Consider the following 57,671-nt stretch of genomic DNA (forward strand, 5'->3'; position numbering starts at 1 on the left):
CAGTACCGTCCCCACGCCGACGACGACGCTGGAGCGCGCATTGGCCCAGAACGTGTCCGAGCCGATCGCCCGCCGGAAGTTGTCCAGGGTGAACGGGCCGGGCCAGAACCGCGGCGGCACGTGCAGGATTCGGCTCGCGGGCCGGAAGGCGGTCAGGACCATCCAGTACACGGGGAAGGCCATGACGGCGGCGGCGGCCAGTCCGACGGCGTCGGCACGGCGTCGTCGACGACGCCGGCGGCTGTCGATGCTCATTCGATCTCTCCCGTCCGGAGGATCTGGCGCAAGTAGACCGCGGAGCCGACGAGCAGCAACAGGACGGTGACGACGGCGATGGCGGCTCCCGCGCTGTAGCGGTTGACGGCGAAGGATTCGATGAAGGAGTAGACGCCGAGCAGGTAGTAGTCGCGCTCGGGCTGACCGCCGCGCATCAGCCAGATCTGGCTGAACGCCCCGAAATCCCAGATCGTCGACAATGCCGCGACCACCACGAACAGCGGTCTGATCATCGGGAACGTGACGTGACGAAAGAGCGTCACGCCCCTGGCGCCGTCGACCCGCGCGGCCTCCTCCAGTTCGGCGGGCACCTGGGTCAGCGCCGCGTGCAGGGTGATGGCGACGAACGGGATCGCTCCCCAGACCACGACGGCGACGATGACGGCGAAGCCCTCCCAGGGATTGGCGAACCAGTTGTGGCCCTGGAAATCGGAGCCGGTGAACCGGCCGAGCAGCCAGTTGATCACGCCGTAGTCGGCGTCCGAGAGCCAGCGGAACACCGACGCGGCGACCATGAACGGCATGGCCCATACGGCCACGAGGACGCCGATCATCACCCCGCGCACCCAAGGGGAGACCTCGCGCAGCAGCAGCGCGAACCCCAGTCCACACAGCATGGTGAGCGCGGCGCAGACCACGGCGAAGGCCACCGTCCGGGCCACCACGACCCAGAAGAAGTGGTCCGACAGGACCACCCGGTACTGGTCGACGCCGGCCCAGGGCGGTGAGGTGCCCGCGAACAACTCCTTGCGGGTCATGTCCTGGAAGGAGAGCACGACCATGTCGAACAGCGGGTAACCCAGCACCAGCAGCAGCGTCGCGATCGTGGGCGCGATCAGCAGGTACGGGGTGGCCCGCCGCGCGATGCGCCGCCTGCCGCGGGGTCGGCGCGTGGGTGGGGTCGTGAGGGAAGCGGCGGGCTCGGCGGGCCGCACCGCCCCCTCAGTTCTTGTTGATGACGGCATCGATCCGCCCGTCCGCCGCCTTGGTGGCGTCCTTCACCGAGTGTTTGCCCGTGGCGATGTCCTCGAGCATCTCCTGGAGAATGTTGGCCTTTTCCACTGCCGCCCAGCCCGGCGCCTGTGGGGTGACCCAGCCGCGTGTGGCGGCCTTGGCGGCGGGTCCGTTGACGCCGTCCGCGTCCACGTCGGCGAGTTGCGCGGTGTTGTTGGGCAGGGTGTTGGCCTTGATCAGGCGTTCCTGTGACGTGCGGTCGGTGAAGAGCCGAATCCAGTCCTGGGCGAGATCCTGCTTCTTCGATTTCACGGGGACGGCCAGTTCGGAGCCGCCCAGGAAGGGCGGCAGTGGTCCGCCGGAGGGACCGGGGAAGGCGAACGAGGCGAAGCGGCCCTTCAGTTCCGGATTCCCTCCGGACTTCGAGTCGGTGGCGGCGTCGGCCTCCCAGGTGTTGCCGTAGAAGATCCCGACCTTGCCCTGGCCGACGACGGCCGGCTCGTCGCTGTTGTCCTTGGCGCGGTCGCCCACGTAGTAGGCGTCGATCAGGTCCTTCCACGCCTGGAGTCCCTGGACGGATCGGGGACCGGACAACGTGCTCTGCCAGCGGCCGTCCTTCTTGACGGCGATCTCGCCGCCGGCGTCCTTGACGAAGGCCAGCGCGGCGTACCAGTAGCGACCGGGCATGTAGAGCGCGGAGAAGGCGCGGTCCTCGGTGCCGAACTTCGCCTTGAGCGCGTCGAGTCCGGCGATCAGTTCGGGATAGGTGGTGGGCGCCTTCGTCACGCCGACCCGTTGGAGGAGGTCGGTGCGGGAGATCCCGACCCGGGCGCCGACGTAGTACGGCACACAGTAGACCTTGCCGTTGTACTCACAGGGTTCGCGCAGAGCACCGAGCCACTCGCCGGCGTGGTCGAACCTCGCGGGATCGACGGGCGCGAACGCGTTGTTGACGATGTAGTTGACGGTCTCGCTGTTGCCCATCTCCACGACGTCCGGCACGTTGTGCCCGGCCAGCGCGGCGTCCAGTTTCAGGTTCTTGCTGGTCCACTGCTGGTACTCGACAGTGACGTCCGTGCCCGGATGAGCTTGTTCGAACCGGGCGTTGACGGACCTCACCAGGTCCGGCCAGCTCTCCTGGGCGTCGACGGTGAGCCATACGGTGAGTTTCCCCGAGCCCTTCGCGGCACCGCCGCCACCGGAACACCCGGACACACTCGCGAGCACCACCAGGGTCGAGACGACCGCGACCAGCCCCCGTAATCCACTTGTCACTTCGGTTCCCCTTCTCGTCGGCTGCCGGTCGCGGTTACCCCGGTGGGAATCGACTCACGCTGCCGGTGCGGACCTTCGGCCAATACCGGCAACTCCCGACGGCTCCCGACGGCTTCCGGCAATCGACGCCGCACGAGTCCGGGTTCGTCGACACGTCGCATCGTCGCGGCCTCCCCCGCGAGCGGCGATCCTTGTGGGCGAGGGCCTTTCCTGGGGTCCACACATCCGCTTCGCCGCGTGGTACGCGGTCTGTGTCCCGCAACGGACGACGTCGCGCGGACCTCCGGCGAAGCGAAGGCCGGTTGCCCGTGGAGGCGTCCGTCCGATTGCTCGCCGGAGATAACCAAGGTTGTCGAGCACTGGACGTTGTCGGACGACGAATGGGCACGCCCTCGCGCGGAGTTGCCTCGGCTCCCGAGAGGAGTCCCATCATGACCACACAGGCCCCGGTGGTCGTGCGCCTCGAGTTCACCCAGGCCGGACGACTCACCGTCGCCTGGGGCCGAGGACCGACGACACCGCCAAGGCAACGACCGGGTGATGCCCGGCGCGAGCGGGACGGCCCGGGAGATGGTGCGCCCGAGGTCGCGGACCTCCTCTCCGAGAGTGGCGATGCACGCGTAACCGGCAAAAGCCGGGGGAACGGCGGGCGGGCCGTTCCCGCTCCGGCGAACCCCCGCCTCGCGACTCGGGCTCGTGTGGGCGGTCGACGAGGCCGACCGGCGGGGACTGCCGCTGTGTCTGGTCCACGCGGGGGAACGGCAGACCGAAACCACGGCGGGGCCTTCGGCACCGCAGGCGGGACGAACCTCGGCCGAGGCCGCCGACGACACCGGCCGGCGGACCCTCGACGAAACCGACGCCCTGGCTTCGGCGCGGCGGCCCCCGTGTCCCGATCGATCGTGTGCTCGTGGACGGGTCGCCGACCGCGGCGCTGCGTCACAGTCAACCGAACGCTGCAATCAGCGTCGTCGGCTCACGACACCTGTCGTCGGTACGGGAGGTGATGACCAACCGCGCCATCGCGGTACCCATCGTCGCCCACGCCCGCTGCCCGGTGGTCGTCGTCCGAGTGGCGCTCGCCTACGAGGCGGCGTCGCTGCGTGGCGCCATGCTGTCGGCCGTTCACGTACGTCGCTTCGATCAGCTGCCGGTCCTCGCCTCCGATCTTCGGACCGAGCAGACGAGGGAGGGGCACATCCGCCTGGCCGAAACCCTCGCAGGGTGGGGTGAACGATTCCCCGACGTACCGACGAGACACGATGTGCTCTTCGGCCATCCGGTCGCCGCCCTCACCGAGGTCTCCGCACACGCTCTGTGCCTGGTCGTGGGTACCCGCGGCCTCGACGGCTTCCGCGGAATGCTGCTCGGCTCGACCAGCCAGGGCATCCTGCACCACACGCGCTGTCCCATGATCATCACGCCGCGCGATCGCGATGCCTCCGAACCCGATTGACCGGGTCTCCCATCGGTGACCCGGGATCGCGGCTCGAGACGCCCGGCGCGAGTGGGACGGCCTCGTGGCGTCGTCGGGTGGCCAAGCGTCGCCTCGCGGAGGAATCATTGGGCCGTGTGGCCCTGTTGCCTGGGACTCGATCCGTGTTGGGCTGGTGATGGTCGACCACTCGGGGAGATTTCAGGCTTCCTTCCGTGGCCCGCGTCGATGGGCCGGCGAAAACCTCCAGGAGGTGGTTACCGTGCCACGCGTCAGGATCGTCAAGAGAGTCGTGCACCCACGGACTCCGCCGCCGGTGGACCGGCGTACCCCGTCGGGGCGGCTACTACCGTACTGACCGTCCCGGCGTCCCGTGTCCTTCAGCCCGGATGGATCGCGGATGCCACCGAACGCCGCGCCTCGACGGTGGTCGGGGGTGAGATCCGCCGGCGCCTCGAACGGCCAGGCCGCCTGAGTCCTGGTGACGGCGGACGCGTGGCGTCGATCGGCCCCATAGGGGCAGCAATGTACGACAACCGAAGAGAGGTTCGACCCTCACGTTCATTGCGCGGAGGGGTGGTCGGGGTGTCGGTCGGAGGCGTCGATTGCGGAATCGGGCTGGGCATGGGCGCCCAAATGATCGTTCAGGCGTCGCAGTTGCTCCTCCATGCCCCGCAGGCGTTTCTCGAGGCGGGCGTATTCGAGGCGTTCCTCGGCCTGTTGCTCGGGGAGGATCAACCGCGTGGCGATGGTCGCGGTGACCACACCCATCATGCCGATGCCCACCACCATCAGCACCGCACCGACCAGGCGGCCCTCGGTGGTCACCGGGTGCAGATCGCCGTACCCGACGGTGGTGATCGTGCTGATCGCCCACCACAGGGCATCCGGGTAGCCCGTGATGTTCGCGTCCGACGCGCGGCGTTCCGGCGCCAGGACGGCAGCGGCGCCGGCGACCAGGATCGTGAGGACCAGCACGACGGTGCTCGCCAACAGCCGGCCGGTACGCCCACCCCGGGCGACCGCCCCGATCCGGCCGATCACCCCGATCAGGCGCAACACACGCGTTGCGGGGAGCGCGACCGCGGCAAGGTCCAGCGGGTGGGCGCGCACGAACCTCCAACGGTCCCGGCTGAGTCCGAGCCTGACGAGGTAGTCGGTCAGGAAGACCACCCACACCCCGTACTCGATCCACAACACCGGGCGCTCGCGGGCCTGCAACGCCTCACCCAGTACGAATGTCGTCAACGAAACGACCGCCGAGAGCGTCAGCCACGGGATTATCGCGTATTCCCACCGCCGATACGCCGTGGACTCCTGGTCCCCGTTCGAGCCCCGCATCACGAACTCCGTCACGGTAGGGAACCCGCCGGACCGACCGAGGGCCGCTCCCCCGTGCATGCTAAACGACGGCGCGGGCCACTCGCGAGGTCGGAACGTCCGCCGTCCCCGAAGATCAATCGGGAGGCATATTCGGATGACGGGAGCCCTGCTGCCGGTGGTCGTCGCCATCCCCGTACAGGTCCACCAGTACTTTGAGCAGGTCGTGGTCGGTCAGTACGCCCACGGGGCGATCCGTCTCGTCCACCACCAGGAGGGCGTCCGCACCGGCTCCCAGAAGTCGCTTGCTCGCGCTGATCACGTCGATGTCGGGGGCGACGAAACGGGGTTCGGTTCCGAGTACGTCGCGTGCCGTGCGGTGCTTGAGTCCCAGCGGGTCGAGCGCCCACACCGACGCGAGGTCGCGGTCACCGAGCAGGCCCACGGCGCGGCCCTCGTCGACGACGGCCATGTGGCGTAGATGGGCCGTGAGCATACGATCCATGGCCTGCCACAGGGTGTCCTGACCGGCGACGGCGACGACCGGGCCGTGCATCACCTCGCGGACCATCGGAACAGGTGTCGCTCGCACTGGACGAACGTGTGTCGTGGACATGAGTCACCTACTCGTATTCGAGGTTGTTCGGCGTTGGTATTCGGGCGATCTACTCGGTGAAGGTCTCGGACCGGTCAATCGGCGATCAGGACCGCCGCACCGCGCACACGATCCGCGGCGAGATCGGCGAGTGCGCGGTCGGCGCGTCCCATGGGGTAGGGGGTGGTCGTCACGCGTAGGTCGATCTCCGTCGCCAGGCGCAGGAACTCGACGCCGTCGTCGCGGGTGTTGGCGGTGACGCTGCGCAGATTGCGTTCGCGGAACAGGTGCCGCTGGTAGTTCAGGGCCGGAATGTCGGTCAGGTGTATGCCCGCCACCGCCACGGTCCCGGAAGCGTCGAGTGCCGCCAGGGCGGTCGGCACGATGTCGCCGACGGGGGCGAACACGATCGCCGAGTCCAGCGGTTCGGGTGGGGACTCGTAGGTGTCGCCGGCGGTGGCGGCGCCCAGTTCCAGCGCCAGTCGGCGGGCCTGTGCCGAGCGGGTCATGACGTGGACGGACGCGCCCCGCGCCAGTGCGACCTGTGCGGCGAGGTGAGCCGACGCGCCGAAGCCGTAGATGCCGAGCCTGCCACCGGGTGGCAGGTCCGCGCGCCGCAATGCCCGGTAGCCGATGATGCCCGCGCACAGCAAAGGCGCCAGGTACTCGGCGTCACGATCCGCGGGCAGCGCGTACACGTAGTCCTCCGGCGCCGAGGCGACGTCGGCGAATCCGCCGTCGGCGTCCCACCCGGTGTACGTCGACTCGGGGCACAGGTTCTCGGCGCCGCCTCGGCAATGGCGGCATTTCCCACAGGTATGGCGAAGCCAGGCGATCCCGACGCGATCACCGGGGGCGAAGCGTGTCGCACGCGTACCCACGGACTCCACGACGCCCACCACTTCGTGCCCGGGAACGGTGTTCGCCCGGTGCGGCGCCAGGTCGCCCTCCGCGAGGTGCAGGTCCGTACGACAGACGCCACACGCCTGCACCCGCACCAGGACGTCCTCCGGGCCCGGCTCCGCGCGCTCGTGTTCGACGAGTTCGAGAGGGTGGGTGTCGATCGGCCCGGGGCGGGTCACCTCCCACGAGCGCGCGGCGCGCCCACGCGCGGAGGTGTCGGTGCTCATGAGTCTCACCCCCATGCGGGATGGTCGAGCGCTGTGCCTTCGTCTCCCAGCGTCGTGCTCGCGGACTACGGGGCACAGGGCCGGATGGTGCCGTGCACCCGGGCCGAACGTCCTGTCGGCAACCCGACGTCGCGCCGCACCGCTGCCCCGGCCGTACGCCACCGACCGCCGGGCGGCCTCGCGCCCGGTGCGGCCGTCGGTGCCGCATCGCAGGTCACGGAGCAGCCGTGGCAGCGGCTCGTGGGGATCGGGCCCGGCGGCATCACCGGGCGACTCCGACCGCTCTTTCGCGGGTCTCGGATCGGGCATCCGCGTGCCGGGGCCACTCATCGGGCCTCCGCGCATTCGAAGGCGTCACCTGGCGCCGGACGAATCGTGGACATCGTCGGTGCGATAGGCGATGCGCTCGTGTACCGACACCACGCCGTCGACGCCGTGACACAGCCGTTCGATGATGGGGATCCGACTTTTGAACTCGACGGATCCACCGAGGGTGACCTGCCCCTCGTGCACCTCGACCGTCACCTCGGAGGGGGCAAGACGCAACATTCGCCGCAGGATGTCCTGCTCGATCTCATCGCGAATGGCGTCGTCACCCCGCAGGAAGACGCGCAACAGGTCGCCGCGACTGACGATGCCCTGAAGCCGGTCCTCCTCGTCCACCACAGGTAGTCGCTTGATGTCGTGCACCGCCATGAGGCGGGCCGCGCCGGCCACGGTCCAGTCCGGACGTACGCACACCGCGGGCGCGGACATCAATTCCTCGGCCCGCACCCCCTCGGCCTTGGCCCGGTCCCACGCCTGCGGATCCGGAACCCGGCTCGGGCCGGGTGGGTCTGCCCGAGCGGTCGACCTGCGGAGCAGGTCGGCCTCGGACACCACGCCCATCGGACGGTTCGACACGTCCACCACGGGCACCGCCGTGACGTGGTTGTCCGCCAGGAGTTCGACGATCTCCTTGAACCGTGTGTCGGGCCGTACCCGGACGACTTCCCTGGTCATGCACTCGGCAACCGTTCGGTGATGCATGTCGCCTCTCCTTCCGGGGGCGTCGCGGTCGGGGGTCTTCGTTCGCCCGAGTCGACCTCGTCCCGACTCCGACCTCGAAGCCCGCGGGCATGGCCGCGCTCGCCGGCCGTCCATCGACACCGGGACACGTCGGCCGCGGCCTTGCAACCTCGTGTCAGCCGCGCTACTTCGATCCGAACAACGCCTCGGGTTTCTCGATGTGCGTTTCCGGGCCGGGAAGGAACAGCGATTCGTGGTCGTCCTCGGTCCAGCGCACCGTGTAGGGCGGAGTGCCGTCCGCGTGCTCGACCCGGATCACCAAGCCGACGCGTCGGGGCTCGCCCACGTGCGGAGACTCGACCACCACCCAGTCACCTACCTGCGCCTCCATGTCGCCGCTCCCCTTTCCGCTTTCCGAGTCCACGGCGGTGGCAGGGCCTTCGCCACCTGCCAACCCCAGAATGCGCCGAGGATTCGCTCTCGCACAGGGCCGAACGGCCCAGGCCGATCGAGGCCCACCAGGCAAGGAAGCACATCCCGACTCGTCGAACGACGGCCCGCCCAATCGTCGGAGGCGGTCCGGAGCCGAGTCGGGCGAGAGAGCCGGCGAAACGGGTCGGTTCGTTCGGAGAGAAAGGCATGCTGCTCGGAGCGGTCGGTCACGGACTGGTGCACCACGCCCACTGTCCGATCATTGTCGTGCCGCCGGAACGCAACGACGTGCGCTGCCCAAGTCCTTCGACAACGGTCCGCACTCCTCGTGCGGCAGCGACGGCGCGTCCAGCAGCGGCTCTACGAGGCGGTCGCCCCTGCCGGGCAGGGCCGTCATGGTCGCCTGGAAGCCGTGGGCAACGATCCCCGGCGGGTGGGCGCAGGGCGCACCGTCCCGGGCCACATCTGCACACTGGTGCGCGGAAGGCGGATCAGCGCGTCGCGCGGGGGCAGTTCCAGCGGGTCGTCACGGTGTCATCCCGGAAGGGTCGGGGCGAGGTGCCCCATGGTGACCGGCACGGTTCGTGGGCGGCGGGGGCAGCCGGAACTGCCCTTGGAGACACCCTCGGGGCCGTGGGCGCCGCGCCGTTGTCGCGGGATCGTGGTCGGGACCCTCGGCGGCGTAGGAGGTCCGGTATGTGGCAGCGGCAGGTCGGCGTACCGGGACACACCGGGCGGGACGCGCGCGCGGATCGGCGACGCCGGTCGAACGCGTCGCCCGCCCCGGCCCCACGGCCCGGCGAACGGCTCACGAGCGACGCCGTGTCGGCCCTTCAGGGCTCCGCCGGCAATGCGGCCGTCGCGCGCATGCTCCGCCCGGCCCGGCCCTCGACCGTGCCGGTCCCGGTGCAGCGTCTGCGGTCCGACGACGAAGAGGAATCCGACGACGAGGGGCAGCCCGCGCAACAACCCCAACAGCAGGCGCCGGCGCCGAACCCGAATCAGGTCAGGGCCGGGATCACGACGCTGGTGGACAACCCCCCGATGGTGAACTACGGCGCTCGCCGACAGGGCCGGGCGCACGGGGAGTTCTGGATGCGGTTCGCCCGATCCAAGCAGGGCGAGGAGGCCGAGGAAACCCTGTCGGAGACCAGCGCCCTGCTCTTCGACAGCATGAAGGGCGCCCAGGAACAGGCGCGCGAGGAGGATCCGGAGCACACTGCCGAGGACAGCAACAACCGCGAGGTCCAAGGCATGTTGATCAACGGCCGACTGGTGTTCGCGTCGAACTACAACTCCTCCATCGACACTCTCGTGGAACGCGGTCGGCACGAGGTCGGGGCGGAACCCACCTTCGGGGAATTGCTGGAGTTCGAACAGAGCGACGCGGCGCTCACCCGCGGCCTGCGCGAGCACGAGGCGGAGAACGTGCGCGCCAAGCTGGCGAGTTTCCGCCGCAAGAACCGGGCCATCGTCACCGGGCAACGCGGCGAGGGCGAACAGCAACGGGGCCCGGACGCCACTGCCATGGCCCTGCGCGCGAAGATGGACTCGCCGGTGATCGTGGTGGATGTCGAGGACCCGGATCTGCACGGGATGCTCACCGACGAGGAGCACGAGGGCCGGGTGTTCCTGCTCCGGTTCGCCGCCCTGGACCCCAGGGCGAAGAAAACCGGCAAGAACAAGGGGCAGCAGACCCAGGAGGGGTCCGTGCACGCGGAGCAGAAGTTGCTCCTGGCGCTGCGCCGCGCCGGGATCAGGCCGCGCCGGGACGTCAGGGGCCCGATCTCCGTCATGGGCAAGTATCGCCCCTGCATGGGCTGCGCCGCGGCGCTGATGTACTACCGGGAGCGGCTGGACTTCACGAACCTGACGTTCGACGAGAACTACGGACACTACTTCCAGGGTTCGGTGGACTCCCTCTACGAGCATCAGCGACACGTCATGGACGCCCACTACCTGGAATACATCCGGCAGATGGTCGCGGAGGACATCACCAGCACCCCGGCCATGGCGCACGAGGCCGCCCCGCAGGGCGCCGTCCATCGTCGCGGCGGCCCCTCTCTCAGGGTGCCCGGGGCGTACGCGTCACGACAGGCGGACGTGACGCCGCCCACCAGCGACGCGGAGTTCGACGAAGACGACACCTATCGCCGGATCACCCGCCCCCTGACGGATACCTGGACAACGGAGACGGCGTCCGCCGGCATCGGCAAGGGCTCCGCCACGCACACGATCCCGCGACGCCGCCACGAACGGCTCACCCCCGAGCAGCAGACGGAACTGCGGGAACTCTGGAACGGCAGGCCCGGCGAACCTCCCACCAACGCAAGCCGTCGACAGGCCATCGAGCTCGCGGACCGCTACAACGCCCGCGATCAGATGACTTTCGAGTATCTCGCCAAGGTCGTCGCCCTGCACCCCGACCGGTTCAACGGCTATGTCGCCCGCTTCCGCGACAGGGGTCACTGGAAACATGTACCGACGCGGTCCAAGAAGGTGGAGACCGGGCCGAAGAACCGCAAGAAGGGCGCGGTCGAGAAGCAGTTCACCAAGGGCGGCGAACTCGATCAGGAGGGCATGGACACCATCCGGGCGGTCATCGAGAGCCTCGGCGACGACGCGTGGTGCCGGGATTGGAGGCGCGCCGACGACGGCAGGAGCACCGGCGAACTCAACGCGACCAAGGCGCCCGACGCCCTCCTCAGGACGCTCGCCGAACTGCGCCGTGACCACCACTACAGCGTGCCGAGCCTTTCCAAGTACCTGCACACCGGCGCCAACGGCGACAAGCTCAGAAAGGCCATCCAACGCAAGGGCGAGAAGCTGCTCGCCCGGCGCGAGCAATCCGAGACGCCGATGAGGACCGAGGACATCGAGATGGAGGACGCGGCACCGATCAAGACCGAGGAGGCCGAGGGCGCCGAGGACTTCGAGATGGACGACGAGCCGTGGTCGGTGCCGGCGGGCTTCGCGGGCGGATCGTCCTCGTCGATGACCCTGCCCCACCGGCCGGGACCGAGCATCGGGATCGGCGAGGCGGGCAGTTCCTCCGGTACGTCGTATCGTGATCGTCCCCGGGAGATCGGTGGCTACACCCTGCATGTCGACCCGCGCACGGGACAGGCCACCTACATCGACGAGGACACCGGCTACGAGTACGTCCATGTCGACGGCCGCATGGTGCGCATCGACAGGGGCGAGGACGAGGACGTCGAGATGGGCGGCAGCCGCGGTCGCCGCTGAGCCGTCGAGAGCGAGCTCGACCGTGGCGCGGCGACGCGGTACATCCGGCCCGCCACGGCCACGTCACCGGAACCGGGCCTGTCTGTCCTCGCGTTGCTCCTCATCGGCCGACCGCGGTCGGGTCGCCGGGATGCCGGGCGCGGGCTCGTGCGGCACCGGCACCGGGCCGCTCATCACCTGTCGTGCCTGCCGTTCCGCGGCAACCTCCCAGCTGTCGGTGGGACTGGAAACAGCCAGCCCCCGAGGGTCGACCTCACCACCGACGGGGCCCTGTTGCTGCTGGAGGTAGTGCCCCAGCTCGTGGGCCAGGGTATGCCTGCCGTTGCCACCCGCACCCACGACCACGTGCCGGCCGGAGGTGAAGGCACGGGCACCGACCTCGGCGGCCGAGCCGCGTGCCAACTGCCCGCTGTGCAGGCGCACTCCGGAGAAGTCGGCGCCACCGAAGCGTGCCTCCATCTCCTCTCGTACGCCGGTGTCGAGCGGGACACCCGGACTGCGCAGGACCCGGTGCACCAGGGAACGCCGCATCGGGGGTTCGGAGTCCGGGTGCCCACGATCGGGATCGTGTTCGTGGCGCTGGATCATCCGGACCACGGCGGCGTTGCCGATCGAACGTTGCAGAGCCCCCGCCCGCTCCGCCTCCGAAGGCGGCGCGGGCGTCGCCCCGGGCGTGGTCGCCCGCCGAACGACCCGCCGCCGCACCGGCTCGGGGGCGGAACACGACGAAGTGCGCGGTCGGTCGGCCGCGGGTGTACGCATGACCCAATCCTCCCGGATCCGAGATGTCGCGTCGGGGCGAACGGCAACCGCTCGTCCCGATGGGCAATGAGGGTTGCCCTTTCGGTGAACTCTGGCGAACCCACCTTTCCAAGGCATATCTTCGACCTTCTCCGGGGAACCCTCCCCCCGACGTCGGGTCGTTCAACGTCGATCACGTCCGGCGTGCACGTGTGTACAACCCGGTTCTAATCGGTTCTGCTGAGCACACCACTGACGTTGAGGACTTCATGGCACCCGACAGCCTGCTGTCCGGTGGCGGGAGTGCCGGGTTTGGCGCAGGTCACGGACGCCGTGACGGTGCCGTTCGCGGGAATCTGGATGGGGGTGACCCAGTGGTAGTCCTGATTGCGGAAGGTCTCCAAGGCGATCGTGGTGATCTTCTGTTCGCCGAAGGAGATCGTCACCAGACCCTCGTCGCCCTGGAAGTTCGAGACCACGAGGTCCGTGATGGCGAACACACTCTTGTCCGGGACGCGGTATGTACCCACCTGCTCGCCGACGCCACCCGTCTGTACGTCGATCGTGGCCGAACTCTGCCCTCCACCACCGCCCCCCGTGCCCGTTCCGCCCCCGGAACCGCCGGGCTTGGAACCGCCGGCGGCGGGAGCCGCCGACTCGCCGGTGCCGGTGCCGCGGCCACCGGTCTGCCCGGTGGTGGGGCCCGCCGTTCCGAGCGCGTCCTGTTGTTTCCCGGCATCCCGGGCCACTTCCTTCTCGGCGGCCTTGGTTCCGGCCTGCTTCGCGGTGCTCCGCACCGACGGCCGGACCAGCGCGAACCAGGCGACGAGCAGGGCCAGCAGCGCCGCCAACAGGATCAGCAGCCACTTCGGCAGCACCGGGAGCTGCACGAATTCGCCCGGCAGAAGCACGGGTTGGCCGAGCGGTTGCTCCGAGGGGACACTCGCGACGGCCACGGCCGGACCACCCGCTTCGGCGGGTACCGGGACCGTGCCGGCGTCGGCGACCACGCCCGGTCGTGCGCTCGCATCGACGCCGGCACCGTCCGCCGCCAGGACGGGCGCGACGGGCACCACGGTGTCGACCGCGACCTCGAACGACCACGTCGTCGGTGCGCCGAACCAGATCAACTTCCGGGTTCGCACGCGCAGTCCCGCATCGGCGGACTCGCCCGGCACCAGGCGCCGTCGAACCGGCGTGAAGGCGAGGCGCAGTTCCTCCCCGGCCTGGCTGCCCGCGAACACGACGTCGACGGGCGTGTTCCCGAGGTTTCGCACCGCCACCCGGTAGCGGGCCCCGAGCCAGCCGCGCCTGCGCCTCGGTTCCAATTCGGCGCGCGGTTCTCGAAATGCCTCGACGATCACGGTGGTCTCCGGCACGGCCACCGCCTCGGGATGCTCCGCCGGCAATACGCGGACGGCCAGCGGCGTCTCCCCGGCACGCACCTCGTACGACCGGGGTGGTGCGAGTCGGATCGTCACCTCCTCGGAGGTGCCCGGGTACAACGAGACACGAGCCGGCTCGACGGTGCTCCACGCGGCGCACTCGCCGACCACCTCCAGTGTGTACGCCTCGACGATGTCGCTGTCGTTGCGCACGGTCAGGGTCGTCGTCGCTACGCCACCGGGCGTCACCGTCACCGGCGGGATTTCGAGTTCGGCAGGTGTGGTCACGATCCGAAACTAGCCGGCCGCGCCGCGTCCGCCGCAGAGACGGGAGGGCAACGCACGGGCAACGGCGCTGCCCCCCGGGCGCACGGCCGGGTCCGGTTCGGGTCCCGCCAGGGCCCGAGGTTCCCGACGGACGCGAAGACGAAGGCCCTCAAGTCCCTTCCGGTGGCAGTACTCGAACGAACGGACACCGAACGATGACATCCCAGGCCACGACGTCCGAACCCCCGACCTCTCGACGACCGCGCCGCCCGACCACGACGTCGACGACGACCGCAACGGTCACCTCGACCGCCTCGCCCGCCGGGCCGACTCCGGCCGCGCCCCGCCGCGTCTCGGTGGCCGTGTACGCGGAGGACCTGATCCTGCACACCGGCGTCGTACAACAGCTGCGCCAACGCCCGGAGATAGAGCTGATCGCGGAAGCCGAGGCGGACCGGGCACAGACCTCCATAGTCGTGGTCGACACCCTCGACGAAGCCACCGTGCGGTTGTTACGCCGGCTGCAACGCAACACCACCACCCGCACCGGGCTGGTCGTCGGCGTCTTCGAGGCGAACGCGTTGCAGACAATGATCGAATGCGGCGTGGCCGCCGTGCTGCGCCGCGCCGACGCCGACCAGGACCGGCTCGTACACCTGGTGACGGCCATGGCGAACGGCGAAGGGGTTCTGCCCGGCGATCTGCTCGGGAAACTCCTGGATTACGTCGGCAGCCTCCAGCGCACCGTGCTCGACCCCCGGGGCCTGACACTGTCCACCCTGACGGCCCGAGAGGCCGAAATGTTGCGCTTGGTCTCGGAGGGCTTCGACACCGCCGAGATCGCCCGCGAGACCTCCTACTCCGAACGCACCGTCAAGAACGTCCTGCACGACGTCGCGACCCGATTGCAACTGCGCAACCGCGCCCACGCCGTCGGCTACGCGATGCGCCAGGGCCTGATCTGAGCCCATCGCGGCGTGCCCACCCCGCCGGCGCCGGTGTCGGGGCGGGTGCGTCGTGGCCCGGGAGGGCAGGGGCGGTTCCCCCGCCCGGGGTACTCCCGGCCTGGCCCGACGCCTCGACCGCCGAGAGGCTGGCCGTACGGCCCCTGAAGGCCACTCCCGGTCGACTGCGAGGTGAAGCGTGATCGGCAGCGTTGGCCCGGCCGGCGTCGGGTCCGGTCGGCGGGGCAGGCCGAGCGGCCTGGTGGCGTTGTCGGTCGCGCTCGTGGTGTCGTGCGCCGCGTCGGCGGCGGTGCTGGTACCCGCCTCCGCGCCCGCGACCAGGGCCCCGGCGGCCGGACCGGGCGACGATCCCGCCGCACCCGGCACGGGACGGATCACCTTCGCCGGCACCGAACACCGCAGTCTGGGCCGGGTGTCGGGCCCCGAGACCAGCGATCCGTTGTTCGGCCCCGGACCCGCGCACTTCGACCGGCAGTCCTCGGCGCGCGGCGATCTTTTGGTCTTCACGAGCCTGCGCGACGAACCCCGACCGCAGGTCTATCTGCGCGACGCCGGCGGCGGGATCCGCAGACTGACCAGCGGCCTCGATGCCGCGCACCCCGAACTCGCCCCGGACGGACGGTCCGTGGTGTTCGACGCGGCCGAGCCCGGCCCCGGCGGAGCCGTCCGGCACGACCTGTGGCTCGTCGGCACCGACGGGGCCGGATTGCGCCGACTCACCGACTCCCCCGCCGACGAGACCTCCCCGACCTTCTCCCCGGACGGCTCGCGCATCGCCTACTCCAGCAACGCCGATCCCGCGCCGGGACGCCAGATCCTGGTTCGCGCCGTGGCCGGCGGCCCGGAGACGCGGATCAGTCACGCTCCCGCCGGCGACGCGACCGAACCGTCCTGGAATCGGGTGAACGACGCCGCCCACCGCGACCTGGTCGCCTTCACCCTGGACACCGGGCCCACGATCGGGCCACGCCTGTGGCTGACGGACGGCAGCGGCGGAGATCGGCCGCTGCTCGCCGGCGGCCCGGCCGACTGGCGTACCGAGTCGGCGGAGTGGTTGCCGGGCGGCGACGGTCTGCTCTTCCTCAGCCCCGATCTGACCTGCGGGTGCAACCCGTTCGCCAACGTCTACCGCGTCGAGTCGCGTCCGGGCGCCGTCCCGGAATCGGTGCTGAAGGAGAATCGCGCGGTCGACTCGCCGACCTGGCTCGGCCCGCCCGACGGAGGGAGTGTCGTCGTCACCCGAACGACCGCCCCCGCGTCGCACGTGGCGACCCTCCAGGACGCCCGGCCGGACGGCTCCGATCCGCGTGACCTGGGACTGCCCATCCTCACCGAGGATCCCGAGGCGGACACCAACACCGATCCGGCGCGCGACCCGCTGTTCGTCCCGAGACCGGGCTTCGACCCGTGGACGGAGCGGCAGAACTACACGCCGGACGGCAGACGCATCGTGGTGACCCGGTTCGAGAACAGCGGGGACCGGCGCGTGGAGCGCGTCTGGCTCGCCGACGCCGACGGCGCGAACGCCGCCGCGCTGCCGTTGGCCGGACGCGGCCCGAACGACTGGGACACCGATCCCACGTTCTCCCCCGACGGCACGCGTCTCGCGTTCACCCGTACCTCCCCCGGCGGCGTCGGATCGGCATCGGGCCCGGGCCGGATCCTGGTGGCCGATATCACCACCGGCGCGATCGTCTCTCGGATCGAGCCGCCCCCCGGGCAGGGGGCGGGCTCCGACGCGCAGCCGACCTGGTCCTCGGACGGCACCACGATCGCGTTCACCCGCACCGCGGTAATCGACGGCGGCGGTGGCAACAAGCACATCTGGACCGTGCCGGTGAACGCCCTCGACCGCCAGCGGGACGTGAGCGGCGCGATCTGTCCGGGCAGTTGCCAGGTCATCGACGACAGTCCCGCCTTCTCCCCCGACGGTCGCTCGCTCGCGTTCAACCGGAAGGACGGCGGCGGTCGGGTCAACGAACGCACCGGTGTGCTGGTCGCCTCACCGACGGGCGACGGCTGCCGGGTCGTCCTGCCGGCCGGGCTGCGGAACGACCCCGGGGCGTGCCGGCGCGACCTCCCGGACACCACGGCCACCGGCCCGTTCCAGCCCCGCGACGTCGCGTGGTCCCCGGACGCGAGCCGCCTCCTGCTCACCTCGCGCCGCACGGTGGCGCCGAGTTCCCCGGAGGGCCTGTCCATCCTGGACCTGGCCTCCGGCGTGCTGACCCCGTTCGCCCAGGGGTTGCCGGGTCGGCAGAAGGAACCCGGCTACCAGCAGTCGGTCGACCTCACGCTCACCGCGCCGACCGCCACGACGCCCGTCGAGGTGGGCTCCCCGGTCACGGTGACCGTCACCGTCGCCAACCGCGGCCCGGCCGCCTCGCCGGGCACGGTTTTCACCGTCGCCGCCCCACCCGGAGCCCGCCTGGACTCGTTGACCGGCTCCGCCGGATCGTGCGCGACCGGGTCACCGCAATGCGACCTGGGCGTAGTGCCGCCCGGCGCGGCGGTCTCGATCACCGCGCGGCTGATCGCGGTGACCAGGGGCGATCAGGCGGTCGGCTGGTCCGTCGGCGGAGCCGTCGTCGACCCCAACCCCGGGGACAACGCGGCTCGCACCGTCGTTCCGGTCGTCCCCGTCACCCCGCCCACGTCGAAACCACCCACCTCACCACCGGCGAGTTCACCACCCGCGAGTTCACCACCGCCCACCTCGCCCCCGGCCTCGACACCTCCGCCCACCGCCCCGCCGAACCCGCCTCCGGACTCGCCACGGCGTCCCGCCGGCCCCGCGCTGACCGTGGTGGCGCAGCCGAACCCCGGCTTCGTCGGCGGCCGGGTCGTGGTGACCTACACGGTGCGCAACGGACGCAACGCCCTGGCCACCGGACTGCGCCTGAGACTCGGCCTGCCCGCCGAGATCCCGGCCGGTCCGGCACCCGCGGGCTGCCGCGACGGGGTATGCGCACTGGGCGACCTCGCACCGGGCGCCTCCCTGGTGCTGCGAGTCGTACTGGCGCCGGACAGGGCACTGCGCACCACCATCGACGGCACGCTGACCACCACCGGTACCGACGCCGATCCCACCGACAACGTGGCCCACGTCCCGCTCGACATCCTGCAACCGCGCATCGTGGCCGTACCCGCCGTGGGCAAACCGGGCTTCGTCACCTCCGTGCGCGGTGTGGACTTCCCGCCCGGCGCACCCGTACGGCTGACCTGGACACCCGGCATCACCGCGGCGGCGGCTCCGGCGACCCCCGGAAGCGACTTCCGCTTCTTCGCGCAGTTGCTCATCCTGGTCAAAGACGCCACCGGGCCGCGCACGATCACCGCGTCCGGCCCCGGTTTCGGCCCGGTCACCACCCCCTTCCTCGTGGTCTCCGGCAACATCGGTCCGCCCGACGAGGTGTCCCGCCGATGATCCACGAAGTCGACGAGGCCCTGCGACTGTTGTTGGCGGATGCGGGGTTGTCGGACAACGGCGTCGATCTCGTCTTCGACGCCCCTACCAGCGACTGGGCGGCGCGGCGCAACGCCCCCACGATCAGCGTCTTCCTGTACGACATCCGGGAGGACGTCGGCCGTCGGCGTACCGGCGCGACCGAGGAACACGACGACGACGGCGTGGTCGTGGCATGGCGGGCGTTGCCGCGTTGGTTCGAACTGACCTACCTGATCACGGCCTGGACCAACCGGCCCCAGGACGAGCACCGTCTGCTCTCCGAGGTGCTGCGCTGCCTGATCCGATCGGACGTGCTGCCCGCCCGCCTGCACACCGGCTCGCTCGCCGAACTCGGCCTCGCCGTCGACATCGAGGCGGCCGGCCCCGGCGGGGGTGGACCGTCGGCGTCGGACCTGTGGTCCGCGCTGGGAGGTGAGCTCAAGGCGTCCATCGACCTGCGCGTGCGCGCCCCGCTGGCCGGCGACCGCACCGCGGCGGGCCCACCGGTCACCGATGGCCTGGTGGTACGCACCGTGCCCGACTCCGCACCGGCCCGGGACACGGGGGCCACCGCACCAGAACCCGGGCGCCGACTGCGTTATCCGGACACAACCGGCCCGGATGCGGCCGACTTCGCCTCCCCACGCGACCGGCCGCTGCCGGCGGCCCGGCGCCGGCGCACCGGGGGTCGCGGCGGTATCGCCCATGACCCCGGATGACCCACGACCTGCGCACCCGACCGGACATCGACGGGGACGGCGACGGGGACGGGGACGGGTCGCGCGAGTTGTGGGAGCGGCTGGCCCGCGTCGAGGAGCGGGTGCGACGCGCCGTAGCAGCACGCCACGCCGTCGATCCGGATCCGGACGATCCCTACCGGGGGCAATACCTGACCCCCGAGGCGGTCGAGCGTATCCTGGAGTCCCCGTCGACCTTCCTGCCCATCGCGAACCGCGACGGCCCGACGCCGTCGGCGCCATCCCCTGCCGGCGGCCGGCTCGGCCGACTCTGCGCGGACTTCGCCCTGTTGCCGCTGGACGTGGAACTGCTGCTGGTGGCCATGGCACCGGACGTCGACGCCCGTTTCGAGCGCCTGTACGGCTACCTCAACGACGACCTCACCCGGCGGCGCCCGACCGTCGGTCTGGCCCTGGAACTGTGCGGGCAACCGTCGGCCGGCGCCGGTCGGTTCCGGCTCGCGCCCGCCGCACCACTCGTCGTCGGCGGTCTCCTGGAGTTCGCGGAGTCGGAATCGCCGCTGCTGTCACGTGTGTTGCGCGTTCCCGACCGAGTGACCGCGCACCTGCTCGGCGACGACGAGATCGACGCCCGACTCCTGGGCGTGGCGCGCGTGGTCGAGGGCGGGCGCGTGCCCGAGACGGAGGCGGCGGCGCCCCTGACCCGGGCGGCGCGGGCCGCGAACCCGCTGGTGTATCTGCTGAACCGGGGCGGCGACCCGATCCGGCCGGCGATCGACGCGTTGGCGTCCGCCGGCCTGCGCCCGCTGGTGGTGGACGTCGCCGCACTGACGGCGAGTCCGGCACCGGGTCCGCTCACGCGCGTCCTGGCGATGGAGGCCCGCCTCGGCGGCGCCGGGATCGTGCTGGGCCCCCTGGAGGCGATGGCCCCGCAACGCCCCGAACAGGCTCGGCTTCTTCGCGAGCTGTGTGCGGCGTGCGGCGGCGTCCCGCTTTTCGTGTTCGGGACCGGGGGTTGGGATCCGCTGTGGTCGCGGGAGAGCCCGCTGCTGTTCACCGTGCCCTCGCCGGCGCCCGCGCAACGAGTGCGGGAGTGGTCGTGGGCACTCGCACACGCCGGATCCGCGGCTCGCGTCGACATGGCGGACCTGCCGGCGGCCGATCTCACGGAGGCGGTGGCGTCGTACCGGTTGAGCGCGGACCAGGTCCGCAAGGCCGCCGACGTCGCCGTCCGCATGGCCGAAGTGGAGCGACGCCCGCTGCGCGCGGACGATCTTCGCGTCGCGGTGCGGGCGCAGAACGGTGCCGGACTGGAACGCCTGGCCCGCCGCGTGGAACCCGCGGTCGACTGGACGGACCTGGTCCTGCCGGAACCGACCCGGCGTGCGCTGGGCGAACTCGCGCTGCGTGCGCGCCACCGCGACCGGGTGCTCGGGCAGTGGCGGATGCGGCCGGGCGGCGGCCGGGGACGCGGGGTGATCGCGCTGTTCGCCGGCGAGTCCGGCACCGGCAAGACGATGTCGGCCGAGGTGTTGGCCGCCGCACTGGGGATGGACCTGTACGTGGTGGACCTGTCCACCGTGGTGGACAAGTACATCGGGGAGACCGAGAAGAACCTGGAACGCATCTTCGTCGAGGCCGCCGACGTCAACGGCATCCTGCTGTTCGACGAGGCCGACGCCGTCTTCGGGAAACGCTCGCAGGTCAAGGACGCCCATGATCGCCACGCGAACATCGAGTCGGCCTACCTGTTGCAGCGCATGGAGTCCTTCGACGGGATCGCCCTGCTCACCACCAACCTGCGGGCCAACCTGGACGAGGCGTTCACCCGACGGCTGGACGTGATCGCGGAGTTCCCGATGCCCGACGAGCGCCAACGGCTTGCCCTGTGGGATCGCTGTCTGGGCACGGAATTGCCCCGCGGGTCGGACCTCGACCTGGAATTCTGTGCCCGGCGCTTCGAGTTGGCGGGTGGTTCGATCCGGGCGTGTGCCGTGACCGCGGCCTATCTGGCGGCGGAGACCGGTCTACCGTTGACGATGGCACAGGTGGTCTCGGCGATCCTGCAGGAGTATCGCAAACTCGGACGGCTGCTCCTGGAAAGCGAGTTCGGCCCGTGGTTGGGCCGAGAACGGCTCGATGGCGCGCGCCCGACCACGTTCGACGACGACCGTCGGCCCACCACCGGCGGCCGTCCGCGTCCCTGAATGTGCGGTGCCCGTCCGTACCCGGTCCCCGGTACCGTGCACGCTCGTCGCATGCCCGGTGCAGTGCCCTCGAAGGCAGGGTCGTTGCCCCGGGTAGGGGACCTTGGGGCCTACGTCGGCCGGGACCGCGCGGGCAAGACTCGGCTTCGACCGAACAGTGGGCCGGCCGAAGGAGCGAGTATGCCGACGTACCTCACCCCGGGCGTATACGTGGAGGAGGTGCAGTCCGGCGCGCGGCCCATCGAAGGCGTCGGGACCGCGGTGGCCGCCTTCGTCGGCTTCGCCGAGTCCGGCCCCTTCCACCGGCCGACCCTGGTGACGAACTGGGACCGGTACGTCCAGGTCTTCGGCGGCTTCACCGAGGGCACGTACCTGTCCCACGCCGTCTACGGCTACTTCGCCAACGGCGGCGGCACCGCCTACGTCGTCCGGATCGGCGGCAGCGCCGAGGACCCGAACGACGCGGACGGATCGCGGCAGGATCCCACACCGGTCGCGCCCGCCACGCCCATCGGTGGATTCCTGATCGCGGCCCGGTCGGGAGCCGGCACCGGCATCTCCGTCGAGGTCGCCGACGCGGACGGCGAGAACCCACCCGAGGACCGCTTCAAACTGCTGGTCCGCCGGGACGGGACGGTCGTGGAGACCTACGAGGCGTCCACCCGCAAGAGCATCCGGAGCTACCTGCTCAATCAGGTCCGGGAATCCGAGCTGATCGAGGTCACCGAACAGCCGGGCAGCGCGCAGACCCGCCCCGAGCGCGGCACCGTCACCCTCGCGGACGCCCCCGCGCCGACGTCGAACACCACCGTGGCCCGGCTGGACGCGGGCGAGTACGTCGGCGACTCCGCGGCCCGCACCGGATTCGCCGGCCTGGAGGCGATCGACGAGATCACCATGGTCGCCGTCCCCGACCTGATGAGTGCCCACCAGCGTGGCGATCTGGACGCCGAGGGCGTCAAGACCGTGCAACTGGCGATGATCTCGCACTGCGAGCAGATGGGCGACCGGGTCGCCGTGCTGGACACGCCGCCGGGCATGAACGCACAGCGGGTGCGCACCTGGCGCAACGACGACGCGGGGTACGACTCGCGCTACGCGAGCGTGTACTACCCCTGGATCAAGGTGTTCGACCCCGCCACCGGTCGCAACACCATGGTGCCGCCCAGCGGCCACGTCGCCGGGGTATGGGCGCGCAGCGACGGGGAGCGCGGCGTGCACAAGGCTCCCGCCAACGAAGTCATCCGCGGCGCGGTCGACTTGGAGATCCGACTCGGCAAGGGCGAGCAGGACCTGCTCAACCCGATCGGCGTCAACTGCGTGCGGGCCTTCCCCGGTCGCGGCATCCGCATCTGGGGCGCTCGCACCCTCTCCTCCGATCCCGCGTGGCGCTATCTCAACGTGCGCCGCCTGTTCAACTACCTGGAGGAGTCCATCCTGCTGGGCACCCAGTGGGTGGTGTTCGAGCCCAACGACGACCGCCTGTGGTCGAGCATCCGGCGCAACGTCACCGCGTTCCTGACCGAGGAGTGGCGCCGAGGCGCGCTGTTCGGCCGCACCGCGGAGGAGGCCTTCTACGTCAGGTGCGATCGGCAGAACAACCCACCGGAGTCGATCGATCTGGGCCGCGTGGTCTGCGAGATCGGTGTCGCCCCCGTGAAGCCGGCCGAGTTCGTGATCTTCCGCCTCGCCCAGTTCTCCGACAGCACCAGCCTCGTCGACGAGTGACCCGCGTACCACCACCCCAACGGAAAGGTGACACACGGCCATGGCAGAGGGCGACGCTCTTTCCACCCACGTCTTCGGCGTGCAACTGGGCGGATATCTGGTGGAGTCCATCCAGGAAATCAGCGGCATGACCGTCGAGGAGGAGGTCGTCGAGGTCCGCCAGGTGACCGCGGAGGGCAAACAGATCATCCGCAAACAACCCGGCGCCCGTCAGGCCGGCGAGGTGACCATCACCCGAGGTCTCGACAAGAGCAGCGAATTCACCACCTGGATCAAGGAAACCCTGAACAAGGGAGCCGTGGACACCGCGCGGCAGAACCTCACCATCGAGATCAAGGACTCGACGGGCGAGACGGTCCGGCGCATCCAACTGATGCAGGGCTGGGCCAGCAAGTGGGAGGGCCCCTCCCTCAAGGCCGGCGAATCCAGCGCCGCCACCGAGACCGTGACCATCACCTTCGAGGAGATCGTGGTCGAATGAGACGCAGAACGGTCACCGCCGGCGGCCCGGGCGATCCGTTCGACGTCGGCACACCTCCCGCGCCGGACACGGCCGACGGCCGGGACGCGGCCCCGGCGTCCACGGTGTCGGCGACGTCCGCGGAACGGGATCGGCACGAACTGCGCACCGAGTTCGAGTTCGAGTTGCCGCGTGGCTACGTCGACGACGAGGGCGCCCTGCATCGGCGGGGTTCGATGCGGCTGGCCACCGCCCGCGACGAGCTACGCCCGCAGATCGACCTGCGGGTCAAGGAGAATCCGGCGTACCTGAGCGTGGTGCTGCTGAGTCAGGTGATCACCCGACTGGGCACCGTCACCGACGTGCACGCCGGTGTGGTCGAGCGTATGTACGCCACCGACGTGGCGTTTCTCCAGGACTTCTACCGGCGGATCAACAGCGAGGGACACACCCACGCGGCGGTCACCTGTCCGCTGTGTCACGGCTCCTTCGAGGTCGATCTCTCGGGTGGGCGCCTGGGGGAATCGTGACGTACGCGCTTCCTCGATTGCGGGAGGAAATCGCGTACATCGCCTACCACTTCCACTGGCAACGCGAGGACATCCTCGACCTCACCCACGGCGAGCGGGTCGAGTGGGTACGGGAGATCGCGCGGATCAACACCCGCGTCAACGAAGGCGGGTGATCACGTGGTGTGGAGCGACCGGCTGCGCCGGGTCCGGCGGGGGCCCACGAGCGGGGACGTCGCCGGCGGGGGGCGCGGCGGTGGACCCGACGAACGACCCACGCCCGAACCGGACTCGCGGGCCTCGGCGGAGGGCTCGGCGAGCGGACACCGTGACGGCGCGGATCGCCATGGCGGTGACCGGGACGGCGCCGACTGGGACGGCGGTTGGCGGCGAACCGCGGTGCCGGAGACGACCGTGGCCCGGTCCTCGATCGCGGTGAGCGACGGGCTCCGATTTCGGTCCGGACTCGCGTCCTGGCAGAACCCCGCGCTCGGCGGCGAACTCGGTCATGCGGTGCTGCCCTCGGCTCCGGCGGGTCTCATCCACGGCGTGGCCCGTCCGGCGATGCCGTCGCGGACCGAGTCCCGGGGCGGACCGCTGCTGCTGCGGGTCGTACGGCCGGAGACGGAAGCGGAGTCGGACCGGATACCGGAGTCGGATGCCGGGCCCATGCCCGGGCGCAACGCTGGGCAACGGCCGGGCCGTTCGGCCGCGACCGGGCAGCGCTCGGAGGTGGCTGGGGTCGGGACGACTGCTCGGGGCGCGACATCCGTATCACCTCGATCCGGGAACTCCTCGGTCATGGACGGCGGCTCGGGTACCGGGGCGGACGGCAGGACGGGAAGTGTCCAGCCGCCTCCTGATGTTCCTTCGCGTGGCGAGGTCGCCGAGGTGGCCGCCGTACGTCCGCGGCGGGTGCGGCCGTCACTGGTCGTGGCGCGGCGCCCGGCGATGATCCTGCGTCGGGTGGCGGCGATCCGCCCATCCGCCACCGCCTCGAAGTCGACGGGGCCCGACTCGACACAAGCCGCCGGAGGCCGCACACCCGCCTCCCGGGACACCGCGCCGGACACTGCCGCAACCTCCCCGGCCGACCACGAGGCCCGGCAGGGGGCGGACCACCCGACGGGCGGCTCCGGCACCGGACGACCTCCGACGGTACGTCCCGCACTCGGTGACCCCCGCTACGAGCTCCCGGAGGGAGCAAGGCTGTTCGTGCGGGGAGGCGAAACCGGCCCGGGGGTGCCGGGGGCAGGTGGGGGCGCCCTGCCCATCGTGCAACGCCGCACCGACTCCGACGCGCCCACGCCCTTCCCGCCCGACGCGCCCGAGCCGGTGCGGCGCTCCGGAGTGGCGCGGCCGGTCCGGCCGGAGCCTCCTCGGTCCGCCCCACAGCCCGCGGCGTCCAAGCCGCACGCTCCGTGGACCTCGCCGGCGGCGCCCGATCGCACCCGAGGCGAGGTCGGCGAAGCCGCGTCCTCGGCTCGTCCGTCGGCGCTCCCGCGCTCTCCCGGCCGCGACACGACGCCGTCCCGATCACACCACCGCATCGGAATCGGTGCCCCGCTCACCGGGCTTCCGGCCACGGCCGTCTCCACCACCGAGGGGACGGCACCCGTACTCGGCGGCGGCCGACGCGCGCAGAGTCCGACGGGCATCGGCGGCGACCGGGGCCCCTCGGCCGCGCGGGAATCGCATACCGGTGCCCACCGCGTTCCCGCGCCGCCCCCGGCTCCGATCTCGTCTCCCGCTCCGTCGAGCGCGATGCTCCCCATGCCCATGCCCGGCACCGAGACACGTTCGAAGTCCGGGCCGTCCACCCCGGGGCTCCCTGCCGTGCAACGCAGCGCGGAACCGCCACGGACGAATCCCGGTAGTCCCGAACCGCACGAAGCTCCCGAACGCGGCCCGTTCCGGCAGGCCGGCGACGCCATCGCGCGCACCGGGCCGGCCGGCGCCTCGTGGGCGACCGCGTCACGGCCACCCACGGCCGTCGCCCGGCGCAGCGGGGCCACCGACCGTTCCGCGCCGACATCCGGGTCCGACACCCACCGCGACGCCGGGACGCGCATCGCCCGGCGCTCCCTGCCGCTGCTTCCGGCCCGGGCCCTGGTCATCAACACCGGTAGTGGCGAGGGTTTTTCGGCGCCGATCCCGACCTCCGGGTCGCATCGACCGGTGGTCTCGGCCACATGGCGGCGCAACGACGACCCCGTACCGACACCGACCGCACCGGCACCGGTACCGGCGACTCCCACACGGACTCCGGTGCAGCGATCGACACGGGCACGCGTGGACAACGGGACGAACGCGGCGCCCAACCCAGAGGCTCCGACGCGCCGACGCGAGAACCCGACGCCCGGTCCCGAGGCCGTGTCATCGCGTCGGCGCGGGAAGACGGGCAAGGCCCGGGCCGGGTCCGAACCACCTCGGCGTTTTCTGCCGAATCGGTCCCGCCCGGCCCCGGTCACCCCGTCCACCCCGCTCGGCCCGACGTTCCCGACTCCCCCGGCATCCCCGACCGCCCCCACCGACCACGGGCCCGCACTCGTCGTCGGCGCAAACGGCCCCCGCCCACCCGCAACACCCACGGCCTCGGTGCAACGCGCAGGCAACAGTCGCCGAGCGCAAGCGGGTTCGACCCCCTCGATGCCACCCGACGCCGAGCGGCCGACCCCGCCGCCCCGGCCGCACCCGGCTGCCACCCCCTCCGCCCGTGGTCCACTCCCCGTCCCCGTCGTTCGCCCCCACCCACCGGGCTCGCCCCGCCCCGGTGGCGCGGGTGTGCCGACGCTTCCGTCGCCGCTGCCCGTGACCGCCGACATCGTCCGACCTCCCGCGACCGGCCCGGCCGAGTATTCCGGCGCGGACCCGCATCCCCCGCCGGTCCGCGTCCGCCGACCCACCCCGGCCCCGCCCGCTGTCCGGCCCGCCGATACGCCGCCGCCGCTCCCGGACACCGCCGTTGTCCAGAGGACGCCGTCCCTCGCCCGGCGCGCCGCCGCCGAGTCGGGTAGCACCGGCGTCCCGGTGACCGCCGTCCCCGCCCGATCCCCGTCCACCATCGGCGGCACCGGCACGACCGGCAAGCGGTCCACCCCGGAGCCGACATCCGCGACGAAGCCGGCGGCCACGCCCGACATCGAGGACCTCGCCCGTCGTCTGATCGAACCGGTGAGCCGACTCCTGCGTGCCGACCTGCGCCGAGGTCGCGAGCGCGCCGGGCGACCGTACGACGGCCGACGCTGACCGCGCGCGGCACGAGGAAAGGCATGGAGACGAACGCATGGCGGACAACATCTTCGCGACGAGCGTGTTCTTCAAGCTCGTCATCGGGGGCAACGACCTGGGGGCCTTCCACACCTGCTCGGGCCTGGGAGCCGAGGTGGAAACGGAGCAGTACGCCGAGGGCGGCAACAACGGCTTCGCCTGGCAACTGCCGGGCCGCATCACCTGGTCCAACATCACCCTCACCCGTCCGGTGACCGCGGACACCACCAAGATCGCCCGCTGGCTGAACGAGATCATCCAGCGCGTCGAACCCAAGGACGGCGAGATCGTGGCGCTCAAACCGGACCTCGAACGCATCATCAGCTGGCAGGTGCTGGGCATCGTGCCGGTGCGCTGGCAGGGTCCGTCCTTCGACCCGGCGAACTCCCAGGCTGCCGTCGAGTCGCTGGAGATCGCACACGAGGGTCTACGCCCGTCCTGATCGACCACCGCGCCCGCCCGCGTCGCGACCCGTCCCGTCCCATGTGTCCGCTACGCACCCAAAGGGAGGAACGACATGTCACCCGTCGGCCGTACCAGCCGGGCCCGCGCCCAGTTGACCATCATGGAGCCGCCCGCGACGGTGGGTGCCCGGCCCGGCGGCCGCATCGCCCGCATCACGTTGCAGTTCAATCCGGCGCAGTTGTCGCTGACCAAGAGCACCGAGTGGCGGCGATCGCCGTCCCGGATGGCCGAGCGGTCGTCGCTGCCGGAATTCGTCGGCAGCGGGCCCCGCTCGTTGTCCCTGGACGTCTTCCTCGACGCGACGGCCACCCACGACAACTCGGTGGAGAAGGCCGTCGAGCAACTGATGCTGGCCTGCGTGCCCACACCCGCCAGCCTGGCCGCCAAGAAACCGGCCAGCCCGTGGGTACGGTTCGACTGGGGCACCGCGAAGACCACATCGTTCGACGGCGTACTGAACAACTTCTCCGTGTCCTACACGTTGTTCGACGTCGACGGGAAACCGTTGCGGGCCACATGTTCGTTGTCCATCGAGGAGGCCGGCTCCGCTCCGGCCGGGCAGAATCCGACCTCGGGCTCACCCGAAGCCCGTCGTACCCACCGCGTGGTGGCGGGCGACAGTCTGGCGCTGCTGGCCTGGCAGGAGTACGGCGACGCCGGTCTGTGGCGCGCGATCGCGGAGGCCAACGACATCGACGATCCGATGACGTTGGCTCCCGGCACGGAACTGATCGTGCCCGCCGCGGGAGAGCGGACCCGAAAGGAGTCCGCATGACCTCCGCAGGCAGGTCGTTCGCGGCCGATCCGATCGTCGAGGCCCCCGGCGAGCTGCCACCGGCGTGGGTGGCGCAGTTGGTCGGCTGCGAGGTCGACGAGCACGTCGGCCTGCCCGACACCGCGATGCTGACCTATCGGGACCCGGACCACCAACTGCTCACCGCCACCGGGATCGGCATCGGTACCCCGGTGAAGATCTCGGTGGTCACGGTGCGGGACCGGGTACGCGAACGTCTGTTCACCGGCGAGGTAACAGCTCTCGAACTGGACTCCGACACCACCGGCTCGTTCACCGTGATCCGAGCGACGTCCAGGGCGCACCGCCTGCAACGCGGGCGCAAGGTGGTCGCGTTCCGCAACATGCGGACCGCGGACATCGTCCGCAAGGTCGCCGCGGGCGCCGGACTGGCCTGCGGCCGAATCGAGGCGGCGCCGATCATGCACAAGCAGCTGACCCAGGCCAACGTCTCGGACTGGGAGTTCCTGCGCCACCTCGCCGCCGAAAGCGGCGCCCAGGTCCGCATCGACGACACAGGCCGGCTGCAATTCGTCGGGCCCAAGCCCGCCTCGACCGCGCCTCCGCCCTCGACCCGGGCGGCGCAGAGTCCCGTGGTCCTCGAATACGGCGCCAATCTGTTGGCCCTGCGGGCCGTGCTGACCGGCGCGGACGCGGCGGCCGACGTCGAGGTGCGCGGCTGGAACGTCACCACCAAGACCCCGTTGACGGCCAGAGTCCCGTCGGTGCGGAGCACCACCGTCGTGCCGGGGATGAACCCGAGCCTGGCACAGAAGGTGTTCGGCAAGTCCCCCCGGACCACCATCACGGACACCCCCTATCGCACCCAGGCCGAGACCAGGGTGGTGGCCGGCGCGGTGGCGGCCGAGGTGAGTTCCGGCTTCGGCGAGATCGAGGCGGTCGCCGAGGGCAATCCCAAACTGCGCGCCGGCGAACCGGTCACCCTGGGCAACGTCGGCCCCGCGTTCTCCGGGCGCTACACGGCCACCGCCACGCACCACGTCCTGGAACCGATCCGCGGCTACCGCACCACCGTCGTGGTCAGCGCGACGTCCGACCGCTCGTTGTCCGGTCTGACCGCCGGGGCCAACGCTCCCTCGCGCGGTCCGCGTATGCCGGGTCTGGCGATCGGTGTCGTCACCGACGTGCGTGAGGAGGGCGGCGCGCAACGCGGCTCGGTCCGGCTGAAGTTCCCCTGGCTCGACGACACCTACGTCACCGATTGGGTGCGGACCGTGCAGTGGGGCGGCCGGGGCGGCGGTGGCGTGTTCGGCCCCGAGGTCAACGACGAGGTGCTGGTCGGGTTCGAACAGGGCCTGCTGGACTGCCCGTACGTGCTCGGCGGTCTGTACAACGGGGTCGACAAACCCTCGCGGCACGACGTACCGCTGATCGACCGCACGAGCGGAAAGGTCAACCGCCGTTCGCTGGTGTCTCGTTCGGGCAATCGGCTGGAACTCCTGGATACCGCTCGCGGGGCCTCCGGCGTACGACTGGCCAGTGGCAACCGGCGCCTGGAGGTACGCCTGAACGAGCGGGCGAACAGTATCGAACTCACCGTGTACGGTCCGGCCGGGGGACGGGCGAGCAGTTCCGTGACGCTCACTCCGACCGGCATCACCCTCGACGCCGGTACCGGCGCGGTCACCATCAACGGCCGCTCGGTGAACATCAACGGCACGACGAACGTCACCGTCGACGGCGGCCTGCTCGGCGTCCTCAAGGCCAAACTCATCAGGATCAACTGAACCGCGCACCGGCGCCACACAGACCCGAATCCCATCCCGGCCAAGGAGCACCGACGATGCCCCCCGCAGCCCGCACCGGCGATCCCACCGCCCACGGCGGCGTCCTGGGTACCCCACCCCCTGGCGCCGCGGCGGCCGTCGCCACCGTGCTCATCGGCGGCAAGCCCGCCGCCGTCACCGGCAGCCTGCACGTATGCCCGGCGCACGCCTACCTCGGCCCGGCCAACGTGGTGATGCCCTCCCCCGCCGCCGCGACGAGCGGAATCGTGCTGATCGGCGGCCTGCCCGCAGCCCGCATGCGCGACCAGACCTCGTGTGGCGCGCAGATCCTCCTCGGCGCGCCGAACGTCCTGATCGGAGGGCCCCTGTGAGCGGACGTTTCATCGGCCGCGGCTGGGGATTCCCGCTGCGGGTGAGCCCCACCGGCGGCATCGGCATGGTCGAGCGCGATCGGGAGATCGAGGAGGCGATCCGGCTGGTCCTGGGTACCGCGCCGGGCGAGCGGCCGATGCGGCCGGAGTTCGGCTGCGGCATCCACGACTACGTATTCGCGCCCGCCGACGGCGCCACCGCCGGGCGCATCGCCCACGAGACCCGGGTCTCGCTGGAACGCTGGGAACCGCGAATCGAGGTGGACGACGTGGTGATCGCGTTCGACACGGTCGACGAGGGTGTCCTGTACATCGACGTGCGCTACACGGTGCGCTCCACCAACGACGTCCGCAATCTGGTCTTCCCCTTCTACACGATCCCGTCCTCGGAGGGCTCGCCGAACACCGGGACCCAGGAGTGAACTGATGGCGCTGCCCTCCCCCAACCTCGACGATCGGCGCTTTCAGCAACTCGTCGACGAGGCCAAACGATACGTGCAACAACGCGCGCCCGAATGGACCGACCACAACGTCTCGGACCCGGGCGTCACCCTGATCGAGACCTTCGCCTACATGGTCGACCAGTTGCTGTATCGGCTGAACCGGGTGCCGGAGAAGAACTACACGGCTTTCCTCGACCTGCTCGGCGTCACGCTGTTCCCACCGGCCGCGGCGGGCGCCGACGTGGATTTCTGGTTGTCCGCGCCGCAGCCCGAGACCGTGCGTCTTCGGGCGGGTACGGAGGTGGCGACCAGCGGCAGCGAGACGCAGGAGGCCGTGGTGTTCGCCACCACGGCGGACCTGTCGATCGTGCCGAGTTCGCTGACCCGCCTGGTCACCGCCCCGAGTTCGGGCGGCCTGCACGACCGGACGGGGGCGCTCACGGCCGGCGGCACCATCCCGGTCTTCCAGGCCCGCCCCGCCCCGGGGGACGCGATGCTGCTCGGCCTGCCCACCGCCGTTCCCCGGTGCATCGTCGCCGTGCGCCTGGACAGCAGGGTCGAGGGCGTGGGCGTCGACCCGCGGCAACCTCCGCTGGTGTGGGAAGCGTGGGACGGGGCGCGCTGGCTCGACTGCGAGGTCGGCACCGACAGCACCGGCGGACTGAACCGCCCGGGCGAGGTGACCGTGTTCGTGCCCGCCGGTCACACCACGTCGGTGGTCGCGGGCACCCCGGCCGGCTGGTTGCGCTGTCGGGTCGTCCCGGCGGAGGCCGGCCAGCCGTTCTACTCCGAGTCGCCGACCATCCGCGAGGCGGAGGTGTTCACCGTCGGCGGCACGATCGGCGTCGAACACGCCGAGACCGTCTTCGACGTGCAGCTGGGCATCTCCGAGGGGGTCCCCGGCCAGCGCTTCACGGTCGCTCGGCCACCCCTGCTGCTCGACGGCCCCGCACCGGTCGTACAGGAGTCCTCACCGGAGGGTTGGCGGATCTGGACGGCCGTCGAGCACTTCGGCGCATCCGGCCCCGAGGACCGACACGTCCGCGTCGACGCCACCACCGGCGAGTTCGCCTTCCCCCCGGCCGTGCGCGAACCGGACGGCAGCCTGCGCACCTACGGTGCGGTGCCCGCCAAGGGCGCCCACCTACGCGTCCCGCGACACCGCACCGGCGGTGGCGCGGCCGGCAACGTCGCCCGCGGCACGATCCGGGTGCTGCGCAGCTCGGTGCCCTACATCGCGGAGGTCGACAACCGCGAGGCGGCCCGCGGCGGCGTCGACGGCGAGACCGTGGAGAACGCCAAGACCCGGGCCCCGAACATGCTGCGCGTGCAGGAACGCGCGGTCACCGCCCGCGACTACGAGTTCATCGCGCGCCACGCCGCGCCCTCGGTGCGCCGGGTGCGCTGCCTGCCGACCGCCGACGACGAACCCGGCGCCGTGCGCGTGCTCGTCGTCCCCGACGCGGTCGCCGACGAGGGCGACCGGCTGCGCTTCGAGCAACTGATCCCCTCGGATCGGGTCCTGGGTGCGATCACCGAACGACTGGACGAACGACGCCTGGTGGGCACCCGCCTGATCGTGGAACCACCGGCGTACCAGGGCGTCACAGTCGTCGCCCGCCTGGTCGCGGCGAACCCCGGCGAGGTGGACCGGGTGCGCGAGGACGCCCTCGACGCACTGTTCGACCTGCTGGATCCACTGCGCGGCGGACTCGACGCGACCGGATGGCCGTTCGGCAGGGCCGTGCAGTACGGCGAGCTCTTCGGCGTACTCCAGCAAAGCGTGGGCGCCGGATTGGTCGAGGAGGTACGGCTGTTCCCGGCGGATCCGATTACCGGACGTCGCGGCGGAGCGGTCGAGCGGATCGAAGTCGCCCGCAACGCACTGGTGTTCTCCTACCGGCACCAGGTGGTGGTCACCGCGCGCGAACCCGACGGTGACACATGACCAGAGCCGCCGTACCCGGCCTCCCCACCCGCTACCCGATCGGCGATCTGCTACCCGCGCTCTACGCGGACGACGATCTGGCACAGCGCTTCACCGCGGGCCTGGACATCGTCCTGGCACCCGTGTTCACCACTCTGGACAACCTTGCCGCCTACCTCGACCCCTCGCTGGCACCCACGGATTTCCTGCACTGGCTCGCCGGCTGGATCGGCGTCGACGTGGCCCCGACGTGGCCCGAGGAGGTGCGCCGAGCGGTGGTCGCGCGCGCGGTCGACCTGCACCGCCGGCGCGGAACCCGTCGTGGACTGATCGAACTCCTGTGGTTGTGCTGCGGCGTGCGCGCGGACGTCGTGGACGGGGGCGGCGGCGCGTGGTCGTCCGAGCCGAACTCCGCCCTCCCCGGTACCCGTCCCGAGGAACTCCTGGTACGGGTGTGGCCGGTGCGCGCACTGGACGTGGACCGCGAACGGATCCACGAGGTGGTCGCGGCCGCGTGCCCCGTGCACCTGACCCACCGGGTCGAGATCCTGCCCGGCCCGCCCGACCGGAGAGGGGGCTGACGCCATGCGCGCGTGTCCGACGTGCGGGGTCGCCAACGAGGACGACGACGACTTCTGCGGCAACTGCGGCTCGTACCTGGGCTGGTCGCGGGGACCGGCGCGGAATCGACCCGCTGCGCGGGTCGAGGAGGCGCCGGATGAGCTCACGACGCCTGAGCAGTCGGAGCGGTCGGAGCAGCCCGAGGTGCGCAGGAGCCACGAAACGCCCGGGGCAGGGAGGGGGCCGGGGGGCTCGAACGTTGCCGGAGCCATCAACGAACCGTCGGAAACCTCCGGGACACCCGGGCCGCCTTCGCGGACCCACGGGCACCCCGCATCGGCACGACCGGCGACCGAGGGCACAGCCCTGCCGGCGCCGGCCGAACGCGGCTCCGCGGACCCGGCGGCGCCAATCGCCGCAGGCCCGCCCGCGGCACCGTCGAGGGCGGAGAACCCCACCTCGCCCCCGCCGACCACCGCCCGCCCGGCCGTACCGCCGTCCGTACACGATCCCGTACCTGGGGACGCGCCCTCGCCACCCCGCCCGGCCGCACCGGTGCGGTCGGCCCCACCCGCGCTCCCGACACCGCCGGAGCCGCCCGCGCCCGAACCCGTGCTGCCCGTCCGACCGGCCAAACCGGTGGCGCCACGACCCGTCGTACGACCGGTCGCCACCGACGACGCCCAGGACGGGCCGCCGTGCCCGGACTGCGGCACCCCGAACCGACCGGAACGCAGGTTCTGTCGCCGTTGCGCCGCCCCCTTGCACCTGACCGCGCCCCCACCCGCCCTGTCCTGGTGGCGCACCATCCGGCCGTTCCGACGCCGGGTACGCACCGGCTCGGGGGCGGTGTGGCGACGCCTCATCACCGTGCTGGTGGTCGTGGCGCTCGTCGTCGCGGGCTTCTTCCTCGTCCCGCTCGCCCGTTCGCTCTTCGAGGACACCCGGGACAAACTCGGCAAGGCTTCCCAGGTCACCCCGACCACCGTCACCGCCGGCGCCGAGGCACCGGGTCACCCCGCGAGCGCGGCCACCGACGGGATCACCAACCAATGGTGGGGGGCACCCGCCCTCGGCGATTCCCTCACCTGTGCCTTCGCCACCCCGTTCCGCTTGGTCGGCGTCGTCGTGCACGCCGGCGGCTCCACCGCGCCCGAGGAATTCCGTCGCGGCGCTCGCCCCACCCGGCTCGACCTGTCGATCACCGCGAAGGACGGTCGCGTGACCACCCGCACGATGACCCTCGACGACCGTCCCGGCCCACAAACGCTCCGCATGGGTGTCAGCGATGTGGTCTCGGTCCGCTTCACCGTCCGCGCCGCAGCAGGCCCGGTGACCGAACAACCCATCGCCCTGGGCGAGGTCGAATTCTTCAAACGCACCTGAAACGGGGCTCGGTTCCGGCCCCTCCCGGAGCGCGAGCAGACTTCGCCGACTCGCCCACGGCCAGTCGAAGACCGCCGACGTCCTCTTCGCCGTGGCGGCCACCCGACGCTGGGCCAGGGCGGCATCACCGCGAACGCCGCGACGCCCGGCGCCATCTCCATCCGTTTGCGACGAACCACGGCTTCGACGTACGACATGGCATTCCCTCTCCGTCGAACGATCGGGATTTGGTCATGCCCGGTCCGGTGTCCCGGGCGTGCCGTCAGCTTGCTTCGGCGTCGAACCCGGCTGCGCGGAGGTAGTCGCCGATGGCCGTGTGATTCTTCGTGAGACATTCGATCTTCTCGGCCATGCGATCGCGTACCTCCTCGAGGGTGGCAACCATGTCCGGCGTCACATAGGGCATGTGAATCGTTATCGGGCTGTCCAGGCACGGCAGGATTTGTCCGATGATCCTCGTCGGCAGACCGACGTCGAGCAAACCCCTGATCTGGCGGACACGATCGACCACATAGTCGTCGTAGTCCCGGTATCCGTTGTGCAGACGCTCCGACACGATCAGATTTCGCGCCTCGTAGTAGCGCAACATACGCACCGGCGTATCCGTGCGCTTCGACAGCTCACCGATCCTCACGTGCGAACCCCCCACGAACGTCGCAAGTCATCGATTTGACCCTGACATTAATGTCATCCATCGATCGTATGGTCATGCCAAAGACGGATCAAACCAGATCGATTGCCGCCCCTGTCCCACGGTTTCCCCTCGCGGGGCTGCTGGCACTGGGTACCGCGGGACTGATCACCCTCTTGACCGAGACGATGCCCGCCGGAGTACTGCCCGCGATGAGCCGCGACCTGGGGGTGAGCGAGTCGGCGGCCGGTCAGACGGTCACGGCCTTCGCCCTGGGGGCGCTGCTGTCGGCTCTCCCCCTGACGCGAGCGACCATCGGATGGCCGCGCCGGCACCTCCTGCTGTCCGCGGTCTCGGGATTCGCCGTGACCAACACGATCACGGCCCTCTCGCACAACTTCGTCCTCACGCTCGCGTCCCGGTTCATCGGAGGTGTCGTCGCGGGACTGCTCTGGGCCCTGCTCGCCGGGTACGCCCGTCGCATGGTCGCCCCGCACCAACGCGGCAAGGCCATGGCAATCGCGATGGCAGGCACTCCCGTCGCACTCTCGGTCGGTGTACCCGCCGCCACATTCCTCGCGAAAGTCGTCGGCTGGCGTTTCGCCTTCGGACTCACGACCGCGGCCACCCTGGGACTGATTGTCTGGATCATCGCCACAGTCCCCAACTTCCCGGGACGGCCCAAGGAGTCCCGGCTCCCGCTCACCCGGACTCTGCGCATCCCCGGTGTCGCCCCCATACTCCTCGCGACGCTGACCTTCGTACTCGCGCACAACACCCTGTACACCTACATCGCGCCTTTGCTCGACTCGCTCGGCATGACGGATCGGGTCGACGCCGTCCTCCTCACGTTCGGGGTGCTGTCGTTGGCGAGTATCTGGATCACCGGCGCACTCATCGACCGGCACCTGCGCACCCTCGTGATCACCAGTTGCGTCCTCTTCGCCACGGCGGCTCTGCTCCTGGGAGTCTCCACCGGCTCCCCCGTACCGGTCTTCGTCGGCGCCGCCGTGTGGGGACTCGCGTTCGGCGGCGCGGCCACCCTGCTCCAGACCGCTGTCGCCGAAGCAGCCGGTGCGGCCGGGGACGTGGCCCAATCCCTGTTCGTGACCGGCTGGAACACCGGCATCGCCGGCAGCGGCATCCTCGGTGGACTCCTGCTCGGCGGACCCGGAGCAAGCTACCTCGGCTGGAGCGCCCTCGCGCTTTTGCTACCGACTCTCACGATCGTCGTCGGTGCACGCAAGAACGGCTTCCCCGCGCGCCCACTCCACGACACCGACACGACGCCAAGATGAAGTGACCACTTCTCGAAGGCGACAGCGGCCCTCATGTCCGCAGGCGGTCGACGACCGTGTTCGCGACCCGAGCGGCGTACGGCACGAAATCGCCGCCGCGGAACGCGAAGTGGATATCAGGGAACGTACGTCACCGCCGGCACCCGACGCCCCGTCCCCGCCTCCCGCCCGGGCCGTCGGTACCGGCCGTGCCGGCGACGCAAGGAAGCACCAGTTCGTCCAACGTGCACGCACCGATGCGACCACGCGCGTGCCCGCGCTCCCATGCGTCGCTGGTAACGGCGGCGTTGAAGCAAAGCGTTCAAGCCCACGAGCACTTCGACCATCGGGGTGCAACAGGCGAGCGGAAGGCCGGATGGGCGAACGCAAGTGAACCCTCGATGATGCCCCGTGACGATAAGACCGCGTCGATGGTGTGTTGGCGGCGGTCACAGGACCCGGTGCCGGAAGGCACCAAGCGACCTCCGAGTAACTGTTTTTGGAGGGAGGACACCGCTGGTCTCCGGCTAGAGGGGGCGCCCACCCCGGGCGCGGGTTACCGGTGCGGAACGTGGAAACCCCGACGGGGTCCAAGCCCCCGGCTGTGTGCTGGTGCTGTTCCGGGCTGCGGATGACCGGCGGCTGGGGCAGTGGAAACACATCCGGGATACGCGACCGCCTCCGCGCCGCGCCGTAGTCGTCGACGCCGGACGCCGTGGGCAACCCGGGCGGTGGCCCACGGCGTGACGACCAGGCGAAGGCTGACAGCCGGACGGACCGCTCGCGTTGCCGACGGGCATCGGGGCAGGTAGAACGTTCGTGACCGTCCTGTTCCGTCCGTGGGAGCCGTCGTCGGGTCCGGTGGTCCGGTGGCGCAGGGACCGGGAGCGGTTCCCCCGCCCATCCGTCCGTGGAATCGAGGATCCGTCGTGGACGACAGCCGACACCCCACAGTGACCGACCCGGAGTTCTACCGGGTCGTCTTCGAGAACGACAGGGTCCGGGTCGTGGAGTTCCGCGACACGCCCGGGACGCGCACCATGCGGCACCACCACCCGGACAGCGTGCTGATCACGCTGAGCGCCTTCCGCCGACGCATGACGATGGACGACCGGGTCGTCGAAGTGGACCGCGCCCCATTCGAGGCGGGGTGGATGGTCGAGCACACCCACATCGGGGAGAACGTGGGCGACACCCCCGCGCACGTGATGTTCGTGGAGATCAAGTAGGCCGTCGCACACAAGCGCCCGGCGCTCGCACAGCCCGTCCGGCCGGACGGCCGCACGGGACCCGTGGACACATCCGCGGCCCGCGGTGCCGAGACCGGCGGGTATCCCCGGGTGAACCCCGCGCGATGGCCGGTCGGGAATCGAAGCGCACGCTCCCGTAGATCCCCCGGGGCCACGAGCCGTTCGCGAGGATCTCGGCCGTCGCCCCGGTGCGGCCGGCGGCGGCGAACGTGCGCGCGACGGCGTCCGCGAAGTTGTCCGCGAAGGCGGAGACTCCCCGGTGCCAGGTCGTAGCAGGTGCCGGCCTTCGGGTTCTCCACGCTCGGCCCGCGGCCGTCGTAATCGATGACGTGGACCGAGAAGACCCCGGTCGCGGCGTGCGCGGGGACGGGCACGGTCGGCGCGAGCAGGACCGCGCCCGCCGCGGCACCGACGATCGGGGGACACGCATACGAGGCCACCCAAGGGAGGGGACCAGCAGGGGACGGTGCGATCACACCCCGGATCCGATGTCGAGTCCCGGGATTGCCCCCTACGAGCGCACCCCACTCCCCCACCCGGACGGCTGCGATGATCGGGCCGGGACCGCTTCCGCCACGGCAGCACCGTGCAGATCCAGGCGTTCGACGATCACCTGCGCGGGACCGAGGTCCACCTACGACTCATGAAGGCCAAGCCGGGCATGCTCGCCAGCGGCATCATGCCCGAGTACCCGTTCCGGCGCTGCGGGGGCGTCGTCGCAATCCTCGGCCGGCTCTCCTCCGACGGGGCCCAAGAGGCCATGGACGACGGCGAGAGGTCCTGGACGAGGCCCTGCGCGACGAGATCGTGATCGACCGGGAGGATCGTCGCCACGACAGCGAACGGGAGCGGCCCGACCGCGTTCGGGTCGCGCACCTCCGTGTGGAGGCCGGAGCCGTGGGTCGAGGAATTCCCGTGTGGGCGGACGGCCTCGGTGCCTGCTCAGCAGCCCTGGTCGGCGTAGGCCGTCTGTTCCCAGTCGGTGACGGCTCTGCAGAATCGCGTCCATTCGTCGGCCTTGATGGCACGGAACAGTTCGGATATCTCCGATCCGAGGCCGCCGGTGATCACGGGATCGGCGGTGAACGCCCGCAGCGCCTCGTCCAGGGTGGTGGGCAGTTCGGGGAAGCGGGTGTCCCGGCGTGGGTCGGAGGTCCCTCGCGCGGGCCCGGGGTCGATCCGGTTCTTCAGTCCGTCCTCGATGGCGGCGAGGAGGACGGCGTGGGAAAGATACGGATTGACCATGGCGTCGGGGATTCGGACCTCCAGTCGGTCGCCGTCCGGAAGGCGCACGGCGCAGGTCCTGTCGTCCCTGCCCCAGTCGGCCCGGGAGGGGGTGAACGGGCTCGGCTGGACGAAGCGTTTGTAGGAGTTCACGGTCGGTCCGAGGACGGCTGTCGCCGCGGCGGCGTGGGTGAGGATACCGCCGAGGGCGTGCCGGCCGATCTCGCTCAGCCGCAGGCCACGTGCTCCCGGGTCGGCCAGTACGTTCGTCCCGTCTCGCCACAGGCTCAGATTGTGCTGGCAGCTGTTCCCCGTGTGATGGTCCGCGGGCTTGGGCATGAAATTGACCGTGAGCCCGAGTTCCCGCGCGACCTGGCGGCAGATCTGCCGATGGACGATCACGTTGTCGGCGGTGCGGTCCGCGCGGTCGAACATGCAATTGGGCTCCAGTTGACCGGGGTCGCCCTCGTGGTTGGCCTCGATCATGTCCAGCCCCAGGGCCTGCCCGTACGTGATGAGCCTTTGGTAGACGGGCCTGAAGGCATCCATGCTGTCGATGTGATGAATGGGGCTGATCGGCGGTCGCGCGGCGTCGAGGTGCGGCCCGCTCCATGACGCCTCCGGTTCGCACCCGCTGCGCAGTTCGAGCCCGGTGCGAGCGGTGAAAGCCGTGTGGCGGCGGCGCAGGTTGCCGCGGACGTCCGTCGCCAGCGGTCCGCCGCCGACGCCGTCGGGCAGGTGGGCCGGTTCGTACAGGCGGCAGAAGAACCGGCCGGCACGGGTGTCCCACGGGAGGACGGCGAAGGTGTCCAGGTCGGGCATGGCCGTGTACTCGCGCGCCTCGCAACCCCCGCCCAGCAGCGTCCCGTTCACGTCGGTGCGCATGTCCGCCAGGATGGCGCGATGTGCCCGTACACCGGTCTCGATGGTTCGGGTCAGGTGGGCCGCGGGCACCACCTTGCCCACCACGCGGCCGGTGAGGGTCACCGCTTGACAGTGGACGAACTCCACGCGGGCCTCGGTCACCAGATCCCGCAGCTTCCGCACCGCGGTCTCGTCGGTGTTGAGTTCGCGGTGTCGATCCAACTCGGAGCAGTCGGTGCGATCTGTCATCGAACTCTCCTCGTGTGCCACGAGAATCGGGCGGCATCGGACTGTCGTGAGTCGTATCCAAGCGGTCGGGCGCGCGATCGGCAATCGCGATCGCCGGGTGTCCCCGACGCGCCGGTGCGCATCTTTGGCCGGATGCCACCTATACGCACGCGTTGTGCCGTACGGACCATCGGTTAGGGCACCACAGCGCACGACCCCGGAGTGAACGCGTCGCCGTGCATCTCGCATCTTCCGTCGTCGGCCCGGCCCTTGGAGGGCACATGGCAACGTCCCCCGCGATCTCGCTCTTGCCCGTATCGACGGGTCCGCCCGTGGACACCCACGTCCCCACGGGTCGCATGTTGGTGATCCACCCGCCCTACGTGCACGACGACTACCTGGCGGGGGATATCCCGTTCCGCCCCGACCGGCTGCCCTTCCTGCCGGTCGCGCCGCTGTACGCGGCCGACTTGCTCGAACGACGCGGCCTGGCCGAGCCCACCCTGTTCGACTGCCAGCTCCACGACCTGCGTCGGGCCGAGAACCTGGACGAGTACGACTCGTACGCGATCGCCGTCATGGGCGCGCAGAACATCAGCCCCGCCGCCCGGGTCCACCGCCACCTCACCCTGGGATGCGGACTACCGGCCCATCGGGTGTACGTCGGGGGGCAGGGCGTGGAACGACTCTCCCCGGAGGAGTTCGCGGAGATCTTCCCCGGCGCCCACCAAACGGACCGTCGGTGGCTGGCCGCCCTTCCCGGCGCCATGGAGATCGACCTGTGTCGCCAACTCGACCGGCTCGCCGAGGACGACCTGCGCACCTATCTCACACACGAGTTGACCCTGCCGTTCAGCCAGGGCTGCAAGTTCGGATGCAACTTCTGCGGGGCCCAGATCCAGCAGCGCGAATCGTTCTTCAACGTCCGGGCGCACCTGGACAACGCCTGTCGGCTCGCGCGCCGCTTCGGCCTCTCCCGCCTGTACCTGTACTGCACCTCCCTGGATTTCTTCCAACAGGCCCTGCCGGGAGGGGATCTCGGCCTGCTCACCGCGCAATTGGAAGCGGTCATCGCGGTGGAGGAGCAGTACCCGGACATCCGCATCGGCCTGCACGCGCTGACCCGCGCCGACTCCTACAACGCCGCGATGCGCTCCGAGCATGTGCGCGACCTGGTGCTCCGGGCCGGGTTCGACCGCTTCGGCTTCGGCGCGGACGGCGCGGCCTCAGTCGCAGTCCTGCGAGCCATGCGCAAACACGCCGACACCCTGCGCTCCGATCTGATCACCGCCTTCCAGCACATGGAGGAGAACAACCTGGTTCCGGAGATCCTCTACGTCTTCGGCATCCCCGAGGACACCGAGGACACACTCGCCGAGACCCGGGCGCTGTGCGGTCTGTTGCTGGAGACCTTCCCCTCCTCGGAGTACCGGGGATTCCCGGCCAAAAACGAGATTCCCGGTAATTCGAACTGGAATCGCTCCGGCTGGAAGGGGTCGGCGGCGCGCCACCGCCTGCTGCGCGAACCCGACCACTTCCTCAACCTGGGCTTCGAGGCGCTGGCCAACGAGACCTCGCACCGCGACCCGGCAACGCGTCTTCTGGTCAACCGGTATGCCGTCGACATGAGCCGACACGCGCACGACCTCGGCCGCGTCCGCAGCTATCTGACGCTGCCCCTGGCCACCCCCGGCGCCGCCATCATGGACGAGCCGACGCTGGAGGGCTTCCGAGACCTCGCCGCGCACTACGCCCCCCACGCCGCCGCCGACCTGCGGACGGACACCCTGACCGACCTGCGGGCGGTACTCAACTCCGCCATCCCCAAGGACTACTGACACACCCCCCACGCGCGCATGATCGCGGCAACGCCGGGCCCTGCGGGCCTTCGGTCATCCGCCCACGGTCGGCACGAGCGCCCCGAACCTCGCGTAGTCGATGTACCCCGGCAGTGGTGCTCAACCGACGATCGGGGTTTCGGTGGCGTAGAGGAAACGGGTCAGGGAGCGGTCGAGGAACTTCTCCTCGTCTGCGGCGACGGTCGTGGTGAAGACGGCGGATGTGAACCAGCGGGTGGCGTCGGCGATGTCGTCGAACCAGACCTCGACGACGCCGTCGTAGTAGGTGCTGCGCAGGCCTGGGATCTCGTCGTCGGTGGGCAGGAGCAGGACATGGCGCCGGACCGGCACCGCTCCGTCCGTCACGCTCGCGATCAGCGGCAGGTGCTTGTGCGTCCAGTACTCCACGAACTCCTCGTGGGTCAGGTCCGCACGCCGGGTCAGGAAGATGCTGATCTTGATCACGGGACTCCTCAAGGCGGGTTTGCCGTTCCAGCGTCATGTTGCCCGGCCGGCGAGACCTTGACCGTAAGCACCCAGGCCCGCTTCGCAATCCCTACGGCGGTCGCGGCACCGGAAGGGGGATCTCACGGCGGTCTTACGGGAGTTCGCCGACACTCCTTCCACGATGAAGAGATCAAACCCATGCGTCCCGCCGTGGACACCGTGTCCATATCGCCAACCGTCTCCATGGGAACGCGTCCATCGGGGATCGACGTACCCAACCTGCGCTCCGAACGCCTCGAGGACACCCCGGACACCCGCGCGAAGCCCCGCGCAGCGGGCGCACCATCGGCCGCGGCCAGGGCTACCCGGTGCGTATCACCGCCCGCTCGGCCTCGCCGGACCGGCGGAATCGGGCAACCGGCGACTCGCGTGACCCACCCGGCAGGGTGTCGGTCTCGCTGATGACCTGTTTGTCGGGAACGTAGCCCCAGGTTCCCGCCGGTGTGTCCGCCTGGGTCCAACGTGAACGGGGCGGCGAAGCCAGGCGTACCGGACTCCTGGTGACCTGGTTCCGGGTGGCGGAGGCGACCGCTACGGGTGGGCCCGGGGGCGGAAGCCGAACCGACCGTGGAAGTCGGGGTCGCCGAGGACGACGAGCATGGGCGCGTGGAGGGCATTCGCTGCGACGAACGAGGCGTGGACCAGGGCTGTTCCGAGCTGTTCCGACGCCGCGGCGGCGATGCTCGAGGTGAACACCGCCGTGCCCGCGCGAGCAACGTGCCGCTCCGCCCTACGTGGAACCCGGCGACGATGATGCCGCGGTGATGCGTCCCGTCGGCCCTGCGTGCCTACGCTCCGTCCGTCCTCCCGGGAACGGCGGGACGGAAGTTCGTGAGGCTATGCGCGGAACGGCGCGCGTACGGTCGAGCGTTCCGGCCACCGGAACACAACCCGGCATGAGCCCGTCGGGGCGGGCAGGATGGCGCGCGGCACGCGAGACCATCCGGTGCGCCCGGCCCGGCGCACCGGACCGTTCCCCTCTCCCCGACGCGTTCTTCCGGTGCGCGTCCCCCGCATCGGCGCACGTTCCCCACCCGACCAGGAAGTCCGAGAGCCCGAAAGGCAGGAAACCCGTGAGTGAAACAGCGGATCGCAGCCCCGAATCGCGCACGTTGCGCGACCGGGTGACCGCACCGGCGACGGTCGAACTGCCCACGGTCGGCGACGGAATCGTCTGGCGACCCGTCACGGTCGCCGACATCGATCCGATCCTCGACCTCAAGCGCGCCGCCGGAAAGGTCGACCACCCGAGGGTCACGCAGACGAGGGACGAGATCGAGGAGGAGTTCGCGAGCGACAACTTCGACCCCGAACGCGACGCCGTGATCGGCCTCGACTCGACCGGGCGGGCCGTCGCCTACGCGTCGGCGGAGGCCCCGGAGAGCGTGGAGACGCTCGCCTGCGTCGAACTCGACGCCGCGGTGGCCCCGGATCGCCGCGGCGAGGGCCTCGGCAGCGCGCTGCTGGCCTGGCAGGAGGCCCGAGGGCTCCAACACCTCGCGGCGTGCGACACCACCGCACCCGGGTGGCTCATGTCGATGACCCACGAACACGCCCACTCCACCATCCGGCTCCTGGAGACGCACGGCTACGACCGCGCCCGATGGTGGCTGGAACTGGAACTCGACCTGGACACCCCGATCGCCGAACCGCCGAGCTCACCGGACGTACGACTCGTGCCCTACGGACCGCAATGGCAGGAGGAGACGCGATCCGCCAGGAACGACGCCTTCCGCGACCACTGGGGCAGTCCGCCGATCACCGCCGAGGAATGGGCCTCCGCCGACCGTCTGTCGGCATCCCGCCCGGACCTGTCACTGCTCGCCGTCACCACCGCGGCCGACCGCGAACGCGTCGACAGCTTCGTCCTCGTCGACGTCGACGAGGACGAATGGCCCCTGCGCGACGGCCCGTTCGGCTACATCACGACCGTCGGCACACGACGCGCGGCACGCGGACGGGGACTGGCCCGCACCCTGATGGCCCACGTCCTGCGGAGGATGCGGGCCGACGGTCTGCGCCGCGCCGTACTCGACGTCGACGCCGACAGCCCCACCGGCGCCCTGGGCCTGTACCAGAGCTTCGGCTTCACCGTCGGCGACCGCTCGGTCAGTCTCGTCAAACGCTTCTGATCCCACCGGGACGTAAACGCCCGGCCCGGTTCCCACCGGCCGCCGGGACCGGACGGACAAGAGGCATGCCGTGATCGACCATCGTGATACCCCCTTCCCCGACGCGGCCGACGACCGCGAGCCCGGCTCGCCCACCCGGGCCGGGGGCTCGCAACGTACGGGCTCGGGCCCAGGGACAGGGATATCGGCGCGTTCATCGGCAACAGCCCCGGTCTGCGGCGTCGGGGCAGGACGGGTCGGCCCCGACCGCGAGCACGGCGGCACGCAGGGTGCCGAGCGCGATACCGAGGCGGGCGTCGGCGAGTTCGCAGCGGGTGCGCCGCCCGACGGGGACGGCGACAACCAGGGCCGCGGTCGCGCAGGCACGCGAGAGGTTCGACAACCGGGTCCGCGAGATGCCGAGGGCATCGGCCGGGTCGTGCGCCTGCCGGTCGCCGCCCCCGGCTTCGCGGCCGGGAAGTACCCGAGCGGGAACACCGGCCGTGCCCGCGTCGGCCTGACCGCCCCGATGCCGTCCCCGACCCCGGCCGGACTGCTCCGCGATGCCGGCGTCGCCCTCGGGCCGGTCGACCGACACCGGCGCTCCCGCGGAATCGATGGCGATCTTTTCGAAGGCGGCTGTGGCGCGTATTCCCGGACGGTCACGATGACCGGCCGGGACGAGCGTTCGCAGCGGAGCGAAGGACGCTCGTCCGTACGACCGCCGTTCGAGAACTCGATTGCGGTTGACCTGTACTCGCCGAGACGCTGCCCGGCGGCGACGGGTTTTCCGTCGGCGCCGACACCCGGATGTCACCTCGGGATGCGCAGGGACGGGAGGTCCCTTTCGATGTCGGAGAGTTGGATGTCGAGGGACAGGGTTTCCCGTGCCGCTCGATAGATGTCGTTCAGGCCGCCGACCCGGTGGGTGCCCAGGGTGCGAATGCGTCGCGTGAAGGGGGAGTCGATCGACGAGATCGGTGCCGCGGTCATACCCGGTTCGAAGAACGCCTCCACCCTTCCCCGGCAGGCGTAGGCGAAGGTGGGCTGCGCCTCCCGGTTCCAACAGAACAAGAGGGCCTGGCCCGATGTGGACAGGCGGCTCACATGGTCGTCCGTGAGTCCGGTGTGGCCGAAGAACTCCTGGCAGAACGTCCAACCGCCGGAGCTGCCGACCCGCAGGATCCTCGTGTCGGCGTGCGGTGCGGCGTCGAGGAACTGCGCGTGGGTCCTCGGCAACGGGGGCTCCGCCTCCACGCCGAGAACACGGAGGACGTCCGCCGGGGAAAGCGAGTCACTGAAGGTGACGCACGCTTCCTCGCCGAAGAGGCGTTCCAGGCTGTTCGGGGTTCGCGAGGACAAGGTGCTCCCGTCCGGATTCGGGTGGTTGCCGCGTCGTCGCGGCCCCGGGCGCGCGGGGGCGGCCGTGCGAGTGGTGGCGTGCCTCCGCGCGTCCAGGGGGTGTTTGCGGCGGTGGATCAGGCGTGGGTGGGTGGCATGACCCGCTCCAGGAAGGCGTACGTATGGCGCCATGCCTCGGCGGCGGTCTCCGGAACGTACTTGTCGGGGCGGGCGTCGCAGGCGAAGGCGTGGCCCGCCTCGGGGTGGACGTGGTGCTCGTAGGTGACGCCGGCGCGGGTGAGCGCGGCGTCGATCGCGGCGATGTGGTCGGCCGGGATGGTGGGGTCCTGCCCACCGGTGTGCAGGAGCAGGGGCGTGTCGATGTGCGCCGCCCGGTCGAGGACCGCGTGTGGCCCAGCCGCCACGCCGGGGCCGTAGAAGACGACCACCCCGGCCGTCTTGGCGCCGGACGTGGCCGTGGTGAACGCGGCCCGCCCGCCGAAGCAGAAGCCGACGACCGCCGTGTGCGCCGCCGGGATGGCCTCCTCGCGTGCCAGGTGCTCCAGCACCGCGGTCGTGTCGGCGAGGACGGCGTCCGGGCCGAGGGCCGCGATCAGGTCCATGGCCTCGGCGTGTTGGTCGTAGCGCAGTTCGGCGATGCCGCTGCGGTGGAAGAGGTCGGGCGCCACCGCCAGGTAGCCGTGTTCGGTGACGCGTCGTGCCACGGTCCGGATGTGCTCGTTGACGCCGAACGCCTCCTGGAGGACGAGCACGGCGCCTGTGGGGCCCTGGGACGCCGGGGGCCGGGCGACGAAGACGCGCATGGGACCGTCGGCGGTGGCGATGGTGATCCATTCTTCGCTCGCGTGGATCCGCTCGCTCATGTGGTGATTGCCTTTCGGGTGGTGACCGCGGTCGTTCATCGCGCGTTTCGCTCCGCGAGGCGCCCGAGGTAGCGCCAACCGGCTTCGCGCTGCGTGGGGTTCCAGACCTGTTCGCGTTTGAACACCACCTCGGCGGAGTCCGACCAGACCCTGGGCCGGTCGGCGGCCATGGCCATCAGCTGGGTACGGCACGCGCGTTCGAGCAACACGGCGTACATGACGGCGGTGGCCGCGTCGGGGCCGACGGTGACCGCGCCGTGTCGCGGCATCAGACACGCGTTCGCGTCGCCGAGCGCCTCGGCCAGTGCGGCGCCCAGGCTGTCGGTGGCGATCAGCGCCCCGGTATCGGCGAAGCGCGGCAGTTGCGGATCACAGAACGGCACGCCGTCGTGGGAGATCGGCAGAAGCGGAACGTCGAGGGAGGCGAAGGCGCTCAGCGCGGGTGCGTGGGTGTGCACCACGCAGCCGACGTCGGCCCGCGCGGCCATGATCTCGGTGTGGATGGGGAATTCGATGTGGCGGGTGCCTTGACCCTCCAGCACCTCCCCGGCCCGGTCGACCAGGAGTACGCGGTCGGCGTCGATCTCCTCGAAGCCCCAGCCCGAAGCCTTCATCCACACGCCGCGATCCGCACCGTCGCGCACGGCGGCGTGGCCCCAGACCATGTCGGACAGGCCCGCCGCGGCCAGCGCGCGACTCGCTCGTACGGTCTCGTCGATCTCGTTCGTGGCGGTGTTCGGCGCGGCGTGGCGCACGGTGCTCACGACTCCTTGTTCCAATCGGTGACGAGCGGGGTGTCGACCCCGATCGCGCCGGTGTCGTAGGCCCCGCCGAGGTTGCCCAGCGCGGTGTCGCGCCCGGGCAGCGGCAGGGCGAAGAACGCGGCGTTGTCCCGGACCCAGAGGGGATCGGGTCCGCCCGAGGGGGCGACGATCGCGGCGACGGGGCATTCCGAGAGGCAGGCACCGCAGTCGATGCACTCGTCCGGGTTGATGTAGCGCTTGGTGGCGCCTTCGTAGATGCAGTCGACGGGACACACGTCGACGCACGCCCCGTCGAGTTCGTTGATGCACTTCTCGTTGATCACGTACGGCATGACGTCTCCTTCTCGCAGGAAGGTTCGAAGACTCGTTGGTTCATAGTTTTGTCGGTTCGTTTGGTTCGTTTGGTTCGTTGGTTCGGGGGTTCGTCGGTTCGAGGGTTCGGGAGATGTGTCGGGCGCCCCCGTCAGCCCGCGACGCCGGCCGGGGGTCGCTCGCTGGAGTGGCCCGGGAACAGGTCCTCGTCGGGGCGCAGGCGCACGGCGATGTTGTTGACGGCCGTCGCCGCCTCGCCGAAGCCGACCGCCATGAGGCGGACCTTGCCGCGGTAGGTGGTGACGTCACCCGCGGCGTAGACGCGGTCGACACCCGTGGACATGTCGGTGTCGACCTCGATCTGCTGTCCTTCCAGACGCAGACCCCAGCGCGTCAGCGGTCCCAGCGAGGCGACGTGACCGAGTGCCGGGATCAGAACGTCCGCGGCCACCCGTTCGAGGTTTCGCGTCGCGCAATCGCGGATGGTCACCGCGCGCACCGCGTGTTCGCCGTGCACCTCGGCGATCTCGCTGTCCGTGCGGACGCGTACCGGCCAGGTCGCCAGTTGCGCCACCGAGTGCTCGTGCGCCCGGAAGCGGCGCCGGCGGTGTACCAGGGTGACCCGACGGGCGTGGGGGGCAAGGGTGTTGGCCCAGTCGACGGCACTGTCGCCACCACCCACGACGATCACATCCCGCCCCTCGTAGGTGTGCGGCGCGGCGACCACGTGGTGCACCCCCTCGCCGGTGTACCCCGCCAGCGCGGGCAGCGGCCGAGGCGTGAACCGGCCGATGCCGGCGGTGAGCAGCACGGCGCCGGCACGGATCTCGTGACCGGCGGTGGTGCGCACCGTGACCCCGTCGGGACGCGTGTCCAGTTCGGCGGCCCCGTCGTCGAGCAGCACGACCGGGTCCGCGATCATCGCCTGTTCGGTCAACCGCGCCACCAGGTCCCGGCCGCGGACCGCCGGGAACCCCGCGAGGTCGAAGATCTCCTTGTCCGGGTACAGCGCCGCCACCTGCCCGCCCAGGTGCGGCAGGGAGTCGAGCAGTGTCACGCTCAGGCCCCGCGTGCCGGCGTGGTGGCAGGCGAAGAGGCCGGCCGGGCCGGCGCCGACGATCAACAACTCGGTCTCCGACGACCGTCGTTGCCGCGCCGTCTCCAAGGGGGGTTCGTTCACGGTCGACCTTCCGTCCGCCGGTTGTCGGCGGCGTTCTCATCGATGTGTCACTCTACGGAACACTGTTCCGTATCATGATCGCAATCTAAGTCTCGATCAAGGGTTGATATCTCTGCGCTAATGTGATCTCCGTGGACGAAGCCAGAGATCTCACGAACGACGAGGCGCAGCCCGGGCGGCCTGCGGGGCTCATCGGCGCGGTGGACAACGTGCTGCGCCTGCTGCGCCTGTTCGAGGACCACGAGATGGTCCGGGTGAATCAGGTGTCCCGCGACATGGGACTGTCCCGGTCGACGGTGCATCGGATGCTCGTCACGCTCGCCCACCACCGCTTCGTCGAACAGGAGCCGCTGTCCCGGGCCTACCGACCGGGGCCGGCCCTGATCGAGATCGGCCTGTCGGTCGTCGGCCGGATCGACGTCCGCGCCGTATCGCACGACGCGCTGACCCGACTGCGCGACGAGACCGGCGAAACGGTGCACCTCGCGCATCTGCGCGGCCCCGAGGCCGTCTACGTCGACAGCGTGGAGAGCGCGCACGCCATGCGCACCGGCAGTCGAGTGGGCTGGACCCTGCCCGCGCACACCACCGCCGCCGGCAAGGCACTGCTCGCGGAACTGCCCGACGCCGAGTTGACCACGCTCTACCCCTCGGGCGAACTCGCGGCTCCCACGCCGCGCGCGGTGACCACGATCGGCCAGTTGCGCGTGCAGTTGGAAGAGACCCGACGTCGGGGCTACGCGACCAACAACGCGGAGAGCGAGGACGACGTGTACGCGGTCGCCGCCGTCGTCCGTGACAAACAGGGTCGCGCGCGCGGCGCCATCTCCACGACCGCGCCACGATCGCGGGCCGGCGACGCCTGGGTCACCGCGACGGCGGAGGCCGTGATGCGGGTGGCCCGGGAGCTGGGCGATCGGATCGGGTGACCCGGAGCGCCCCGCACGTCGAACCGCCGGCGCGACACCCGTTCAACTCCACATGAGCGGGCCGTCGAGCGGACCGTCCGAGGCGGCCGTCTCGGAATACGCGCGGGCGGCGGCCGGGTGCAGCGGAAGCGGGGTCGCCGCCATGTCCGCGGGCACCAGGGGGTAGGTCACCGGGGAGCGGTCGATCGGCAGGTGGCCGTACTGCACCTCCAGCGCCCGCCGCGTGCCGATCATGCACCAGGTCGCGAGATGGGCGACCTCGTCCGCGAGGTCCTCCCGGCACACGACGACGAAGTCCGAGAAATCCAGGGTGTGCAAGTCCTCGGTCAGTCCCGGCAGATACCCCGCCCGCACGACCGCCGACGGCCAACCCTCGCGGGCGAAACCGCGCAGGACCTCGTCTCCCCACGGAAGGTACTTCACCGGCCGCACCCGCTCGACGCGCTGCCAGGGCGGCGTCATGATCGCCTCCTGGACGAGGACGTTGACCTCTCCGGCGGCGAACCACTCCAGCGCGGGGAACGGACGCTCGTCGTAGCGGAAGTCGACCCGGTCCGCATCGATCCCGGCGAGCGCGAGTGCCTTGTGCGCCGCGAATCCGACCAGGTTGACGCCGTCGTCGGGCGCCGTCGCCACGACCACCTCGCCCGTGTACTCGGCCAACTCGGCCACCGTGCGCACCGGAAGGGCCGCGTCCACGGCGACCACCAGACGGTCGCGCTGTCCGATCACGCCCAGGGCGCACAGACCGTCGAGCCGACCGGCCCGCGCGAGCCTCGACGCCGCGGCGGCGGGTGTCATCACGCTGATGTCCGCATCGCCCTCGCGCAGCGCGGTGATCGCGTCCAGCCCGCCGCGCCCGTTCCAGATGGCGAAGCGGGATCCGGCCGGTGCGCGATCGCCCATCTCCTGGGCGATCCATCCGCATATCCGGTGCATGTTCGCCTGCCCCCAGTCCCCTTGCAGGTGGAGGGTCACCGGTGCCGTGAGCCTCGGTTCAACAAGCATTTCGATCTCCTCGCAGACAAGCACACGTGTCACTACGCGGAACACAAGACCGTACTGTGCACCCACCGATCCCAGTAACACAAGGTGGGTGTCAATATTTGCCTGCTTTTGCGGAACTTGATGAAACGCGCTCTTGCAGAACCCCCGAGTTTGGTATCAGAATCCGAGTTGCTGTTCCGCATCATGCAACATCCATCTCCGGCAGAGGAGTTGTCGTGAGCACCATCCGGCAGACAGCCGTCGAAGAGACCAGGAAGATCCCGCCTCCGGACCCCGATCGGGAACCCCTGAAGGCGAACGTGTACGAGCGCATGGCCAAGGCCGCCGCTCAACTGACGCCGCTGTTCCCCTACGACGACGCGGGTGCCATCGTCCCGTGCGGCAGCGTCATCGTCGGCGGCCCGGGCCAGGACTACGGTCATTTCTTCCACTGGAACACCGCCTGCGAAGTGGTCGTGTCGTACGGATCCAGCGGCTCGGTCCTCGGCTCCGGGCAGGTCATGGCGGCGCAGAACCTGCACGGCGTGAACTCGTTCCTGCGCGACCAGGAGGACCCCGGCTCGTTCGCCGTCATCGTGGTCACCCAGCACCAGTCCCGTGACGGCGACCAGTCCGAGGCGATGATCGCTCGGTGTACGAACTGCGCGGAGGAGATCGTGCGCCACGCGTACGACGCGACTCCGTTCGGTCTGCCGGGATTCGACGCCGAACGGCACGGCGGCGAGGACGCTCCCGTACGCCAGTTCGCCACCGCGGTCGGCTCGGCCGAATTCGTTCGGCTGCGCAACACCGAGGAGGGCCGCACCTGCGGGAAATGCGGCCACGTCAACGACGCGTTCTCCGGCACACCGTGGGGATGGCCCCGCCAGGTCGCCCAGACCCGAGTCGCGATCGACGCGCATCGTGTCCTGCGCGCCGCCGCACACCGCCCCGACACGACCCGGGAGGTCGACCACCCGTGACCCGCCGACGTCGCATGCTCAAGAGCCTCGAAACCGGGCCCGAACTCGGCGACCACGTCGAGGCGGCGGTGCTCCCGGCCGACACCGATCCGCAGTTGTACCTGGCGTACAACCGCCTCGCCCAACCGTTCCACCTCATCTGCCAACACGACACGGTCCTCAGCCAGATGTCCGGCACGGTCGAGGTGCATCTGCGGGAGAGTTCGGTGAACCGGTTCGTCATGGGGACCGGCGACCACGTGTACGTCCCGGCCGGCACGCCGCACCGGATCGTCCCTCGCGAAGAGGGCGTGACCCTGCGCTACATGCCCCTGGACGCCGGACGACTCGGGGTGGCCTGGTTCTGCGCCGGCTGCGGGCACGAACTGACCCGCTACGAGTGGGAACACGACAACGACGTGCCCCTCTCGCACTACTACGCGGCGACCTGTACCCGGTTCACTGCCGACGAGGCCGCCCGCACGTGCCGCGACTGCGCCGCGGTGCACCCGGAGATCGATCTCTCGGCCTTCGAACTGCCCGAGGCCGTCGGCACGTCCTGATCCGGGTCGGTCCGCTCCGACTCGGTCCGACCCGACAGCGAGCGCGGTGTCGTCACGAGCGCCCCCTTCGGGCGCGACGACACCGCGTCCGCGTGTCGGTCGGCGGCCTGGAGAACCTCGGAGGCAGATCACACATGGCACTATAGGTATAGCGCAATGGCTTATTCCAGACTCGACTACGATCGGACGATGACGGCCGCAGCTTCGCCCGCAGATTTGTCCGCAGACCTCACCCGCCTGATCTGGACCCTCCACCGGACGTTGCGTGCGGTCGCCGAGCCTCCGGACGGGCACCACGTGCGCCCTCCGGCACAGGTCGAGATGCTGCAACTGGTGCTCGATCGACCCGGCATCAGCGTCCGAGAGGCCGCCGAGACGCTGCGGATGATGCCCAACAACGTGAGCAATCTCGTCACCCTGCTCGTTCGCGACAACCTCCTGGAACGCCGCCCGGCGATATCCGACCGGCGGCTGGTCGAACTGCATCCGACGCCGGAGATGCTCACCGGGGGACGCCAGGTCAGATCCGGCATGGCCTCACGGATCACGGACGCGCTCGCCGAACTCCCCCCGGAATCGATCGCCCGCATCCGTGCCGCCTCGCCGGACCTGTGGGCGCTGACCGAGGCGCTCGCGCCCCCGCGCGCGACACACCACGAGGGACCGACGCCCGCGGCGGGATCGAACCCGGCCCCGATGACCTCGACCGGTAGGGGCATGACGACGTCGTGACCGCCGCGCGATCGGGTTGCCCCGCTGCGACGGCAGAACGAACACCAAGTGCACGGCTACGACTTCGGCATCACCGTCGAACCCGACCACCAATGGGCCCGGGCAGAACGGCCCGACCGACGCCGGGCGATGTAGCCCTCCCCTGGGATACTTGCTCGCTGTCGGCCGCCACGGGCGGTAGTCGGGCGTCGTCCTCGCGTGGATCGATCGCGGTGCCTCGCCGTCCACGGCACGCCGAACCACCCGCCGATCTCAGGGCGTTGGCTACTTGCTCCCGTCGATGGCCATGGTTGCCCGTTCGTCGCCGACCTCGGCGCCATTGGTGTCGTAGAAGCTCAGCGTCGCGTCTTGGCCCGTGCCCTGTGGCACGAACATGACGAAGTACGTCTCGTCGGATCCGGGGGTCTCTTGCGAACCGGCCTCGAGGTCGGCCTTGCCCGTTTCGGCCGTGGCCACCACCGTGGCAACCGTCTTGGACCCTGCCGAACAGCACGGGATCCAACCGGCCGACGCCGGACCGGTTGAGCACGATGTCGCCCAGGGCGATGGCTGCGACGTCGTGGCCTTCTTCCGGGTTGCCGCGCTTCCAAGGCGGTTGGTCGGAACAGCCGCAGCCTCCGCCCCGGTTGGTGAGCCTGCCGCCGGCTCATATGGGCGACGGGCGGGCCGAGAAATCGATCGCGGCCGACTGCCGCGACCAGGTGGTGCGTCGAGTCGACAGACGCGCGGCACTGCTGCGCGCGCTGCTCGACACCGACGGCCTGCCGATGGTGGTGCACTGCTCGGCGGGCAAGGACGGCGCGGGCATCGCGGCGGCCCTGGTCCAGCGCCTCCTCGGCGTCGCCGTCGCGGACGTGGTGGCGAACTACCTGGGGAGCAACGACGCGGCGCACCGCTACACGCCCAACAGCGACCGGTTCGCGATGCATCCGGGGCCGCGGGCGCTTCGACGCCTACCTCGAACGCGGCCTGGGTCTGGACGCGGACCGCGTCGACCGACTGAGCGCGGGTCGCGTCGCGCGAATCCGGAACCCGCCCGAGGGCGGTGCCCACAGGAGGAGGCACCGCCCTCGGGCGGGTGGTGCACGAGCGCCCGGCGGCACTCAGGAGTCGTCGGCCATCAGCTTGATGTTCCAGCGGGTCTCCTGGCGCGGACGCAGGTAGAGCACCCAGTACAGGGCCGCCATCAGCGTGATCCCACCGGTGATCTCCAGCGCGCGTACGGGCTGTTCGGTCAGCACGTAGATCATCGCCGCGATCAGCAGCACCGGGATCACCGGCCACAGCGGCATCCGCCACGCCCGGCCGCTCTTGTGCACACCCCGGCGGGCGACCAGAACGGCCAGCGCCACGGCCAGATAGAGCGCGGCGACCGCCACGCCGGTGACCTCGCCGAGGATGTCGAGATTCACGAAGCACAGCAGCGCGCCCGGCACACCCATCACCAGCGTGGACACCCACGGCGAGCCGAACCGGTTCACCTTGCCGAAGGCCCGGTTGATCGGCTCGGGCCAGGCCCGGTCCCGCGCCGAGGCGTAGACCACACGCGAGCCCTGGATCACCATGACCACGCCCGCGTTGACGATCGCCAGCGCGATGCACAGGCCGATGAAGGTCGCCGTGCCGTGGTTGGACCAGCCCTCGACCAGGCCGAGGATGTCCCCCTTCGCGAGCGTCGCCTGATCCGGCGCACCCAGCGAGATGGCGATGGTCGGCACGATCAGGATCACCCCGCCCAGACCCAGGGTCCACAACACCGTGCGCGAGACCGTGCGTCGCGGGTTCTCCATCTCCTCGGCCAGGTAGACCGCGGTGGAGAAGCCCTGCAACGCGAACAGCGCGCCGGCCATGCCCGCGATCAGCAGGCCCATCTTCAGCGGGTCGGTCGTGCCGGCCGCGGCATCGCTCACCACCTCGGGCTTGAGCAGCGTCGACGCGGATCGGTGGGTGTTGGCGAAGCCGAGGAAGGCCACGATCGCGGCGGCGACCACTTCCAGACCCAGGAACACGCCGGTCACCCACGCGTTGGCGCGCAGGTCGAGCAGCCCCATGATCGTCGCCAGGATCATCACCGCGGCCCCCGCCCACATCGTGTCGACGGTGGCGATCGAGGTCAGATACTCGGCGGTGCCCAGCGCCATGATCGGCGGCACGATCATCACCACGGCCGTGGCGACGACGAAGACCAGCCAGCCCATGAAGCGCCCCATCAGGGTGCCGACCATGGCGTACTCGCCGCCGGCGCTGGGGACGAGCGTGCCCAACTCGGAGTAGCAGAACGCCACCCCGATACACAGCACGGCGGCCACGACCAGGGCCAGCGAGGTGCCGGACCCCAGGTCCGCGAACATTCCCGGCACGATCACGAACAGGGACGACGCGGGGGTCAGACAGGACAGGGTGAGCAGGGTGCCGCCGACGACACCGATGGATCGTTTGAGCGGGGCGGGCGCGCCACCGGCGTCGTCGAGCACGACCGGTGGTGGCAGGGTCCCGGACAACGGTGGGGTGCTTTCTACAGCCATGGCCCTACCTCTGTGATGGGCCGTTCGCACGTTCCGAACGGTGCGGCGTAATAAAGAGCTAGTTTGATCTCAAGTCAAGATCCCGATACCAAGCTGATTTCGCGGGCTGTGCGCCGCGAATGTCACCGAATGTTGCTTCGAGCCGCCGACCGGTCCGGGCCGCCGCGCTTCGACTGCCGCACGTATGTCGAGGGCACGCCGCACGCGGCCGGCGCGCCGACGGCCACGGCCGCGTCGGTGCCGCGCAGGAACATCCGTCGATCCACGTCGTGGCCGGCGATCCGCAGCGGGGACCGGGCGCGAATGCGGGCGCGGGTCATCGGCGACTCCTTGGCAATGCGGGACGGGGCCTGCGCCCCGGACGCGGGGACGCGCCGGGCGTACGAACGGCCCAACGCATCGTGGCCGCGCCCCGCCCCCGACGGCAACACGCACCCTGTCAACCCTCGCGGGGCGCGGTTGACAGGGTGCGCGGGGTGCCGAACGCGCACTTGAGAGCGACGATTTCCTCGTCCCGGCGGACCTCACCCGAGGTGCGCAGGACGGATCGGGCGCGCTTTCGTCGCACGCCTGGTGGGAGAGGGCCCGGTCAACGGCACCCCGAACCGGAACGTGGCGGAAGCCCCGCGGACTGCTCGTTCGGCGTGAGTTCGAGGTGTGGGGCACCGAAGGCCACTCACGCTTGAACGACGACAGGATCGCAGTGGCGATCAGTGCTCTCGAAGCGGTAATGCGCAGGCTTGGAATGAACTGAGATCGACCGGAACGAAGCGGCCGGTGCGGGGTGTTGGACATGCCCCGGACGGGGCCACGGACCAACCCTGTCGGGGCGACGAGTCGTGGTGGCCGTGACGCCGGCGCGGCCGTTCCGGGGTACGCGCGGCGCATCGGTGTTCCGGCCACCGGAACGATCCGGTCGCCGCGAGGCCTGGGCGCCGAGAATTCGATCGGCGGGCGAGCCGGCCGGGCTGCGGCCTCTCGTCGCGCCCGGCCCGGGCTCGCTCGGACAGGCCCCGAACGACCCGCCCACTGCGGGTAAGTGGGCGTCACCGCGCGCAGGAGAGCGAGGGCCGTCCCCCGTCGGTTCCTCCGGTTTCTCACCGGCAAAGCGGAGCATCACAGGCCACGCGGTAGTCGTGTCACCACTGCACGCACGGCCCGTGGGGCGAAAGCCCCCACCGGGCCGTGCGGCATGGTCGGATCGCCGGGCGGTCTGTGGGCGGCCGGCCCCCGACGGTCAGGCCAGGAGCGCGGCGTGCCGTCGCGCGGACTCGGCGGCTCGCTCCAGCGACCGCCGCGCCGATTCCTCGGCCAGCGGCACCAGGTCGGCCATGGCGGGTTTGACGGCCGCCATCGTCAGTTCGCGCGTGATGGTTTCGACCTGCAGACCGAGCCCGCCTTCCAGCACCTTCTCCAGGTAGTTGGTGTCGAAATCGAAGCCGGCTCGCGGCGTGCCGGGGCGGTAGGAGCCGCCGCGCGAGGCCGCGATCACGACGTGCTTGCCGGACGGGGCCACGCC

The 57,671-nt window shown here is 70.7% G+C and carries 53 protein-coding genes and 1 pseudogene (2 of these 54 cut by a window edge); 30 read left to right on the forward strand and 24 right to left on the reverse strand.

What is annotated here, in order from left to right:
• The 3 genes in view from EMA17_RS26650 to EMA17_RS26660 are tightly spaced (each overlapping or abutting the next) and all read right to left on the reverse strand, a layout consistent with a single transcriptional unit that may run on beyond the window.
• Nucleotides 1-255: the 5' portion of a carbohydrate ABC transporter permease gene (locus tag EMA17_RS26650; RefSeq protein ID WP_126639672.1), read on the reverse strand. It extends 585 nt beyond the left edge of the window; only the first 255 of its 840 coding nucleotides appear in the window; the start codon lies at nucleotides 253-255; its stop codon lies off the left edge, out of view.
• Entirely contained in the window at nucleotides 252-1,241 is a 990-nt protein-coding gene (locus tag EMA17_RS26655) for a carbohydrate ABC transporter permease (protein WP_126639673.1), read from the reverse strand. The genes EMA17_RS26650 and EMA17_RS26655 overlap by 4 nt, the downstream gene beginning before the upstream one ends.
• The gene (locus tag EMA17_RS26660) at nucleotides 1,219-2,505 is read right to left on the reverse strand and encodes an extracellular solute-binding protein (protein ID WP_246126913.1); all 1,287 of its coding nucleotides are present in this window, start codon (nucleotides 2,503-2,505) and stop codon (nucleotides 1,219-1,221) included. The genes EMA17_RS26655 and EMA17_RS26660 overlap by 23 nt, the downstream gene beginning before the upstream one ends.
• Before the next feature lie 910 nt (nucleotides 2,506-3,415).
• Between EMA17_RS26660 and EMA17_RS26670 the strand changes: the two genes are divergently transcribed.
• On the forward strand, nucleotides 3,416-3,961 hold the full coding sequence (locus EMA17_RS26670) for a universal stress protein (protein WP_246126914.1): 546 nt from the start codon (nucleotides 3,416-3,418) through the stop codon (nucleotides 3,959-3,961).
• A gap of 540 nt (nucleotides 3,962-4,501) precedes the next feature.
• Here the strand turns inward: EMA17_RS26670 and EMA17_RS26675 are convergent.
• The 5 genes from EMA17_RS26675 to EMA17_RS26695 all read right to left on the reverse strand — a co-directional run bounded on the left by EMA17_RS26675 (nucleotide 4,502) and on the right by EMA17_RS26695 (nucleotide 8,384).
• Nucleotides 4,502-5,281, reverse strand: coding sequence for a potassium channel family protein (locus tag EMA17_RS26675; protein WP_160161570.1), 780 nt, complete (start codon nucleotides 5,279-5,281; stop codon nucleotides 4,502-4,504).
• 115 nt (nucleotides 5,282-5,396) lie between these two features.
• A complete protein-coding gene (locus EMA17_RS26680; RefSeq protein WP_160161571.1) occupies nucleotides 5,397-5,831 on the reverse strand; it encodes a CBS domain-containing protein in 435 nt (144 codons plus the stop codon).
• A 119-nt stretch (nucleotides 5,832-5,950) separates the two neighbouring features.
• Nucleotides 5,951-6,985, reverse strand: a complete 1,035-nt coding sequence (locus tag EMA17_RS26685) for a zinc-dependent alcohol dehydrogenase family protein (protein ID WP_126639676.1) — start codon at nucleotides 6,983-6,985, stop codon at nucleotides 5,951-5,953.
• A 354-nt stretch (nucleotides 6,986-7,339) separates the two neighbouring features.
• Nucleotides 7,340-8,014, reverse strand: coding sequence for a CBS domain-containing protein (locus tag EMA17_RS26690; protein ID WP_126639677.1), 675 nt, complete (start codon nucleotides 8,012-8,014; stop codon nucleotides 7,340-7,342).
• Nucleotides 8,015-8,177: 163 nt separating this feature from the next.
• Nucleotides 8,178-8,384: a DUF1918 domain-containing protein gene (locus tag EMA17_RS26695; protein ID WP_126639678.1), complete on the reverse strand. Its 207-nt coding sequence runs from the start codon at nucleotides 8,382-8,384 to the stop codon at nucleotides 8,178-8,180.
• An 863-nt stretch (nucleotides 8,385-9,247) separates the two neighbouring features.
• On the opposite strand from EMA17_RS26695, the gene EMA17_RS26705 reads away from it, so the two are divergent.
• Nucleotides 9,248-11,671, forward strand: a complete 2,424-nt coding sequence (locus EMA17_RS26705) for a hypothetical protein (RefSeq protein WP_126639679.1) — start codon at nucleotides 9,248-9,250, stop codon at nucleotides 11,669-11,671.
• Between the two features lie 63 nt (nucleotides 11,672-11,734).
• Here the strand turns inward: EMA17_RS26705 and EMA17_RS26710 are convergent, their stop codons facing one another.
• Nucleotides 11,735-12,433 carry an eCIS core domain-containing protein gene (locus EMA17_RS26710; protein WP_126639680.1) on the reverse strand — a complete coding sequence of 233 codons (699 nt, stop codon included), beginning with the start codon at nucleotides 12,431-12,433 and terminating at the stop codon, nucleotides 11,735-11,737.
• A 206-nt stretch (nucleotides 12,434-12,639) separates the two neighbouring features.
• Nucleotides 12,640-14,085, reverse strand: a complete 1,446-nt coding sequence (locus EMA17_RS26715) for a COG1470 family protein (protein WP_126639681.1) — start codon at nucleotides 14,083-14,085, stop codon at nucleotides 12,640-12,642.
• Between the two features lie 194 nt (nucleotides 14,086-14,279).
• Between EMA17_RS26715 and EMA17_RS26720 the strand changes: the two genes are divergently transcribed.
• From EMA17_RS26720 to EMA17_RS26800, 17 genes are all read left to right on the forward strand, one after another.
• The gene (locus EMA17_RS26720; RefSeq protein ID WP_126639682.1) at nucleotides 14,280-15,029 is read left to right on the forward strand and encodes a helix-turn-helix transcriptional regulator; all 750 of its coding nucleotides are present in this window, start codon (nucleotides 14,280-14,282) and stop codon (nucleotides 15,027-15,029) included.
• Nucleotides 15,030-15,207: 178 nt separating this feature from the next.
• Nucleotides 15,208-18,456: a DUF11 domain-containing protein gene (locus tag EMA17_RS26725; protein ID WP_126639683.1), complete on the forward strand. Its 3,249-nt coding sequence runs from the start codon at nucleotides 15,208-15,210 to the stop codon at nucleotides 18,454-18,456.
• Nucleotides 18,453-19,196 carry a Pvc16 family protein gene (locus EMA17_RS26730; protein ID WP_126639684.1) on the forward strand — a complete coding sequence of 248 codons (744 nt, stop codon included), beginning with the start codon at nucleotides 18,453-18,455 and terminating at the stop codon, nucleotides 19,194-19,196. Before EMA17_RS26725 ends, EMA17_RS26730 begins: the two co-directional genes overlap by 4 nt.
• Nucleotides 19,193-21,382 (forward strand): ATP-binding protein, encoded by a 2,190-nt coding sequence (locus EMA17_RS26735; protein ID WP_126639685.1) that lies wholly within the window; start codon nucleotides 19,193-19,195, stop codon nucleotides 21,380-21,382. The genes EMA17_RS26730 and EMA17_RS26735 overlap by 4 nt, the downstream gene beginning before the upstream one ends.
• Nucleotides 21,383-21,562: 180 nt before the next feature.
• Nucleotides 21,563-23,110 (forward strand): phage tail sheath family protein, encoded by a 1,548-nt coding sequence (locus tag EMA17_RS26740; RefSeq protein WP_126639686.1) that lies wholly within the window; start codon nucleotides 21,563-21,565, stop codon nucleotides 23,108-23,110.
• A 40-nt stretch (nucleotides 23,111-23,150) separates the two neighbouring features.
• The gene (locus EMA17_RS26745; protein ID WP_126639687.1) at nucleotides 23,151-23,591 is read left to right on the forward strand and encodes a phage tail protein; all 441 of its coding nucleotides are present in this window, start codon (nucleotides 23,151-23,153) and stop codon (nucleotides 23,589-23,591) included.
• Entirely contained in the window at nucleotides 23,588-24,100 is a 513-nt protein-coding gene (locus EMA17_RS26750; RefSeq protein ID WP_126639688.1) for a hypothetical protein, read from the forward strand. Before EMA17_RS26745 ends, EMA17_RS26750 begins: the two co-directional genes overlap by 4 nt.
• A complete protein-coding gene (locus EMA17_RS52625) occupies nucleotides 24,097-24,255 on the forward strand; it encodes a DUF6760 family protein (protein WP_170222246.1) in 159 nt (52 codons plus the stop codon). Before EMA17_RS26750 ends, EMA17_RS52625 begins: the two co-directional genes overlap by 4 nt.
• 2,854 nt (nucleotides 24,256-27,109) lie before the next feature.
• On the forward strand, nucleotides 27,110-27,328 hold the full coding sequence (locus tag EMA17_RS52990) for a hypothetical protein (RefSeq protein ID WP_174861433.1): 219 nt from the start codon (nucleotides 27,110-27,112) through the stop codon (nucleotides 27,326-27,328).
• A 37-nt stretch (nucleotides 27,329-27,365) separates the two neighbouring features.
• Entirely contained in the window at nucleotides 27,366-27,791 is a 426-nt protein-coding gene (locus EMA17_RS26765) for a phage tail protein (RefSeq protein ID WP_126639689.1), read from the forward strand.
• A 75-nt stretch (nucleotides 27,792-27,866) separates the two neighbouring features.
• The gene (locus EMA17_RS26770; protein ID WP_126639690.1) at nucleotides 27,867-28,589 is read left to right on the forward strand and encodes a CIS tube protein; all 723 of its coding nucleotides are present in this window, start codon (nucleotides 27,867-27,869) and stop codon (nucleotides 28,587-28,589) included.
• On the forward strand, nucleotides 28,586-30,355 hold the full coding sequence (locus tag EMA17_RS26775) for a VgrG-related protein (RefSeq protein WP_126639691.1): 1,770 nt from the start codon (nucleotides 28,586-28,588) through the stop codon (nucleotides 30,353-30,355). The genes EMA17_RS26770 and EMA17_RS26775 overlap by 4 nt, the downstream gene beginning before the upstream one ends.
• Before the next feature lie 56 nt (nucleotides 30,356-30,411).
• The gene (locus EMA17_RS26780) at nucleotides 30,412-30,726 is read left to right on the forward strand and encodes a PAAR domain-containing protein (protein ID WP_126639692.1); all 315 of its coding nucleotides are present in this window, start codon (nucleotides 30,412-30,414) and stop codon (nucleotides 30,724-30,726) included.
• On the forward strand, nucleotides 30,723-31,148 hold the full coding sequence (locus tag EMA17_RS26785; RefSeq protein WP_126639693.1) for a GPW/gp25 family protein: 426 nt from the start codon (nucleotides 30,723-30,725) through the stop codon (nucleotides 31,146-31,148). Before EMA17_RS26780 ends, EMA17_RS26785 begins: the two co-directional genes overlap by 4 nt.
• Nucleotides 31,149-31,152: 4 nt before the next feature.
• Complete coding sequence (locus tag EMA17_RS26790; protein WP_126639694.1) at nucleotides 31,153-33,117, forward strand: putative baseplate assembly protein; 1,965 nt, start codon at nucleotides 31,153-31,155, stop codon at nucleotides 33,115-33,117.
• The gene (locus EMA17_RS26795; protein WP_126639695.1) at nucleotides 33,114-33,677 is read left to right on the forward strand and encodes a phage tail protein; all 564 of its coding nucleotides are present in this window, start codon (nucleotides 33,114-33,116) and stop codon (nucleotides 33,675-33,677) included. Before EMA17_RS26790 ends, EMA17_RS26795 begins: the two co-directional genes overlap by 4 nt.
• A 742-nt stretch (nucleotides 33,678-34,419) precedes the next feature.
• Nucleotides 34,420-35,043, forward strand: a complete 624-nt coding sequence (locus EMA17_RS26800; protein ID WP_246126915.1) for an NADase-type glycan-binding domain-containing protein — start codon at nucleotides 34,420-34,422, stop codon at nucleotides 35,041-35,043.
• 262 nt (nucleotides 35,044-35,305) lie between these two features.
• Here EMA17_RS26800 and EMA17_RS26805 read toward each other — a convergent pair whose 3' ends face one another.
• Entirely contained in the window at nucleotides 35,306-35,677 is a 372-nt protein-coding gene (locus tag EMA17_RS26805) for a MerR family transcriptional regulator (protein ID WP_126639697.1), read from the reverse strand.
• A 74-nt stretch (nucleotides 35,678-35,751) separates the two neighbouring features.
• On the opposite strand from EMA17_RS26805, the gene EMA17_RS26810 reads away from it, so the two are divergent.
• The 3 genes from EMA17_RS26810 (at nucleotide 35,752) to EMA17_RS26820 (ending at nucleotide 39,012) form a co-directional block, all read left to right on the forward strand.
• Complete coding sequence (locus tag EMA17_RS26810; protein ID WP_307721563.1) at nucleotides 35,752-36,972, forward strand: MFS transporter; 1,221 nt, start codon at nucleotides 35,752-35,754, stop codon at nucleotides 36,970-36,972.
• Between the two features lie 908 nt (nucleotides 36,973-37,880).
• Complete coding sequence (locus tag EMA17_RS26815; RefSeq protein ID WP_126639699.1) at nucleotides 37,881-38,180, forward strand: cupin domain-containing protein; 300 nt, start codon at nucleotides 37,881-37,883, stop codon at nucleotides 38,178-38,180.
• Nucleotides 38,181-38,787: 607 nt separating this feature from the next.
• Nucleotides 38,788-39,012: a hypothetical protein gene (locus tag EMA17_RS26820; RefSeq protein ID WP_126639700.1), complete on the forward strand. Its 225-nt coding sequence runs from the start codon at nucleotides 38,788-38,790 to the stop codon at nucleotides 39,010-39,012.
• Between the two features lie 131 nt (nucleotides 39,013-39,143).
• Here the strand turns inward: EMA17_RS26820 and EMA17_RS26825 are convergent, their stop codons facing one another.
• Nucleotides 39,144-40,538: a glutamine synthetase family protein gene (locus EMA17_RS26825; protein ID WP_126639701.1), complete on the reverse strand. Its 1,395-nt coding sequence runs from the start codon at nucleotides 40,536-40,538 to the stop codon at nucleotides 39,144-39,146.
• 260 nt (nucleotides 40,539-40,798) lie between these two features.
• On the opposite strand from EMA17_RS26825, the gene EMA17_RS26830 reads away from it, so the two are divergent.
• The gene (locus tag EMA17_RS26830) at nucleotides 40,799-42,355 is read left to right on the forward strand and encodes a radical SAM protein (protein ID WP_126639702.1); all 1,557 of its coding nucleotides are present in this window, start codon (nucleotides 40,799-40,801) and stop codon (nucleotides 42,353-42,355) included.
• A gap of 120 nt (nucleotides 42,356-42,475) precedes the next feature.
• Here the strand turns inward: EMA17_RS26830 and EMA17_RS26835 are convergent, their stop codons facing one another.
• Entirely contained in the window at nucleotides 42,476-42,820 is a 345-nt protein-coding gene (locus EMA17_RS26835) for an EthD domain-containing protein (RefSeq protein ID WP_160161572.1), read from the reverse strand.
• 1,115 nt (nucleotides 42,821-43,935) lie between these two features.
• On the opposite strand from EMA17_RS26835, the gene EMA17_RS26840 reads away from it, so the two are divergent.
• Entirely contained in the window at nucleotides 43,936-44,994 is a 1,059-nt protein-coding gene (locus tag EMA17_RS26840) for a GNAT family N-acetyltransferase (RefSeq protein WP_218043062.1), read from the forward strand.
• Between the two features lie 193 nt (nucleotides 44,995-45,187).
• Here the strand turns inward: EMA17_RS26840 and EMA17_RS54315 are convergent, their stop codons facing one another.
• Complete coding sequence (locus tag EMA17_RS54315; protein WP_246126931.1) at nucleotides 45,188-45,538, reverse strand: hypothetical protein; 351 nt, start codon at nucleotides 45,536-45,538, stop codon at nucleotides 45,188-45,190.
• On the opposite strand from EMA17_RS54315, the gene EMA17_RS26845 reads away from it, so the two are divergent.
• Complete coding sequence (locus EMA17_RS26845; protein WP_246126932.1) at nucleotides 45,419-45,874, forward strand: DUF3703 domain-containing protein; 456 nt, start codon at nucleotides 45,419-45,421, stop codon at nucleotides 45,872-45,874. The genes EMA17_RS54315 and EMA17_RS26845 overlap by 120 nt on opposite strands.
• Here EMA17_RS26845 and EMA17_RS26850 read toward each other — a convergent pair.
• From EMA17_RS26850 to EMA17_RS26870, 5 genes are all read right to left on the reverse strand, one after another.
• Nucleotides 45,787-46,335 carry a DUF6461 domain-containing protein gene (locus tag EMA17_RS26850; RefSeq protein WP_126639705.1) on the reverse strand — a complete coding sequence of 183 codons (549 nt, stop codon included), beginning with the start codon at nucleotides 46,333-46,335 and terminating at the stop codon, nucleotides 45,787-45,789. The two genes, EMA17_RS26845 and EMA17_RS26850, sit on opposite strands and share 88 nt — an antisense overlap.
• A 116-nt stretch (nucleotides 46,336-46,451) precedes the next feature.
• Nucleotides 46,452-47,198 carry a dienelactone hydrolase family protein gene (locus EMA17_RS26855; RefSeq protein WP_126639706.1) on the reverse strand — a complete coding sequence of 249 codons (747 nt, stop codon included), beginning with the start codon at nucleotides 47,196-47,198 and terminating at the stop codon, nucleotides 46,452-46,454.
• 35 nt (nucleotides 47,199-47,233) lie between these two features.
• A complete protein-coding gene (locus EMA17_RS26860) occupies nucleotides 47,234-47,962 on the reverse strand; it encodes a class II aldolase/adducin family protein (protein WP_246126916.1) in 729 nt (242 codons plus the stop codon).
• Nucleotides 47,959-48,294 (reverse strand): ferredoxin family protein, encoded by a 336-nt coding sequence (locus tag EMA17_RS26865; protein ID WP_126639707.1) that lies wholly within the window; start codon nucleotides 48,292-48,294, stop codon nucleotides 47,959-47,961. The genes EMA17_RS26860 and EMA17_RS26865 overlap by 4 nt, the downstream gene beginning before the upstream one ends.
• 131 nt (nucleotides 48,295-48,425) lie before the next feature.
• Entirely contained in the window at nucleotides 48,426-49,454 is a 1,029-nt protein-coding gene (locus tag EMA17_RS26870; protein WP_246126917.1) for an NAD(P)/FAD-dependent oxidoreductase, read from the reverse strand.
• 131 nt (nucleotides 49,455-49,585) lie between these two features.
• Here EMA17_RS26870 and EMA17_RS26875 point away from each other — a divergent pair, with 131 nt between their 5' ends.
• Entirely contained in the window at nucleotides 49,586-50,383 is a 798-nt protein-coding gene (locus tag EMA17_RS26875; protein ID WP_218043064.1) for an IclR family transcriptional regulator, read from the forward strand.
• A 42-nt stretch (nucleotides 50,384-50,425) separates the two neighbouring features.
• Here the strand turns inward: EMA17_RS26875 and EMA17_RS26880 are convergent, their stop codons facing one another.
• Nucleotides 50,426-51,391: a TAXI family TRAP transporter solute-binding subunit gene (locus EMA17_RS26880; RefSeq protein ID WP_126639708.1), complete on the reverse strand. Its 966-nt coding sequence runs from the start codon at nucleotides 51,389-51,391 to the stop codon at nucleotides 50,426-50,428.
• A gap of 215 nt (nucleotides 51,392-51,606) precedes the next feature.
• Between EMA17_RS26880 and EMA17_RS26885 the strand changes: the two genes are divergently transcribed.
• The 3 genes from EMA17_RS26885 to EMA17_RS26895 all read left to right on the forward strand — a co-directional run bounded on the left by EMA17_RS26885 (nucleotide 51,607) and on the right by EMA17_RS26895 (nucleotide 53,627).
• On the forward strand, nucleotides 51,607-52,353 hold the full coding sequence (locus tag EMA17_RS26885; protein WP_126639709.1) for a hypothetical protein: 747 nt from the start codon (nucleotides 51,607-51,609) through the stop codon (nucleotides 52,351-52,353).
• Complete coding sequence (locus tag EMA17_RS26890) at nucleotides 52,350-52,895, forward strand: cupin domain-containing protein (protein ID WP_126639710.1); 546 nt, start codon at nucleotides 52,350-52,352, stop codon at nucleotides 52,893-52,895. Before EMA17_RS26885 ends, EMA17_RS26890 begins: the two co-directional genes overlap by 4 nt.
• 189 nt (nucleotides 52,896-53,084) lie before the next feature.
• Nucleotides 53,085-53,627 (forward strand): MarR family winged helix-turn-helix transcriptional regulator, encoded by a 543-nt coding sequence (locus EMA17_RS26895; protein WP_126639711.1) that lies wholly within the window; start codon nucleotides 53,085-53,087, stop codon nucleotides 53,625-53,627.
• Between the two features lie 264 nt (nucleotides 53,628-53,891).
• On the opposite strand, the gene EMA17_RS26900 is transcribed toward EMA17_RS26895, so the two are convergent.
• Nucleotides 53,892-54,086, reverse strand: coding sequence for a hypothetical protein (locus tag EMA17_RS26900; protein WP_126639712.1), 195 nt, complete (start codon nucleotides 54,084-54,086; stop codon nucleotides 53,892-53,894).
• A 191-nt stretch (nucleotides 54,087-54,277) separates the two neighbouring features.
• Here EMA17_RS26900 and EMA17_RS56065 point away from each other — a divergent pair.
• Nucleotides 54,278-54,520, forward strand: a pseudogene (locus EMA17_RS56065) (tyrosine-protein phosphatase); the annotation flags it as partial.
• Between the two features lie 210 nt (nucleotides 54,521-54,730).
• Here the strand turns inward: EMA17_RS56065 and EMA17_RS26910 are convergent.
• The 3 genes from EMA17_RS26910 to EMA17_RS26920 form a co-directional block, all read right to left on the reverse strand.
• Nucleotides 54,731-56,152, reverse strand: coding sequence for an APC family permease (locus tag EMA17_RS26910; protein ID WP_126639713.1), 1,422 nt, complete (start codon nucleotides 56,150-56,152; stop codon nucleotides 54,731-54,733).
• 122 nt (nucleotides 56,153-56,274) lie between these two features.
• Nucleotides 56,275-56,472 carry a hypothetical protein gene (locus tag EMA17_RS26915; RefSeq protein WP_174861434.1) on the reverse strand — a complete coding sequence of 66 codons (198 nt, stop codon included), beginning with the start codon at nucleotides 56,470-56,472 and terminating at the stop codon, nucleotides 56,275-56,277.
• Nucleotides 56,473-57,389: 917 nt separating this feature from the next.
• Nucleotides 57,390-57,671, reverse strand: partial view of an FMN-dependent NADH-azoreductase gene (locus EMA17_RS26920; RefSeq protein ID WP_126639714.1) — the 3' end only. Its footprint extends 330 nt past the window's final position; the window shows 282 of its 612 coding nt (coding positions 331-612); the start codon falls outside the window, past its right edge; the stop codon is at nucleotides 57,390-57,392.

The organism is Embleya hyalina (assembly GCF_003967355.1).
GTDB lineage: Bacteria > Actinomycetota > Actinomycetes > Streptomycetales > Streptomycetaceae > Embleya > Embleya hyalina.

Bases quoted from the DNA above. Each gene is read 5' to 3' on its own strand.
- EMA17_RS26655 (WP_126639673.1), bottom strand. From the start codon at position 1,241: ATGCCGTCATCAACAAGAACTGAGGGGGCGGTGCGGCCCGCCGAGCCC.
- EMA17_RS26675 (WP_160161570.1), bottom strand. From the start codon at position 5,281: ATGCGGGGCTCGAACGGGGACCAGGAGTCCACGGCGTATCGGCGGTGG.
- EMA17_RS26680 (WP_160161571.1), bottom strand. From the start codon at position 5,831: ATGGTCCGCGAGGTGATGCACGGCCCGGTCGTCGCCGTCGCCGGTCAG.
- EMA17_RS26685 (WP_126639676.1), bottom strand. From the start codon at position 6,985: ATGAGCACCGACACCTCCGCGCGTGGGCGCGCCGCGCGCTCGTGGGAG.
- EMA17_RS26690 (WP_126639677.1), bottom strand. From the start codon at position 8,014: ATGCATCACCGAACGGTTGCCGAGTGCATGACCAGGGAAGTCGTCCGG.
- EMA17_RS26695 (WP_126639678.1), bottom strand. From the start codon at position 8,384: ATGGAGGCGCAGGTAGGTGACTGGGTGGTGGTCGAGTCTCCGCACGTG.
- EMA17_RS26710 (WP_126639680.1), bottom strand. From the start codon at position 12,433: ATGCGTACACCCGCGGCCGACCGACCGCGCACTTCGTCGTGTTCCGCC.
- EMA17_RS26720 (WP_126639682.1), top strand. From the start codon at position 14,280: ATGACATCCCAGGCCACGACGTCCGAACCCCCGACCTCTCGACGACCG.
- EMA17_RS26730 (WP_126639684.1), top strand. From the start codon at position 18,453: ATGATCCACGAAGTCGACGAGGCCCTGCGACTGTTGTTGGCGGATGCG.
- EMA17_RS26735 (WP_126639685.1), top strand. From the start codon at position 19,193: ATGACCCACGACCTGCGCACCCGACCGGACATCGACGGGGACGGCGAC.
- EMA17_RS26740 (WP_126639686.1), top strand. From the start codon at position 21,563: ATGCCGACGTACCTCACCCCGGGCGTATACGTGGAGGAGGTGCAGTCC.
- EMA17_RS26745 (WP_126639687.1), top strand. From the start codon at position 23,151: ATGGCAGAGGGCGACGCTCTTTCCACCCACGTCTTCGGCGTGCAACTG.
- EMA17_RS26750 (WP_126639688.1), top strand. From the start codon at position 23,588: ATGAGACGCAGAACGGTCACCGCCGGCGGCCCGGGCGATCCGTTCGAC.
- EMA17_RS26765 (WP_126639689.1), top strand. From the start codon at position 27,366: ATGGCGGACAACATCTTCGCGACGAGCGTGTTCTTCAAGCTCGTCATC.
- EMA17_RS26770 (WP_126639690.1), top strand. From the start codon at position 27,867: ATGTCACCCGTCGGCCGTACCAGCCGGGCCCGCGCCCAGTTGACCATC.
- EMA17_RS26775 (WP_126639691.1), top strand. From the start codon at position 28,586: ATGACCTCCGCAGGCAGGTCGTTCGCGGCCGATCCGATCGTCGAGGCC.
- EMA17_RS26780 (WP_126639692.1), top strand. From the start codon at position 30,412: ATGCCCCCCGCAGCCCGCACCGGCGATCCCACCGCCCACGGCGGCGTC.
- EMA17_RS26790 (WP_126639694.1), top strand. From the start codon at position 31,153: ATGGCGCTGCCCTCCCCCAACCTCGACGATCGGCGCTTTCAGCAACTC.
- EMA17_RS26795 (WP_126639695.1), top strand. From the start codon at position 33,114: ATGACCAGAGCCGCCGTACCCGGCCTCCCCACCCGCTACCCGATCGGC.
- EMA17_RS26810 (WP_307721563.1), top strand. From the start codon at position 35,752: ATGCCAAAGACGGATCAAACCAGATCGATTGCCGCCCCTGTCCCACGG.
- EMA17_RS26825 (WP_126639701.1), bottom strand. From the start codon at position 40,538: ATGACAGATCGCACCGACTGCTCCGAGTTGGATCGACACCGCGAACTC.
- EMA17_RS26830 (WP_126639702.1), top strand. From the start codon at position 40,799: ATGGCAACGTCCCCCGCGATCTCGCTCTTGCCCGTATCGACGGGTCCG.
- EMA17_RS26855 (WP_126639706.1), bottom strand. From the start codon at position 47,198: ATGAGCGAGCGGATCCACGCGAGCGAAGAATGGATCACCATCGCCACC.
- EMA17_RS26865 (WP_126639707.1), bottom strand. From the start codon at position 48,294: ATGCCGTACGTGATCAACGAGAAGTGCATCAACGAACTCGACGGGGCG.
- EMA17_RS26880 (WP_126639708.1), bottom strand. From the start codon at position 51,391: ATGCTTGTTGAACCGAGGCTCACGGCACCGGTGACCCTCCACCTGCAA.
- EMA17_RS26895 (WP_126639711.1), top strand. From the start codon at position 53,085: ATGACGGCCGCAGCTTCGCCCGCAGATTTGTCCGCAGACCTCACCCGC.
- EMA17_RS26910 (WP_126639713.1), bottom strand. From the start codon at position 56,152: ATGGCTGTAGAAAGCACCCCACCGTTGTCCGGGACCCTGCCACCACCG.
- EMA17_RS26915 (WP_174861434.1), bottom strand. From the start codon at position 56,472: ATGACCCGCGCCCGCATTCGCGCCCGGTCCCCGCTGCGGATCGCCGGC.